The sequence below is a fragment of the Dactylosporangium sp. NPDC051087 genome, assembly GCF_055586325.1.
The window spans coordinates 1-56563 of record NZ_JBVJIJ010000038.1; the positions used below are offsets into that span (position 1 = coordinate 1).

Genomic DNA, 56563 nt, shown 5'->3' on the forward strand with positions numbered 1-56563 from the left:
GATCACCAATCGCCTACGAAACAGCCACCCAAACCATCTCAGCTACGCTGCCCCAAGCCGCATAAACGCGTGTCCAAGATCAGGGGCGAAGGCCCGACCCCGCAGCTGATCGCGGCGCAGGTCGCCACCAACCTCGTCGCACCGATCCTGTTGGCCCAGGCCGCGCTGCCGCTGCTGGAGGACTCCGGCGGGGTGATCGTCAACGTCAGTACGGCGGTGGGACAGCGGGCCTGGCCTGGCAACTCGATCTACGCTGCGACCAAGGTCGCCCTGGAACTCCTCACCCGCAGCTGGGCGGTCGAGCTGGCCCCCCGCGGGATTCGAGTGGTGGCGGTCGCTCCCGGCGCGATCGACACCCCCATCGGCGAGCACCAAGGCCTCACGCCGGAGCGGATTGCTGCAGTACGGGAGTGGCAACTCGCGCACACCCCCCTGGCCCGGATCGGTCGTCCCGAGGAGGTGGCTTGGGCGATCATCCAGCTCGCCGCGCCGGCAGCATCGTTCATCACCGGGGTAGTACTCCCGGTCGACGGCGGAGCGGTTATAGCCTGATGGAGCGGAACGGGAGGTGGGATGGGGTGCGGATCGGTGAGCTGGCCGAAGCAACTGGGACGACCGCTCGTGCGCTGCGGCACTACGAACAGGCCGGGCTGATCTCCTCCGAACGAGCCTCCAACGGCTACCGCATCTACGACGAGCGGGCCCCGGTTCGTGTCCGGAACATCCGTTATCTGCTGGCCGCCGGTCTCACCCTGGACGACGTGCGCGTGTTCCGGCCATGCCTGGACGGCGATGTCGCGGCCGCGCCGCCTTCGGACACGGGCCTGCGGGTCGCGCTGGAACGGTTGGCGGTCCTCAACGAACGGATCGCCGCCCACGCCGACGCCCGCGACCGGCTGGAAGCCGCACTTCGGGAGAGGACCGCCGATCGCACCCACCCGCTGACCACCTGACGCTTGTCTGACGGCTTGCTCACATCGCCGGAAAGCTGGCGCGCTTCACCGCATCAACCACTACTCACGCCCCGGCGGCAGCAGGCCGGCGAACCCCTCGCCATGATCAGGTGCACGGTCATGGGCAGAGGTGCGCCACTCGGCGTTCGTCACCGCGGCAGCATCTACGGAGAGTGGCCTGGTGATCGCGAGGTTGCCGCGTCGCTGCTTTGTCGTGGGCCGCGGGTGAAAGCTTCCTTTGCCACGTTGGCGCGACCGTGGGCGGGCTGTGTTGGAGGATGTCGGCATGCCGTTCTCGTTGCCGATCCCGGCCGAGGCTAACGCACTGTCGAGAAGGGATCCACGAGTCTTGGTGGTCGCCGTGATGTTGGCCGGCAGTTGCTGCAACTCTGAAGCACCGCGGCTTCAGCCCGTCTGCATCGATGGTCGGCGTGGTCAGCGGAAGGGTTGATCGTGGCGCGAGGCGATTGGGAGCCTGATGAGGCGGATCAGCAGTGGCTTCCCGAGTTTGATGTGCGGACTGTTGTCGCAGGTTTCCCGCCCGGTCTGGTAAGCCTGGACGACCCCAGGTTGCAGGTCTTGAACGACCACGGTCCGCCGCTGTCCGAGATTCGTGCCAGCGTCGAGGGGTTGGCCGGCGACGATCCTGCCGCTGTGCTGAAGGCGCTCACCGCCCTGGGATGGCTGGTCTGCAGCAATGGCAATACAGTCGTGTCCGGTGCGTTCCTGTTGCCGCACTTGATCCGGATGGCGGCGGATCGGGGATTCGCTTACCGGGTCGAAGTGTTGCAACTCGCCGGTGACCTTGCGCGGACGGATGGCCTCCGCATGGAGATGCGTCCGTGGATGCTGCGGGCCGCGCAGCCGATTCCAGTCTATGACCCCTGGGGATATCACGAGAACTGGTCAGTGGATGCTGTCCGTGTGATGGTTGGGCGTGACGCCCGCCTACTGATGGACCTTCTCGGCGATGACGATCCCGGCGTGCGCGGGCGTGCGGCCTACGTGCTGGTCACCGCGCTACCTGTCATCGAGGATCTACCCGGGGTGCTGAGGTCGAGGCTCGACGTCGAAGTCGACACAGCCGTGAGGATGATCCTTGTCATCAGCGTCGCGCAGCAGTACAGGGAACTCGACCGCGTCGCAGAGGCACTGGTCTGGACGCGGGCGCTGTGGTCCGATCCGACGTTGCCTGTCGAGCTCCGCCTGGGCGGCGCGATCGCCTGGCTCAACCTCACTTCAGCGGCCATACCGCCCGGACTGCGGCGCCTGCGGGACGAGGTGCCCGTGCCGGTTGTGCGCGAACTGGCGCAGCACCTTCCATGGATCTGGTGGCTCAGCTACTACCCTCCCGATGGGATTGAGGCCTGGTGGCAGCGTTTGGACGAGGCTTCCTCCGACTGAGCCCTCCGTGCAGGAGCATGTCGGCGCTAACGAGCCCACTTGAGGCGCTATTTCGCCACCAGCCAAGTGAGACACCCCCTTAGTCCAGGCCCAGCATCCACTCCACGCCGTGGCGGATGGCGGCGATGCCGGGCACGGTGTGCGCGTCCGACGGGTCGACGAGCACCTTCGCTGGGCCGTCCGGCCGCCAGTGCGTCACGACCACAGCGTCGGACCGTGCGTCGGGGCGCTCGAAGGTGTACGGCCAATGTGCTATCAGCACCAGGCCGTGACCAGCGAGGCGAGCGAGGACGTGTCCCATGGGTGCGCACTGTAGTCACAGCAGTTGCGTCGATGATCCCTGGCTCGCAACGTCCGCGGTAAGTACGGCTGATCTTGCAGAGGCGCGGCTTGATCTCCAGGCGCATGCGGATGTCACAACTGCTTCCCCTCGCCGCCGTGACAATCACCGCGAGTGACACGATGAAGTGATGTTCTGGCCGGTCCTCCTCGACACCGCTCCCCGCGACACCGTTTGGTCACTGGGCGAACGGGTCTCGACCCGCCTGAGATGGCTCGACGACCCAGATCTCCCCGACGATCTGGTGCTGCAGCAGGTCGGCGTGCGGGCCAGCACGTTGCTTGGTTTCGACGGGCAGCCCTGGGCGCAACTTGTCGAGGCCGGCGACCTGCGCGCGGTCCGGGACGGCGATCACCGATCAGGCGACGTCACGCTCGACGGATGCCTGGGCTTCGACGCCCTTCTGGGGATCATCGGCGAGTTGCCCGTCACGGAGGGTGTCGTCCGGCGGGTCCGGGTGGTGCATGACCTGCACGATCGAGGCACCAGCGAGTGGGTCCGCCGGCCCGGGGAAGTGCGCCTGACTGACGTCCCCGATGCCTGCCCCACACGCCTGCGCGACGAACCGTCATTGGCCGAACCGATGCCCGAGGACTGGGAGCCCGAGCCCGGCACCATGCAGATCATGAGCCCCGAAGAGTACTTCCAACTGGCCCGTGACCATCTCCCGGCAGAGCAGTGGCAGGCCCGCGGATTCCTCGTCGACCTGGACGTCGCCGATCCCTCCTGAGCCCACCCCAACGACTCCAGTGGCGACTTCGTGCGCTGCACTGTCCCACTGCGCGCCATGCTTGCCTCTCAGCGAGTGTGGGGTTGGTGGGTGTCGGGGGTCCAGTCCTCGATGTCCTCGGACCAGGGTGCGGGCCGGCCGTGGTCGTCCCAGAAACCGGTCTCGACGCCAGCGGGTAGGGCGGCGTTGCGTGCCGTGCGTTCAGCTCGCGTGGGGACGTCGGGGTGTGGTGCCGGTTCGATCATTTGGTCGCGGCCGGTGCTTTGGGTCGCTTGTTCGGCCGGTATGAGGGGCCGTTCATGAAGACCTGGTGGCTGGTGTTGATGAGCCGGTCGAGCAGGGATTCGGCGACGACGGGGTTGGGGAACAGCGGATACCAGTCCTGGGGTGCCCTGTTCGCGGTGATCGCGAGCGAGCGGCCATCGGCGATGCGTTGGGAGATGAGCTCGTAGAGGTCGTCGGCTTGGCCGGGGGTGAACTCGCGCATCGCGAAGTCGTCGAGGATGAGCAGGTCGGGTTTGACGTGCGCGGCGAGGCGTTTGTCGAAGGTGCGCCGGCGAGGTCGGCGAGGATGCGGCTGGTTTTGTGGAAGCGGACCTCGGCGCCGGCGCGGATGGCGAGGTGTCCCATGGCTTGGGCGACGTGGGTCTTGCCGACGCCGACAGCGCCGTAGAGGACGATCGATTCTCTGGCATTCAGCCAGCGCAGCGCGGCGAGGTCGCGGATCTGCGCGGCGGGGAGTTTCGGGGTGCGGATATGAAATGCGATCTTCTCCGGCGGGTAGTCTGCGACGTCGGTGGCCCGGCTCCGATCCTTGCGGACGTGGGTCTTGACCAGTTCGCCGTGGTGGAAGACCTGCACCATCGTCGGCGTGGCGCGGATGTCGACGAGCTGCCCGATCAGCCGCCACGGCACCGAATACAGGGCCTTGCCGCATTTGATGTGGACGTCCGGGGCGACCTTGGCCCGGGACCACTCGGCCAGGGTGAACGCCGCAGCCGGTAACGGGGTCAGCGTCCCCGCTTCGACCGGGTCGAACACGTCGGCTGGGTGCGCTCGTCCAGGCCGCGGTGCCGGCGTTGACCGGCGACCTCGCGGCACCAGTGCAACGCCGAGGCCTGCATCTCCACCAGCGAGGTGAACTCCCGGCCCTTCCACCACGAGTCACGGATATAGGGCATCTGCCGCTCGACCCGGGGCTTGTCCTTGGGCTTGCGGGCCCGCGCCGGGTCGATCAGAACGCCGTAGTGCACCGCGAGCTCGGCATAGGCCCGGTTCAGCTGCGGATCGCAGAGATCGGGCTTGTCCACCCCGGTCTTCAGGTTGTCCGGGATCAGCCTGGCCGGGCACCCGCCGAAGAACGCGAACGCCTCGACGTGACTGGCCGTCCGCGACGCCTGATCCATGCTGACCACCGGCCGCACGAACATGTGCCTCGAGTGCGACAGCACCAACACGAACGCCCAGATCCGCTGCGACCAGCCGGTCCGCGGGTCCGTCCACGAGCCCAGCAGCCCGTAGTCGATCTGTCCCTCGAGACCCGGCTCCGGATCGGCGCAGCACCGTCACCCGTTCCCGGGTCGCGTCCTCGGCCAGATTCGCTGCGACGTACCGCTTGAACGACGCCACCGACCCGGTCGCGCCACGCTCGTCGCGCAGCCGCTGATGGATCGTCGTCTTGGTCACCCCGGCCCGCAGTATCTCCACCACGTAGTCGCGGTGCTTGTCGAACTCCGGCCAGGTCAGCTGCCGCAGCCGGGTATCGGTCAGCTGCGGGAACCACTCCTTCACCAGCGGCGTCCAGTCCGCCTGACTCATCGGCGGTGTCCCACCCGGCACGAACCCAGCCGTGATCGCCGCCTCGACATACCGCCGGATCGTCTTGCGATCCACGCCCAGCGAGCCGGCCACGTCGTACTGCGACCGGCCTGCATACCAGTGCGCCAGGATCTCGGTGATGTCGACCACGTCGAACGTCCTCCTCGCCATCCGCTCCCCGAAGGGCCCGCTGGCGGAAGATCATCCTCACAAGAAGAAAGGATCTTGACAACTACAGCCGAACGCTCGCCATCCCCACCACGAACACCACGAGCGACCAGCCAGTCCACGACGAGCACAGACCAGGGGAATTACGTGAGCAGATCACGGCCGTGCGGGGAATTACGTGAGCGCTGACAGCCACGAGATGTGGCGCATGAGCCGCGTCACCGAGGTCATCGAGACGGATGATTGACGCGAACCGCGGATTCGGCCTGCCTCAACACGCCGTTGTCCAACGCGGTCAATGCGCGATGTCAGCGGCATGAGCGGATGGTTCGACATCGGATTTCTAGCTCTTCAACGGCCAGCGCTGAGACCAGCCGCCGTGCGGTGGTGTCAGCCCGACCTCCTCATCGAAGATCTCAGCGCACTTCGCGACGCACACCTGGCAGATGATCGGCCCGGCCTCGGTGGATACAACCCGGACATGCCGGTTGTGGCGGCCGCACAGAGAACAGGTGACGTCGCTGAACTGGGACGGATCATCCACCCGACGAGAGTATCGGCTCCGTGCAGCGAGCACCGTCCGCGGCGTGTGCGGAAACGTGATCAAGTGCGCTGGCTCGCCGGCCGTCCCTACGGGCCGGTGTTGGCCGCGCCGATAAGAGACATCGCCTCGGACATCGGGATGGGACGGCGGGATACCGCGTTGTGGTCCTTGCCTTCCCGGGTCCAGAGCGGCGGCAACACGTTGATGGCCTGGTCGAGGCGGCAGGCGGCGACTTCGTCAGCCCATCCCGGCCAGCGCAGCTCCTCGTAGAAGCCATTCATCGCACCACCGATCATGGCAGCGAGCCAGTCGCCGCAACCGCGCTCGGTGTCCTCCCACCGGAGGGTGTCCGGCGCCAGGTACCAGATCGTCGGTTTGCCGCTCGGGCCGGGCATCCACGCGAACTGTCCTCCCAAGACGTCCTGCGCAACGATCAGTCGGCCGGTGACGCCCTCATTGATTTCGCCGAGGCTGGCGAGCAGATGTTGCTCACTGCCGGATCCGAGAACACGGAGCCATCCGTGATCCAGCACCAGACCGCCGCTGCGGTGAACTACGGCACCCAGCCAGGACCGCGTCGTCACCTGCACCCGGAGCAGCTCCAGATCGGCGCGCTGAGTGTCGGCGTCGAGCACGACGACCGAATACGGTGCCGCGGCAATGACGGCCTCGATCTCGGGCCACGCCGGATCATCGGTGTCGAGCAGCTCGTTCAGCGAATGCACGCCGGGATGATACCGAGACCCGACACGCACGCTCTTCGTGCAGTTCAGGAAGCCTCCGGCGCCCGTCCGGACGATGACGCCCTGCAACCCGGTCACAGCTGGCCGCCGCGCACGATCGGCGGCATGGCAGTACGTCGCGGAAACGGAACGCACGTGGGCTGATGCCGCGTCTGCTCTGGTCGGGAATAGGCACACGGGCAGGGCGCGCGTCAGGTCGGGTTGTGGTTGCGGTGAACCGCGACGAGGAGAAGCGACGCATCGCTGGCCGGCGATCGTCTGGACGCGCATCTTCAGGCCCTTGCCCGGCGTCTGGGTGCCGGCCGGACAAGAACACTGCCACCACCCGCAGACCCAGCGGCGCCGCCCAACTAGGCGTCCACCGACGGGTGTCCACCGGCCGGTCAGATCACACCCCGTGACAACGGGCGTCCGGGCACACCGCGGCACACCGGTGACGCCACCGGCGATCCGGGTGTTGACCTTGAAGGGCGCCGGTTTCCTACGCTTTGCCGCTCCCACCCGCCGAAGCGAAGGTCACCGTCTGTGCCATCATCCCTGCGTCCAAGCGTGAACTACGCGGAGGACCCGCACGGTCCGGCCTACGGTCACGTGTGGGCGTGCATCTACGGCTTCGACGTCAACACCGGCATGTACGGGTCGGCTTGATGACCCCGTTCGCCGGGCCGGCGGCCACGCCGCCGGCCCGCGGCCAGACCCTCGGCGCGGTCCTCGGCGCGCTGCCGCACGTGCTGCTGATGGCGTTCCTGATCCTGCAGCTCATCGTCAACCCGGAGGCCCGGCCGTTCATGCTGCTGCTGGTGATCCCGGAGCTGGCGATCACGCCGGTCGGGGTGCTCGTCGGCGGGGTGTGCATGACCCAGCCGTACGCGCGGGCGTTCGGACGGGGCACGCTGTCCAGCACGCTCATCGGCGCGACCGTGTTCGTCCTGACCTGCCTGGTGACCACGTCCGTCTGATGGTTGCATGCCGGCCGTGGCGGACCTCATCGAGATCTTTGCTGGAGTTGGCGCCCCATTCGCGCATCAATGGCCGACCGTCGGAGCGGGCCCGCTCCGGTCGAGTCACCGTCTGATGACTGAGGGACAGGCCACCATCCCAGCCAGGATCACGTGTTCGCTTCTCGACACGGTCGGACGTTCGGGCTCGCCGAGCCGGGGCGTGCTGATGCGGATGTGCGAGCCGTGCCGTCACCGCGTCAGTGCCCAGACTGCGAGTCCGGCGCTGGCGGGCACCGCGACGACCATTGTGAGGAGCGCGGCCGTCGGCAGGTTCGGCAGGTCCCGGGCGTGGTCGCGCCAGACGCCCCAGACGAACGCGGTCAGCGCGTACGCGGTCAGCGCCCACCACCACGGTCCACCGGACACTGCCAGAGCCACGCCGGCGACCACCTGGCACAGGACCGCGATCATGGCCAGCGTGCCGACCCGTACGCCGTAGAGGGCCGGCGCCTGCGGCAGGGCGGCCGGTGTGACGACCGGGACCAACCGCTGCAGCGGCGCGGCGTTGCCGTCCGTGTTGTACAGGCCGCCGGGGCGGAACATGGCCCGGCCGACGACGTGCTGGTGATCGGCGGCAGCCCGGAACCAGGTCTCAGCCGCCTCGACGCCGTCACGCTCCTCCGTCAGCCGACCCATCTCCCACATCGACTCGACGTCGCCCCGGTCCACCGCGGACTGCAGCAGCCGTGCGGCCGAGTCCGTGTCCCCTGCCAGTTTGTGCATCATGGCGTGTCCCCGCATGGCGCGGTGCTCGCCGGCCTCGGAGGCCGCCACCAGCAGGTTCTGTGTGGGATACCGGCGCCGCACCACCCGCGACACGCCCCACAGGACCACCGCCCCGGCGGCGCAGCCCTGACCGATGACGAGCAACCAGCCGACGTCGGCAAGCCAACCCACAATCGCCGGAACCGCCGCCGCGACAAGGAGGATCACCGCATAGCCACGCCAGACCGCCCGGTCCTGCTGCTGCACAACGCCCCCGTCAGGATTCATCTATCAGTTGATATATGTGCCCACCGTACCCCGGCTGTTCGGCCGCTCTCGTCCCTGCGGATACACCGCCCTCCGCTCAGGCTGATCGGCGTCGAGCCGCCCGACGTGCTGACCGGCCGGGCGTCCCGGTGGCCGCCGGCGACGCCCGCCGGGCACGCCGGCCAGCGCCAGGTCCAGGGTCCCGGCGGCCGCGGCCCGGGTCGGCGGGGTCGCGTTCCGCGGGCCTGTGTGGCAGGCGGAGGACGTCGTTGAGGGCGATCGCCGTCAGCACCCCGACGGTGATCGGCGTCTGAGTGTCGATGTTGACGCCGACGGTCGTGCCGGCGGCGATGGCGGCGGCGAGGATGCCGGCTCGGGCTGCGAGCAGCCGGATCGGCCAGCGGTGCGGTGAGCGGCGCAAGAGTGTCATGTATGCAGGTGACGCCGCGATCGGGGGGTGCCACCAGTGCACAGCGTATTCACACATCGTTCTTTCTCATTCACACTGGGTGCATGGAGGTCGGGGGTAGCGCAGGGTCCGCGGGAGATCCGGCAGACGATCTTCTGACCGCCCAGCGAAACTTCGGGCGTCTGGTCCGCGACCTGCGGATACGGCTCGGACTGTCGCAGCAGACGCTGGCCCGGCAGATTCCGTGCCACCGGACCACGGTCGCGAAGATCGAGACCGGCGACATGAAACCGACGGCGCACTTCGCCCGGCGGGCCGACGCGGCGCTGAGCGCGGGCGGGGCGCTCCGCGCCGGCTTCCAGCGCTACGAGGACGCCCGGTCACCGATCGCCGCCGGCGCGGGCGGGCGGCGGGTCACCGGTCCGGCGCCGTCCGGGCCGCGCAGCATCCGGGTGGTACGGGAACGCGCGGTCATGTCGCGGCGCGAGCGGGGCTACGACATCGCCGTGCTGCGTGAGATCGAGAACCGCGGTGAGGAGCCGATCAACGCGTTTCCGCTGCGGGTCCACGTCGACGCGTTCCCCAACGACGTGGACCGGTCCCGGCAGCATCACCGGCGTCACCCGTTGGTGTGGGGTGATCTGGACTTCCATGCCTGGCACGCCTCGGACCTCGACGACCTCGACCTGTGGCTGCGGACCGGGGTGCGGGGCGAGCCGGGCACCGAGCTCATGCACCGCGCAGACCAGCTGGTGACCGACACGGTCATCGAGGGCTGGATCCTGTTCCGGTCCTTGGACTATGGCGAGCCGCTGCCGCTGCATTCCGGCGAGCGGATGGTCGTCGCCCACACCCACACCGTGACGGATCCGCTATGGGGTCCGTGGTACCAGCGGCATCTGAAGTACGACACGAGCCGGCTCGAGGTCGAGCTGCGCTTCCCCAGGCATCTCGACACGCGGGTGTGGGTGCAGCAGCTGACGGCGGGCCGGGTGGACCTGCACCCAGGGCAGAGGATGACACCGAGATTCGAGTCTGTGGCGGACCGTGACTGGGCAGTGTGGTCATGGTCGGCGACGGACCTGAGCGCGCACGATCGCTACCGCTTCGAATGGCGGTTCCGTAATGCACCTCCGACGACGATCGCGGGAGAGAGCAATGTCCATTGATCTGGCGTACCGGTCTCCGCAAGCGAACGTATCGACCGCCGGCCGCCGGCGGCCGAGCGAGGTGATGGCCGGGCTGGGCATCGTCCAGCTCGGGGATCCGGTGCTGTCCGCGCCGACCGGCCCGGTGCGCCTGCCGCAGGACGCGGCGGAGACGGTCCGCACCGTCGAGCGTCTCGCGGCGGCCGCCGACGCGGTGCAACGCGCGCACAAGTTCAGCGGCACGATGGGGATCGCGGCGCCGCAGATCGGCGTGTCCATGGCCGTCGCGCTGCTGCGACCGGCGACCGGACCACAGATCGTGCTCGTCAATCCGCGGGTGCTGGACGTCGGGCCCGAAAATCCAAGCGATTGGGCGGAGGAGACCGAAGGCTGCCTCAGCTTCTTCGACGTCCGTTGCGTCGTGCGCCGTCCCCGCCGGGCCGTGGTGCAGTATCAGCAGCTGTCCGGGGTGACGGTGACCGCGGTCTTCCAGGACGGCCGCGCGGCACGCGACGTCCTGCACGAGATCGACCATCTCAACGGCGTGCTGTGCCTGGACCGGGTGGAGCGCGGCAAGCCTTCGGTGCTCGTCGTCTGAGCCGTGTCCCTGCTCAGTGTGCGACGAGCCCGAGCAGGTTGCGGACCACGCCGGCGTTGAGTTCGGTCAGGACGTCGATGTGGCGGTCCACCGTCCCGGCCGCGGCGAGGCGGGACACGTGGACGACCTTGCAGTGTGCGTCCCTGGCGCTGGCCACCCCGCGCCAGGAGTCCTCGACGGCCACGCACGAGGAGGGCGGCAGGCCGAGGTGGCGCATCGCGGCGGTGTACGGCGCCGGGTCCGGCTTCGACGCGTAACCGTCGTCGCCGCACACGACGACGTCGAAGCAGTCCGGGCCCGCCTCGGCCAGGACGTAGTCGACGAGGACGCGGTAGGTGGAGGTGACGAGGCCGATGGCGAAGCCTTCGGCGCGCAGCGCGGTGAGCAGGTCCCGGGCGCCGGGCAGCCAGTTGACGCCTTCCGCGTATCGCCCGCGGACCTGTCCCTCGACCCAGGTGACGTCGTCGGCGACGTCGCTGTCGGTCCAGCCGAAGTGGTCGTGGAGGTATCGCATCGCCAGTGTCGAGTCCAGACCGCTGAGGTTCTCGAGGACCTCTGTGGTCATGTCGGCGCCACGCGAACGGATCAGGCTGGTGTTGGCGTGCGCCCATACCGGTTCGCTGTCGATGAGCGTGCCGTCCAGGTCGAACAGGACCCCTGCGTGATGCTCTTGGTGCGCGACCACAAGTCACCTTTCCAGGAAAGAATCGTCGGTATGGTAACTGCACCGGCCATCGACCCGAATTCCCCTCCACGGGTGAAGACCTATAGACCTTGGACAGCACAGAGTGGCGTCACGGTCCCGATCGACGGCACGAAAGCAGTGTCCGCACGACGGTGAGGCCGGTGCGGGCGACGTCCACCGGGGTGATGTCGGCGAACCACGCGTCACGGTGATGTTGGTGCAGCCACCGCTCGACGGCGGGGAGCAGTGCGCCGGTGTCGAGGACCGGCTGCGGGTGGCCGGCGCCGGCGAGCTGCCGCGGGCCGAGCAGCGTCAGCAACGCGTGTGTCGCGGCGGCCGCCAAGTCGTCGCCCCACCCGACGGCCGGCGCGGACCGTGGGAGCCGCGCCACGACGACGGGGATGGCCGCGTCCACCGGCACCGACAGCCGTATCGGCAACCCGGCCCGCTTGGCGGTGCTCACCAGCAGTTCGAGGGTGTCCGGGCGGCTCGCGCCCGCGTACAGCGCCGCCGGCTCGACGGGACCGCCCGGCCCGGCCTGTGCCGCGTCGTCCGCTAGGACCTGGCACAGGCCTGCGGTCACCGCGTCCGCGAGGCCGGCGCCGACCCCGGTTCCTGCCGTGCACGGGCCCGTGGGTGAGGGTGCCGGGTCGCCGGTGAACGGTGTGCGGGCTGGCGTCCACCACAGTGGCCGGTCGGGCAGGACCGCGTCGGCGTAGCAGGCCACCGCCGTTCGGACCGCGGCGGTACGAGCTTCGTCCACTGTGGATGGATGGTAGGCGACGAAGGTCCGTGCGGGGTACGCCAGACGGACGGCACCGACCCGCAGCGGCAGTTGCGGCGCCGCGTCGTCAGCGAACCCGGCCAGGACCCCGACGTGCGGCGCGAGAAGATCCGCCATTGTCGCGTCGGCCGCGCCTCGGGGATGCCCACAGCCGGGGTGCGGCAGCAGCCGCTCCCTGCGGGTCTCGCAGGTGGCGAGGTCGAGGACCAGCACCGTCGGGAAGGACCCCTGGACGGGGCTGACGGCCGCCAGGACCTCGGCGGCGAGCAACGTCCCGGCGATCGCCGCGACAGCGCCGTCCAGCGTCGCCGGGCCCATGGCGGCGGGGTCCCGGTTGGCGAGCAACCGCAGCCGCATACAGGACTGGCAGGGCGCGCCGATGACCACGACGTTGTCGACGGCGAACGCCGAGACCGTCACCCCGCCGGTCACCTCGACCGTGAGGTCGGCGCGGTCGTGGCCGGACAGGTCGGCCACGAAATCGACGGCCGATATCCCCGAGCGCAGCAACGTTCGGGCGGCCGCGGCCACCATGGGCGCGGCGGCGGGCCACCGGCTCCGCAGCACCACCCGCAGGTCCTTCGCCGGTGAGGCCGGGTCGTCCCGCACCGCTTCGCCGGCGCAGTCGTGGCGCAGCAGCACGGCGACGACCTGCACGAGGGTGCGTTGCTCGTCGAGGGGAAGGCCGGCGCAGAGCCCACGCACCGTCGACGCCCCGGTGAGCAGCGGCGCGATCCGCTGCAGCACGACCGCCGCCTGGTCCCGGACGAGGAACGCGGTGTCGCCGCGCCGTACCAGTACGCCCTCGGCGATCCGGATGAGCCGGACGTCGGCGTGCAGCCGCGGCCGGTCCTCGGGCGTCACCGTCATGACAAGGGGTGGGGCACGTGGTGCGGGCCCGCCGAACGGGGCGCGGCGCCGATCCGGGCGTGCCCCGGTGCGCGTTGCCGCGGCCCGAAGTCGAGCGGGACCAGCCCCGGGGCGATGACCCGCGCCGAACGTAAGCCGAGGCGTCGTTGCTCCACTGTGGACAGGTCGACGACGATGACGTCCGAGCCGGTCTCCATGACCGCGTCCGCGCAGGCGCGCAGGTCGTCGAGCAGGTCCAAGGTGGACGGTCGCGGCCACGGACGCGGCACCGCGGGCGGCTCGTGCCGGTCGCCGAGCAGGAATTCGGCGTGCGTGGCCGAGGCCGGGTCGGTGAAGAGCGTGGCGTGGTCGGCGGCGGACTCGACGAGGCCGTGGTCGCGCAGCATCGCGCCGATCCGGTCGCGCTGGGCGTGGGCGCGTTCACGGACGGCCGGCACGAGCGCGGCGAGCTCACCGACGGCGCCGGCGACGGCGGCGTCCAGGTCGAGTCCGGCCGCGGCGGCGAAGCACAACGCCGGTGCCGCGCCGCCGGTGGCGACCGCGACCGCGGTGACGACCGGCACCGGCAGGTCGATCCTGGTGTCGAACAGGCGCACCCGGTGCCCGCCCGCGGCGAGCCGGTCGACCAGCGCGCCGGCCGCCGGGTCGGTGACCGTGCCGGGCGCGAGTTCCGGCAGGTGCGCGCGGCCGTACCAGGCGATCAGGAACGCGTCGCGTTCGACGAGCTCCAGCAGGCCGTGCAGGGCCGCCTCCTCCAGGCACGTGCCGATGGCGCAGCCGTTGGACGTCTCCCCCGGGCCCGCGAGGAAGTACGCCATCCGCTCCGGTACGAGGACCGGCGCGTCGCGGCGCAGCGAGTGCCCCGGCACCCACCGGATCGGTTCCCGCGGGTCGAACGTCGGCCAGTCCCCCGGTACGGCATGCGCGGCGACGTGTTCGAACGTGTCGACGACGATCGGGGCGGTGCCGGCGTGCCATGCGGCCGCGGCGCGTTCCAGGCCTTCCAGGAGCGCGGCGGTGCGGCTGCGGGCGTAGCTGCCGGCGTGCCCGCTCCACAGCACCGGCGTGACCCGGCCCGGTCCGCTGCCGGTCAGGGTGCCGCCGACGGTCACGGGGACGATCGGCGCGTCGGTGAGGGCGACGGCCGCCGGGCCGAGGGCGCCGCACACGGGGTTGACCAGTGCTCGGTCCGGCAAGCCGACGGCGTCGAGGTCGCGGAGGCGGGACGCCTTCGTGGACGGTTTCGGCCGCGGTACGAACCGGATCGGCGCGGCCGGGGCAGGGGTGGTGCCGCAGGCCGGGCAGGACGGGTCGGGCAGCAGCTCGTGGCGCTGGATGTCGAGGGTCTCCCAGGCCAGCCTGAACACCGTGCCGGCGGCGGCGACCGTGTACAGGTGCCGGATCAGCTCCAAGAGGGCGGGCGTGAGATGCGGCCAGGGCCCGGGTGTCCAGCTGTCGGCGTCGGCGGCCACGCGCAGCGCCGCCGGTTGCAGACGCCCCCGGCGCAGCGCGAGACAGGTGTCGCAGGAGCCGATGAGGACCGCGTCGTCGGTCAGGTGCACCGTCGCGGCCGGGTCGGTGCCGAGGACGCCGACCACGGCCTCCGGCACGTGCGACTGGATCGTGGCGACCGCCGTCACCAGTCCGTCCATGACCCGGATTCTCACCGCGACGATCTGGGGGAACCACTAAACCCGATCCACCACGGTGGGGCGTAGGTCGCCCGGGCACGGGCCGACCACCGCTGAGGAGGTATCAGATGCAGTCAACGGAAGGCCTGGCCGACACCCGGTCCGAGCTGCGGTTCGAGCTCGACGAGGTGCCGATGGACATCTTCGACCTGGCCGAGCAGGGCCTGACGGTCGAGTCACTCACCGCAGGGCACGGGCTGGGCGAGTTCGGCGCCTCGTCGGTGTTCTCCTGCTCGTCCTCGTCCTGATCCAATGACACGACCGCAGGCCCTGACCACACGAACGGTCGCCGGCTATGCCGTCGAGCAGCCGGTGGTGGTCCGGGTGGCGGGCCTGCCGGTCGGCGTCCTGTCCGCGATGCGGTTCACCCGTACCGTCGCCGCCGTCGACGCCGTCCTCGACGCGCAGGACGAGACCCGGCGCACGGCGCAGGAGCTGTCCGAGGCGCTGTACCCGCACGTCGGTGACCCGGCCAACGCCGCCCTGAAGACCCGGCTCGTCGCCCTGCGGCGGGCCATCCACCAGGACCGGCGGCTGCCGGAGCACGTGTGGGACGCGCACATCCGCGCCGCCCTGCCCGCAGACGTGGCCGGCCGGATCGACGGGTGGCACGCGGAACGGGCCGCCCGCCTCGGCGCGGAAGCCGACCTCGAGGCGCTCCTCGGCGCCGAGGCCGGCACGGTCGCCGACCGCATCCGCGACGCGGCCGGCCGCCCCGAGTTCCGCCGGGCGCTGGCCCAGGCGAGTCCCGACCTGTCCGCAGCGTTGGAGCGGTGGCTGGGCGCCGGTCACCGGCCCCGCGCCCGGACGATCGGCGGGCTGGTCGCGTTCCTCGGCCGGGCCGCCGCGAAGACCAGCCCGTACAGCTCGTTCGCCCGGATCGGCCTGGCCCGCCTCGACGACACCGACCCGCCAGAGCCGGACGATGCCAGCCCGGGGTCGGCGTCGTCGGTGCTGGAGTTCGACCGGGTGCTCGTCGCGCGGCTGGTCCGTGCCCTGTCGGCCCGGCCCGAGCTGGCGGCGACGCTGGTGCTGCGGGTCAACCCCAGTCTGCACCGGGACGGCGGGACGCTGCGGTTCCTCGGTACCGGCGAAACGATCGTCACCATGGCCGCCGCGCCCGCCGTGCTCGCGTGCCTCGACATCGTCCGCGACCGGCCCGCCACCACCGCCGACGTCGTGCGGCACCTCACGGCCACCGGCGCGGAAGCCGCGAAGATCGGCGTGTTCGTCGACCGGCTCGTCGCCGTGGGCCTGCTGGAGGCCCGCCCGCCCGTACCCGTCGAAGGCACGCGGCCGCTCGGCGCCCTCGCCGACTGGCTCGACGAAGTCGCGGCCGGCACCGGCGTGGGACCGCTGCGCGAACTGGACCGGCTGATGAGCGACCCGGCGCCGGTCGGGGACGACACCGGGCTCGCCGCACACCGCGAACGGCTGCGGACCGCCGTCGCGCACACCGTGCGGCTCGGCCGCGACTTCGCCGTGCCGGACTGGCCGGACGCCGACCGGCTCGACCGGTTCGTCTGCCACGAACACGTCGTGGACACCGGGCCACCGGCCCGCCTCGACGGCCGCGCGTGGCGGCCGGTGCTGGACGACCTCGACGTCGTGCGGCGCTGGCTCGGGCTGCACGACCCGATGCTGCCGACCCGTCTCGCCCTCGCCGACCGGTGGACATCGTGGTTCGGGTCCGCGCCCGACGTCGCGTTCCTGGACCTGCACGAGCGCGTCCAGCGGGACCTCGCCGGGCAGGCGCCGCTGTCGGCGTACCTGCGCGGCGACTACACCGTTGGCGCCGCGGACCTCGCGACCAGCCCGGTCGAACGGCACCGGCGGCTGCACGCCCTGCTCACCGAGTCGATCTCGGCGCTCACCGGACCGCCATGGGTGGACCCCGACGCGGTCCGGCGGCTGACCGGGACCTGGCCGGAGTGGGTGACCGCGCCGTCGTCGATCACCTGCTACGGGCAGGCCGTCCCCGGCGCCGACGGGCCCGGCCTGGCGGTCAACGTCATCACCGGCGGGCACGGCCGCGGGCGGGGCCGGTGGGCGCACCTCGCCGGACGCGCCACCGGCACCCCCGTCGAGCCCACACCGGCCGTGGACCGGCCCGACGGGCCGATCGTCGCGGAACTGGCCGGCCTGTTCGGGTCGGCGCTCAACCTGCGGGCCGGCCTGTCGACCCACGAGATCTCCTACCCCGGCGCGGAGGACACCCGCCCGCCACGGCAGCGGATCGCCCTCGGCGCGCTACGGGTCCGCCAGGACCCGGGAACCGGGCTGCCGCACCTGTTCGACGCCGCCACCGGCCGCCGGGTGATCCCCGTGCACGCGGGCATGATGGCCGACCTGCTGCTGCCGCCCGCCGCGCGGCTGCTGCTCGCCGCGTTCGGCCCGGCGTACCTCGTCCACCCCGCCTGGCCGGTGCTCGGCCCGCTGCTGGACCCGGCGGCGGTCACCACACCGACGCTCCTGCCCCGCGTCGCGGTCGGCCGGGTCGTGCTGCAGCGGGCCCGCTGGCTGGTCCCCGCCGCCGGCGTGCCCCGGCAACGCCCCGGCGACACCGACGCCGGGCACCTGCGGCGGCTGCTGGCCTGGCAACGCGACACCGGCATCCCCCGCACCTCCTACGTACGGCTGTGGGACCCGCAGCAGGCGTGGGGTCAGCGGGCCTTCACCAAGGCCCGCAAGCCCGTCTACGTCGACCTCGCCAACTGGTACGCCGTGCAGAACCTCGACCGGCTCCTCGCCGACTGGACCGGCCTCGTCACGTTCGAGGAACCGCTACCGGCACCGCACGAGGCCGGGCACGTCGCCGAGCTCATGTTCGAGCTCACCGCCGCCGGGGGTACCGGATGAGCCGGGTCGACGAGCACGACTGGATCAGCGTCCACCTGTTCCAGCGCGGCGACCTCGACCCGCTGATCGTCGATCTCGTGCCGGCCCTGCTGCACGAGCTGCGCGAGGACAAGCTCGCCGAGGATCTGTTCTTCCTGCGGTACTGGGAGGGCGGCAACCACCTGCGGCTGCGCGTCCGCCCGGCGCCCGGCGTGGCACGGGGACGGCTCGCGGCGCGGCTCGGCAGCCGGTGCCGCGAGCACCTGCGCGGCCGGCCGGTCACCGGCGAGGACACCCAGGACGCCTACGCGCACCGGGCCGCGCTCGCCGCCCGATGGGAGGGCCGCTCCGGCCACGCCCGCCGGCTGCGGCCGGAGAACACGGCCCACTTCGTGCCGTACCGCCGCGAACCCGAACGCTACGGCACCGGCGCCGCGATGGACGCCGCCGAACGGCACTTCGTCGAGTCGAGCCTGCTCGCGCTGCGGGTGCTGCCCAGGACACCACCGGCGCAGCGGGTGACGGTCGCGCTCTGCGCGGTCCTGACCACCTGGCTGGTCTGCCAGCCGGACCCGGCGGCCCTCGCGCCGCTGCTGCGGATCATGCCGGACCCGGTCACCGCACCCGACGACGCGTTCGCGCGGCAGCAGGACCGGCTCATGTCGATCACCGGGCAGGTGCGGCAGGTCATCGCCGCCACCGGCACCCTCCCGCCGGAGCACGTGCTCGGCGGCTGGGCAGGCTCGGTGACCCGGCTGCGGGACAGCCTCACCGCGGAGCTGACCGCCGGCCGGTTCACGCCACCCGCCCGCGGCTGGGAAGGCACCGGCGCGGCCGGCACCGGCGTCCTGCCGGTCCTCGACATCTGCGCCCACCTGTTCTGCAACCGGCTCGGGCTCACCGTCGGGCAGGAGGCATACGTGCGGCACATGGCGGTACGGGCCGTGTACGAGTTGGAGGCGGCGTGACCGGCTGGCAGAGCGTGCACATCCACTACCACGACGACCCGCGGGACCTGCTGCTCGACGCCGTGGAGCCGCTCATCGGGCAGCTCGCCCAGCTCGCGCCGCACGCCGGCGCGTACTTCATGCCGCACTGGCGGCAGGGCCCGCACCTGCGGCTGCACGTCCGCGCACCCGACGACGTGTTCCGCGACGTCGTCTCCCCGCTCATCCACGACCGTATCGGCGGCTACCTGCGCGAGCACCCGTCCCGGACGGTCCTGGACCCGGCCGCCGAGCTGGACGGCCACCGGCGCCTCGCCGAACTGGAACAGGACCCCGGCCCGCTCCTGCCCTGGCCGGCGAACAACACGATCGTGCCCGCCCGCTACGACCGGCGGCTGCACATGCTCGGCAGCGTCGCCGCCGCCGACCTGCTCGCCGACTTCCACGTACAGACCACCGGCCTCGCCTTCGACGTGCTGCGGCTGCGCCGGCAGGGCCGCCAGCTCCCCGCCGTCGCGTTCGACCTGATGATCGCCACCGCCGAAGCGCTCTGCGGCGCGGACCTGCGCTGGAGCTTCGTGTCGTTCCGGTCCCACGCCGAGGCGTTCCTGTCGACCTGGCCCGAGGGCGGCGGGCTGCGCCCCGCGTGGGACGGCTACTTCACGGCGAACGCCGACCGGCTCACCGCGCGCGCCGAAACGGTCGCCGCCGCCGTCCACCACGACGACGGCGACGCCCTCGTCCAACGCTGGGTCCGCACCGTCGCGCCGTTCCGCGAGCGGGCCGGCGCCCTCATCGACGCCGGCATGATCAGCCTGGACCCGCCGCCGGAGGCGCGCGCCGAACACGCCGCGCTGGCCGCGCAGCTCGGGCAGGCCAGCGCGTTCCACGCGGCGACCGCGGACAGCCCCGAGTTCGAGACGCACGTGCGGGACACCGTCTGGTTCGCCCAGCACCGCCTGCTGCTCAACTACCTGTACCTGTTCCTGACCCGGGTGGGTCTGACCCCGTCGGAGCGTTTCCTGCTGTGCCACGTGGCGGCGAACACCGCCGAACGCCTGCACGGCGTGTCCGCGGTCGACGTGGCGCGGCGCAGCCCCACCGGCGCCTCGATGGGCCGACTCGTCCCGGGGCTGCGACCCCCGGACTCCTCAGCCGAGACGGCCGACGGTCCAGCCCGGCTGTCCGAGCGGCTCGCCCTGCGGCTCGGCGTGCACGGCGTCACCGCCGAGGACGGCCGGCACCACCTGGTGAGCTGGCCCCGCGCGGAGCCGCTCGGCGTCCTCGACGACGGCCGGCGGGCCGTGCTGTGGCGGCTGTCCGCGGGCGGCTGCGATCCGTCGGTACTGGCCGAGATCGCCGCCGACCACGGCTCGGACACGCCGGTGGACGGGCTCGTGGACCGGCTGCGTGAGCGGGGCTGGCTCGCCGTCACCGTGCTGCACGGCGGCGTCGCCCAGTACACGGTGATCCCCAAAGGCAACTGGTGGCCCGTGCCGCCGGTCGAGCCGTCCGGGCCGCCGGCCCTGTCCCGGTTCGCGGTGCTGCGCCGGGACCACAACGGGCTGCAGCTCACCTCGCCCCGCTCACCGGTCGTCGTGCGGATCCACGCGCCGCAGGTCGCGGCGCTCCTCGCCGGCCCGCTCACCGACGGCGACGCGCTGAGCGCCCGGCTCGCCGCCGACCTCGCCCGCGCGGGACTCCTCGACGGCCCCGAGTCCTTCACCGAGGCCCAGTGGAGCCCGCACGAGCTGTGGTTCCACGACAGCAGCCGCCAGTCGTACGAGCGCGCCGGATCGACCCGGTTCTCCCACTTCGGCGCGACGCTGTGGGCCAAGGACCGGTTCCCGCCCCTGCCCGGCCGGCCCGCGCCCATGGGCACCCGCACCGTCGCACTGGCCCGCCCCGACCTGACCCTGCTGCACAAGACCGACCCGACGCTCACCGACGTGCTGGAGCGGCGCCGCTCGATCCGCGGGTACGACGAGTCGTCGCCGGTCACCGTCGAGGAGCTCGGCGAGCTGCTGTTCCGCTGCGCCCGGGTCCGCTCCACCGACGACAGCCAGGGCTGGGACACATCCGATCGCCCGTACCCGGCCGGGGGCGCCGTCCACGAACTGGAGCTGTACCTCGTGGTGCGCTCGGCGGCCGGGCTGGAACCCGGCATGTACCACTACGACGCCTTCGAGCACCGGCTCGAGGCGCTCGACGCCGCCGAACCGCCACGCCGGCGGCTCCTGCAGGCCGCCGCCCGCGCCATGGGCGCCGACCAGCCACCCCAGGTGCTGATCGTCATCGCCGCCCGCTTCGGCCGGCTGATGTGGAAGTACGAGTCGATGGCGCTCGCCCTGACCCTGAAACACGTCGGTGTGCTCACCCAGACGCTGTACTGCGTCGCGACCGCGATGCGGCTCGCCCCGTGCGCCGTCGAGGCGGGCGACACCGACGCGTTCGCCCAGGCCACCGGCCACGACCGGCTGACCGAGTCCAGCGTCGGCGAGTTCTGCCTGGGCTCGGCACCGCCCCCCGAGGAGCCACCATGTACCTGATGATCGTCGCCTGGGACCTCGCCCGCTCCGAGCAGACGACCACGACACTGCGCGACTACCTGCGCGACTACGCCGTGGACGCGTTCACCGGCCTGCCCGGCATGCTGGGCAAGTTCTGGTTCTCCAACGAACCCCGCCAGGTCTGGGGCGCCGTCTACCTGTGGACCGCGCTGACCCACGCCGACCCGGCGCGGCTGCCGAGCCGGGCGGTCGAACTCATCGGCTACGAACCCACGTCGGTCAGCGTGTTCGAGCTGGAGGCCGTCGCGGCGGGCGCCGACTGGTCCAACCTCCTCGACGGCAACCTCGTGCAACCTTGATCGCTGGTCTGCCGTGCACCGCCGCCCATCACGGCGGTGCACGGGGTCCAGTACGGGAGCTACTCGCTACCGAGGTCCAGGTCGGCGAGGTAGTCGGTGGTGTGGCCGTGCAGCTTGGCCAGGATGGCGTCGCGGTTCTCGGCGTAGAGGGGGTCGTCGAGGACCAGGGTGGTCCGGCCGTATTCGACCGTCACGGCCGATGAGGAGTACGACGTCCACAGGAAGTCGGTGGTGTCGTCGGTGCCGGTGAACCTGAACGCCGACAGTTGCACCGCGACGCTGCCGTTGGTGTCGTTGGCCAGGCCGATGCAGAAGTTGCCGTTGCTCTCCGACAGGGTGTGGCTGCTGTAGATCGCCCACGGTGCTCCCTTCTCGTCCGCCGACGCCCGCAGCGCCTTGGTGGCGGCGACGATGAGGCCGAGCTCCGGGCCGGCGACGAGGTCGGTCATCACCTCGATGACGACCTGCTGGAGCTCGACGGTCGCGGTCTGCGTCTGGTACGTGGCGAACGAGACGTCCTGACCGGTGAACCCGATCGTCTGCAGGACCTTCGTGACCGCCTTGTAGTGGGCGACCGGGTCATCGGCGGGGTCGACCTTCGCGGTGGCCGCGAGCTGCGCCAGCGCGAACGCGTTCTGCACGTCGTCCTTCTGCTGCCCGGACAGATCGGCGGTGAACGCCAGTACCGTGCCGCCGACCACCGCGGCACTCTGCGTGCCGTCGGCCGGCGCGACCGTCGCCGGGGTCGACGCCTGAACGGGCTGGACGTCGGCGAGGTCGAGAGTCTCCACGCGCATGCGCACTCCTGTCACTGTGGCCGGTGACGAGACGCCACCAGCCGGAACACGCAACGTAGTTTCGCCGGTACTGTCCGCGCATCGACGGTTGGGGTGAACTCTTGGAGCACTCGACAGCCGCGACGGATCGTTCGTGCGGTCCACCTCGACGGAACGTGGGGCAGATCGGGCCGAGTCGCACCCGCCTGCCTGCGCAGCACTCACCGCCCGAGAGACAACCCCCGCGGTGCGATCACGCCGATCGCTACGCCGGCGGCGAGCTCTTCGGCGATGTGGCGGCAGGGGCGGTACGGCACCCGGAGTTCACGTACAACGGGAGGACGAGTGCTCCGCTCGCCGGCTGCAGGCCCATCGCAACATCGCCGGCCACAGCCTCGACGTCGTTCGGCGCGGGTTCGTCGCCCAGCCGATAGCCCTGATGCTTCCAAAGGTCGCGGACCTTCTTCACCGCCGCCGGCCGTCCCGCCGGCGGCACATCGATGCCGTACACACCCTCGACGCGGTACACGTCGAGGGTGTACTGCACCGTTTCGGAGCTGCAGGTCGTCTTCCGTTCCTTCACCACGATCAGCGCACCCCCGGCCGCTGCCGCGGCTTCGGAGGCATGGCCGTGCACGAGCGCCGTGGTGTCGGTCACCGCCGCCACGGCACCCGCCGACTCGACGACCTTGGGCGGCGGTTGCGTACCGCAGGCAACGGCCAGGACCGCCAGCGCGCTCCCCGCGATCACCCCAGGTCTCATGACCGGCCAGGTTACCCACCACCCGCAACCGGCCTGCGTGCCCTGATCGCCGCTTCGTACTCAACGCCGACCGGGGCAGCCTCCTGAGACCGACGGTGTGCGGCCAGTCATTTTTTCCCGGCGAAATCGTCGATGGGGATCTTGACCAGGAGCGCGGTGCCGTGGCCGGCCGGGCTGACGATCTCCATGTGGCCGCCGAGGGCCTCGACGCGGTCCTGCAGGCCGATCAGGCCGGCCCCCTCCTCCAGGCAGGCTCCGCCGACGCCGTCGTCCTGGATCGACAGGCGGAACATCGCGTGCTCCGCCTCGGCGCAGATGTGCACCATGCTCGCTTCGGCGTGCTTGCCGGTGTTGTCGAGCGCTTCGGACACGATGTAGTACACGGCGACCTCGACGTGGTCGGGCAGCCGCCGGCCGATGTCCAGGTCCAGACTCACCGGGGACGAGCTGCGGCGGGCGAGCTGCTTGATCGAGGCGCTGAGCCCGCCCATCGACATGATCGCCGGATGGATGCCCCGGGAGACCTCCTGCAGGGTCTTGAACACGCCGTTCAGGCCTTCGGCGGTGTGTGCCAGCTGCTGCTTGTACGTGGCCAGCTCCGCCGGCATCAACGCCTCGGTCATGCTCAGTTCGAGCCCCAGCGAGACGACACGTTGCAGCACGCCGTCGTGCAGGTCGCGCTCGAACTGGCGGCGGGCGTTGTCCGCGGCGGCGACGATGCGGGCGCGGGACGCGGCGAGCTGCGCGCGGTGCTCGAGGTTGGTGATCGCGGTCGCGATCAGGTGGCTGAAGTCGGCCAGGCGCCGCTCGGCCGCCGGCGGTATGGGGTCGGTCGTGAAGGACACCACGGCGAGCACGCCCCACAGGCGGCCCTGCACCATAACGGGGACGCCCACCATCGAGCGGATGCCAAGCCCGCGTGCGATGGCCGCGCCGGCGCCGGGGAGACCGTCGTAGTCGTCCACGCGGGCCGGACGCCTGGTGTGCAGCACCCGCACGGCGACGCTGTCCCCGTCGAGCGGGATGAACGACGGGGAGTCCGGCTTGCTGAGCCCTTCGAGGCAGCTGGCGGTGTGGTTCGGCTCGTACCGCATCAGCACCGTGCGGACGTGGCCGAGGGTCCGGCCGAGCTCCTCCGTCATCGCGTCGAACACGTCGGCGAGCGAGGCGCCGCGCGCGACGAGCGTCGCCACACGCCGCCACGTGACGTGCTCCTCGGCCAGCCCGGTGGCGATGGCGACCTCCCGGCGGCGTTCGGCCGCCTCGGCGGCGCGGGACCGGGCGAGGGCGGCGAGGCGGTTGATCGCCAGCCCGGCGGCGACGAACACCACGATCGTCGGCAGGTCCCGGCGCATGGTGAACCCGGTTGTCCACAAGTGCGGGAAGCGCGCGAAGTTGATCGCCAGGGCGCTGATGACGGCCGTCAGGACGCTGACCCACGGCCCCCACACCATCGACACGACCAGGACGCCGCAGACGTAGATCACACCGGTGGCGACCGACGGCGCGTCCTGCCCGAGGAGGACCAGCACGACGGTCTCCGCCGCGAGACACATCGCGGCGGCGAGCAGCCCGAGCCACGACGGCGGCCGCCGCGGCCTGAGCAGCAGCGGCACCAGCTTCGCGGACTCCGGCCACCGTCGCACGCCCCGCCGTCGCCACGACGGCGGCGCCACTCGCAGGCCCCGGCCAGAAAGCATGATGATGTGTCGCGTCACGCGGGTGCGTCGACTGCCCCCGTGCGCACCAGATCGGCCGCCCGCGACGCCGTCAGCCGCGCCAGCGCCGCGCCGGCCGCTTCGGCCAGCGCCTGCAGCGATGCCAGTTCCTCGTCGGTGACCCGGTGCGGCTGGATCCAGTAGGCGCCGATGGCCCCGAGCGGGTCCTCGACGCGCATCGGGACGATGACGAGGCTCTTCACGAACGTCGGCCGGTACGCCTCCTGCGGCACCCGCTCGTCGAGCTGGATGTCCGGCACGATGGCCGGCCGGCGGTTGAGCATCGCCCATCCACTGATGCACTGCCGCACGGGGAAACGCTGGCCCTTCCACAGCGGACTCACCGCGTCCTCGTCGGCGTAGAAACAGCACCCGTCCTCCAGCAGCACCACGGTGGACCCGTGGGCGTTCGCCAGAAGTCTCGCGGTGCCGCGGATGATGTGCTGGGCCTGCTCGACGTCCAGCGTCAGGGCAAGATCGGCCATCGCGGTGTTCAGCAGCTCGGATGCATCCATCATCGATGGCCTTTCCGTTGCGGTGTCGCACACCTGGAGACGACCCCACGCACGACCCGCGTCATCCGGAGGCGGTTCGCGTGCCGGCCTCAGTTTCAGTGTCCGACGTTGCGGCGTCGCCGACAACGGTCTGCGACGGTCAGCAACACGCACTCATCCTTTGCGGATGATCCCCATGACGGCCTGCGGTCCAGCCGCCCGGTGTCCAGTTGGCCGGCGAGACCCATCCGGTCCGCCGCCGGTCACCCGCACGCGTCGGCCTCGACGCCGGCGCGCACGACCCCGTCGGCGGCCTCGAAGCCGGCCGGCCGGGTCGCGGGCTGCGGGGCCTGCTCCCAGGCGATCCGGGCGGCGTCCGGCAGATCCGGCCACCGCAACACGACCTGCCTGGGCAGCTGAGCGGATGTGGTCATCGGGCTGCTCCTTCCTTGGGGCTGACGCAGTACAGACGGGCCCCGGCACCGCCTGATACCCACTCCGGGTGTCACCTACCGGACAGCGGTGCGGTGTTCGCCGGTGTGCCTGTCTTTGACGGACACGCGCGATCAGGACTCCGAAGGCTCCGTGGGCTCCGCCCGGCGGGGCAGTCGTAGCGCCCCCACGGTCGTGCCGGCGGCCGTGGCCGCCAGGACGATGCCCCAGGCGACCGGTCCCAGCGGCCGGCAGCCGAAGAACTGGCTCAGGCCCGGGGTCTGCACCACGCCGACGAGCGCCGCGGCGGACGCCCCGGCCGCGCCGAGGACGACCGGGTCACCGCCGGAGGCCAGCGCCGTCTGGCCCAGCTGCGCGCCGACGAGCGAGGCGAGCGCGACGGTGCTGGCGCGGGTGGCCGTCCCGGTGGCCTTCGCCGCCAACCACGCCGCCGCGGTGGCCGTCGACGTCGCCACGGCGCGGCGGACGATGTCGGCGGTCAGCGCCGCGCCGAGCGACGCCTCCGGCCCTTCGCGGATGAGGTGGTCGGTGGTGGTGCGCTTCGGCGGCCGCGCCGCGACCGTGATCGCAGGCAGCAGGTCGGTCATGAGGTTGACGAAGAGGATCTGCCGCGCGTTCAGCGGCGGTGTCGCGGACACCAGGGAACTGCCGACGGTGAACAGGATCTCGCCCAGGTTCCCGCCGAGGAGCAGGGCGAGGGAGTCACGCACCGACGCCCACATGGCGCGGCCCTCGACCACCCCGTCGGCGATCGTCTCGATGCGGCCGTCCATGACGATCATGTCGGCCGCCTGGCGGGCGGCGTCCGTGGCCTGCTCGCCCAGCGCGATACCGGCGTCGGCGAGCCGGATGGCGGGCGCGTCGTTGGCACCGTCGCCGGTGACCGCGACGGCGTACCCGGCGCGCCGCAACGCGCGGACCACGGCGACCTTGTGCCCGGGGCTCACCCGCGCGAAGACCGACGCCTTGGCCACCAGCGCGTCGACGGTCGCGTCGTCGGCGCCGTCGAGCTCCGGCCCGGTCACCACCGTCCCGCCGTCGAGCAGGTCGAGCTCGGCGGCGATCGCCTCCGCCGTACTGGGATGATCGCCGGTCAGCATGAGTACCTTGATGCCGGCTCGGCGCAGCTGGTCGACCGCCGCGGCGGCGGTGGCCCGGGTCGGGTCGGCCAGCCCGAGCAGGCCGAGGAACTCCAGGTTGTCGACGCGTTCGTCGTCGAGGCGGCGCCGCCTGGACGCCGCCCGTTCCGCGATCGCGAGCACCCGCAGCCCCTGCCGGGCCATCCGGTCGACCTCAGCCTCGATCTCGCGCCGGTCGTCCGGTGTGATCGGCCGGAAGGTCCCGTCGGGCCGCCAGGTCACGCAGCGCGGCAGCGTGATCTCCGGCGCACCCTTGACGCTGAGCACCTGGCCGTCGCGTGCGGTGCCGAGGACGGCGTGGAAGCCGCGCAGCGGCTCGAAGGGCAGCTCGCGGACGGGCTGCCAGCCGTCGGCCTGCTCGTCGGTGCGCACGTCCGCGGCCGCGGCGCCGACCACGACCGCCTGGTCGGTGGGGTGCGGCAACGTCTCCTGCCCGTTGGGTGCCGGGCTCGCGCGCAGCGCGGCGGCGAGGACCAGCCGGTGCCGCGGGGTGAGCCGCTCGGTCGGCACCTGCTCACGGCCGTCGGACACGGTCCGCAACGCGATGCGTCCCTCGGTCAGGGTCCCGGTCTTGTCGAAACAGATCACGTCGACCCGGCCGAGCGCCTCCAGCGACCGGGGGTCGCGGACGAGGATGTTGCGTTCGGACAACCGGCGGCTGGCGCTCAGTTCGGCGGCGGTGGCGATGAACGGCAGCCCTTCGGGGATCGCGGCGACCGCGAGCGCGACCGAGCTGTTGATCGATTCGGTCAGCCGGCCACGGAACAGGCCGGTGGCGAGCAGCGCGACCGCACCGGCGCCCGCCGCCGGCAGTGACGCCTTGGTGAGCTCGCGCAGCCGCTGCTGCACGCCGCTCTTCGGCGGTTCCTGCAGCGCCGCCCGCGCGCTGCGGCCGGCCTCGGTCTTCTCACCGGTCGCCACGACGACGCACGTGGCCGACCCGGCGGCGACCGTCGTCCCCGCGTACACCATGCTGGTGTGCTCGGCGACGGCCGCGGCGCGGTTCGCGGCGACGCTCTTGACGACCGGCGCGGACTCGCCGGTCAGTGAGGACTCGTCCATCTCGAGGCCGGACGTGTCGATCAGGCGGCAGTCCGCCGGCACCGCGTCCCCGGGCTCCAGCAGCATGACATCGCCCGGCACGAGCTCGTCGATGCTGCCGACCCGGTCGGCGCCGGCCCGGCGCAGCCGGACCCGGGGCGTCGCCGCGCTCACCAGCCGGCTCAGGGCCCGCCTGGCGGCCACGTCCTGGACACCGGAGAGCAGCGCGTTGACCAGGATGACGGCGGCGACCAGCACCGCGTCGCTCTTCGCCCCGATCATGGCGGAGACGCCGGCACCGGCGGCGAGCGGCAGGGTCAGGGGCGTGTCCAGCTCGGCCACGACGGTGCCGAACAGTCCCCGCTCCGCCGGTGTGTCGCCGGCCGGGGCGTCGGCGCGGCGGCGCTGCCCGGCGGCTTCGTCGCTGAGGCCGGCCGGTGACGTGTCCAGGATCCGCAGGACCTCGTGGACGGGCAGCGCGTGCCAGGCGACGTCGACGGCAGGGACCGGCACGGCACGGCGGCCCAGGCCGCGCGCCGACCAGACCGCGCCGAGGACGTTGGCGGTCAGCGCGACACCGGTGGCGAGCGTCGCCCGGCGCGCGGAGCGCTGCGCCGTGTCGACGTTGCCCAGCAGCGCACCGGCCACCGTGCCCTGCGCCGCCACCAGGGTGCTGCGCCTGCTCACCTCCTTGGCCACCGTCGCCGCCTCGAGCAGCAGCCAGGCCGTCTCCAGCCCCGGGCCACCCATCAGGTGGGCGCCCCACGACGGCCGGCGATCCGGCTGCAGGACGCCGAAGCCGCAGTCCGCCGCGGCGAGGGCGGTGTCGTTGCCCTCGCCGATGAGCATGACGACGTGGCCGTCCCGCTGCAGCGCGCGGATCGACTCGGCCAGCCGCGAGCCTCCCGGCACGGTGCCGTCCGCCGGTACCCGGCGACGGACCTCGGCCGGTGCGCCGGCGAGCAGCACCTGCCCGACCTGGCGACCGGCCGCGATCACGGCGGTGGTCAACGGATCCAGCGCCGACTCGACGAGGACGGCCGCCACGGGCCGCCGGTCGCGGGTCAGCGCGTAGACCTTCCCCTTCTTGCCGTCCGAGGCGCGGGCGTCGTTCAGGACGGCCTGCGGGATCGCGGTGTCGAGGCGCTGCGGGGCGGTGAGCGCCCAGCCGTCCGCGTCCTCGTCCGTCGGCAATGTGCCGCGGTGCCCGTCGACGAGCCGGCTCGCGGCCTCCCAGGCGTCCTCCACCGTGCCGTCGACGGGCACCACGTGCGTGACGACGTGCCGGCCACCGGTCAACGCCCGGGCGTCGATCACCACCGTGTCGACCCGGTCGAGCCGGCGCAGCGCGGCCGGGTCACGGACGAGCACGTCCCGGCGGGCGAGGAGCCGGCCCAGCTCACCCGCGTACGCCTCCCGACCGGCGTACGCGGGGACCGGCGATCCGGCCCCGAGCACCCGGGCCGCCCGCCGGACGCCGCCGGGCAGCAGCGCGACCGCGCCGGACGCGAGCAGCGTCAGCGTGCTGATCCTGCGGGCGTAACGCTCGACCGGGCCGTCGGGCAGCGCCGCCGCCCGCGTGGCGTCGAGGCGGTCGGCCCGGCTCGCGCCCGCCTCCCGCGGCAGGTCGGCCGCTCTGCGCTGCCACGTGTCGCGCTGCGCGGAAGCCTCCCGCAGCAGGACGACCCGCATGGCGGCGTCCGCGAGCACGGACAGCCGCGCCTGGCCCGCGGCGTCGATGCCGACGCTCGCCGCGGAGACGGCCAGATCCGCCCAGTCGCGGCCGACGGCCCGGCGCAGCCGGGCGCGCAGCCCCGGGATGTGGTCGACCATCGCGACGACGGCGACCAGCTCACGCGGCACCGCGGGGATCCGCAGGCCCTGCGCGACGGTCGCGGCCGCGGCGCCGAGCAGGTCGGCGACGAGCGTCACCAGCTGGCGGGTCTCGGTGTCGAGCTGCGGCAGCCCGCCCGCCTCGTTTTCGGGGGCGGGGAGGTGGTCGGATTCGGCGGACGCGACGGCCTCGACGAGGTCGTCAAGGCCGAGCGAGTCCTCGTCGTAGCTGATCAGCAGCCGGCCGAGGGCGGCGTTCCACGCCGCCCAGTCGACGCCGCGCAGCGTCCCGACCGCCTTCTCCAGCAGTTCGCCGGTCTCGGCGCCGATCAGGCCCCGGCCGTGCCGCACCTCGATGTGGGCGAGGCCGTCGCGGGCCCACGCCGTCCGCCGGCCGCCGAACGGCCGGCTGGTCGGCGTCGCTGTCACCGTGCTGTGGCCCGTGTCTTACCCTGCGGCAACTCTGCCGGGCCTTGCGGTTCGGCACGCTGACGGCTGTGGGTCGCCACCCAGACACCCGCCGCGGCCGCGAGGCCGACGGGCCATTCCAGGATGCCGACCGCGACCAGCACGCCGACGCCGCCGTAGTACAGCAGTTGCTTCGGTGGCGGTACGGCGGCCGCGACGGTGCGCGCCGTCCACTCCACGTTCGTGGCGACCGAGCGTGCCTTTGGCCCGCCCATGTGGACGACCGGCACCTTGACGTGCGGCATCGGGACTTCTTCCCAGGTCACCAGGTCGGTCTCGACCTTGGGCCGGGTGGTCTCGGCGGCGGCCCGGGATTTCCTCACCCGGGTCGGCCGTTCGGCTGCCGTCTTGGGACCGGTCGCCTTCGCTGGACCGGTCGCCTTCGCCGGACCGGTCGCCTTCGCCGGACCGGTCGCCTTCGCCGGGCTGCGGCGCCGAGACGGCGTGGAAGGCGCGGTCGGCATGGTCGGCGCGGTCGGCGTCCCGGCAGCGCGTGAACCCGTGGCCCGCTTCCGCGGGCGGGTTGGTGAGCTCGTTGCTGTGGTTGTCATCGGTGAGCACCTCCGCCGGATTCGTCCCAGAAAGGCGGCCCTACCCGGACGGTGCGGAATCAACCAACAGACCCCGGATCGCGGATCGGTCAGGCGGGACGGCTCACGAAGCGGCGGAACGCGGCGACGATCAGCGAGATCAGCACGGCGCTGACCACCTCGACCGCGATCGCGGCAAGCAGTTCGGACATGGCGGCGCTCCTTCGGTGTTTCGCGGTGTGCGCCGGAACCGTAGGTGCGGCGGGTGAACTCCGGGGAACAGTACAGGAACATCAAGGTGGTTTCCGGATGGCCCGCAACGCTCTGACCTGCGCCTTCTTGCCGATCGCCGGGCCTCGTCCCGACTCCGGGCGGCGAGCCGCACGGCTGCGGCGGCCCGTGGCGAGCGGCTCAGGCGACCCGGAAGCGTTCGGCGTCCGCGGCGCGCAATGTCAGACCGTTGCCGGCCACCGAAAGGTCGGGCGACATGGCGCCGCCGACCGGCCATGTCGCCCCGTCGAACAGGAGCCGCTCGATGCGGGCGTGGTCGTGGAAGTACTCCAGGTGGCGCAGGTTGGGCGTGGCCGCGGCCACGTCCAGATGCAGGTTGGGGGCGCAGTGCCCGGACACGTCCAGGTGGTGCGCCGCCGCCACCGCCGCCACCCGCTGGAACTCGGTGATCCCGCCGCAGCGCGTGACGTCCGCCTGCAGGCAGTCGACCGCGCCCGCGGCGCACATCCGCTGGAAGTAGGCCAGGTCGTAGCCGTACTCGCCGGCGGTCACCTCCGCCGCCACGGCGTCGCGGACCTGGCGCAGTCCGCGGAGGTCGTCGGAGGACACCGGCTCCTCGAACCAGCGGATGTCCAGCTCGCCGGCCTGCTCCGCGACGCGCACGGCCTGTTTCACGCGGTAGGCGCCGTTGGCGTCGACGAACAACGCGACGTCAGGGCCGATGACCGTGCGCGCCTGCCGCATGCGGTGGACGTCGCGGGCGGTGTCCGCGCCCCGGTCCTGCCCGATCTTGATCTTCACCCGCCGAACGCCGAGGTCCTCGATCCAGCCGGTGAGCTGCTCGGTGAGCCGCCGCTCGTCGTACGTGGTGAAGCCACCGCTGCCGTACACGGGCACGGCGTCGCGGGTGACGCCGAGCAGCCGGGCCAGCCGCAGATCCAGCAGGCGTGCCTTGAGGTCCCACAACGCGGTGTCGACCGCGGCGATGGCGGTCGAGGCGATGCCGGGCCGGCCGATGTTGCGCACCGCCCGCCACATGGCGTCGTAGGCGCCCGTGACGTCCAGCGCGCACCGGCCGGTGACCGACCCCGCGAGCACGTCGTCGACGAGTCGCACACCGGCCGCCGCGCCGTAGGTCCAGCCGAGCCCGGTGGCGTTCCCGGCGGTGGCGTGCACGACCACCGTCGTGGTGTCGTTCCACGCGGCGGTGCCGTCCGCCTCCGGCTGGTCGGTGGGAATCGTGTAGGCCGCCGCGGTGACCGCGTCGACGGACGGCTCCGGACCGGGCATCACGTCACTCCTGTCGTCGCACGGCTGGGTCGTGCCGGCACGGTGCACCCGTACCGCACAGGTCCGCGACGAAACTCCGCGACCGCGGGACCCCGGCCGAAGACCATGCACCGGAATGCGATTGGAGCCCGGGGCACCGGGTAGCGGCCCGCCCGGTGGGAGCCGGCTCCGACGCCGACGGCGGGAAGGCGGGCCGACGACAGCACATCCCGACGGCAGTACGGAGCAGGCATGACGGAGATCGTGGGCGAGAGCCTGGCGAAACGGTTGATCGACTGGGGCGTGGACACCGTGTTCGGGCTGCCCGGCGACGGCATCAACGGGCTGATGGAGGGCTTCCGCCGGCACAGCGACAAGCTGCAGTTCGTGCTCGTGCAGCACGAGGAGGCGGCCGCGTTCATGGCGACCGGGTACGCGAAGGCGACCGGGCGCCTCGGCGTGTGCGCGGCCACGTCCGGGCCGGGCGCGATCCATCTGCTCAACGGCCTGTACGACGCGAAGCTCGACCACGTGCCGGTGCTGGCGCTCACCGGCATGCAGGAGACGTCGGTGCTCGGCACCCACTACCAGCAGGAGGTGCACCTGGACCGGCTGTTCCAGGACCTCGCCGCCTACAACCTGATGGTGACCAACCCGCAGCAGATGCCCGGGGTGGTCGACCTGGCGATCCGCAACGCGCTGACCAAACGCACCGTGTCGCACCTGACGTTCCCGAACGACATCCAGGTCGCCCCCGTCGAACAGGACCCGTACCGGCACGTCGGGCCGGGCACCGCACCGGCGAGCCTCCCGGAGCTCGCGCTGCCCGCGCTGACGCCGTCCCCGGACCAGCTGCGACGGGCCGCGGAGGTGCTGGCCGCCGCGAAGAAGCCGGCGATGCTCGTCGGCGCCGGTGCGCTGCACGCGCAGGACGAGGTGATCGCGGTCGCCGACCGGATCGGGGCGCCCATCGTCAAGACCCTGCCGGGCAAGGCCGTGGTCCCGGACCGTCATCCGCTCACCACCGGCGGTCTCGGGCTGCTGGGCAGCGGCCCGAGCCAGGACCTGATGGAGGAGTGCGACACCCTGCTGATGGTCGGCACCTCGTTCCCGTACGGGAAGTTCCTGCCGCAGCCGGACCAGGTGCGGGTCGCGCAGATCGACGCCGACCCGACCCTGATCGGGCTGCGGCTGCCGGTGGAGGCGCCGGTCGCCGCGGACGCGAAGCTCGCGCTGCAGGGACTGCTGCCGTTGCTGGCCGAAGGCGACCGGTCGTTCCTGCGCAAGTACCAGCACGAGATGCAGCGCTGGCAGCGGGACATGTCCGCGCTGCAGGACGGCGGCCGCGACCCGATCGCGCCGCAGTACCTGATGGGCTGCCTCGACGACGCCGCTGCCGACGACGCGATCCTGACCTGCGACTCCGGCACCATCGCGACGTGGGCCGCCCGGCACTGGACGATCCGCGGCGACCGCCGGTTCTTCCTCTCGGGCAACCTGGCCACCATGGCGCCCGGCCTGCCGTACGCGATCGGCATCCAGCACGCCTTCCCGGGCCGGCAGGTGATCGCCTTCGTCGGCGACGGCGGTTTCGCGATGCTGATGGCCGACTTCCTCACCGCCGTACGCAACCACCTGCCGATCAAGGTGGTGGTCAACAACAACAACGGCTACGGACAGATCCTGTGGGAGCAGATCGTCCTGGGCTATCCGGAGTACGCGGTGCGCCACCACAGCCCGGAGGCGGACTTCGCGGCCTGGGGCAAGACGTGCGGCGCCTACGGGGCGAAGGTGACCAAGCCCGGTGACGTCGAATCGGCGATCCAGGAGGCGCTCGCCCATCCGGGTCCGGCGATCGTCGACTGCGACGTGAACCCGAACGAGCCGCCGATGCCCGGCAAGGTCACGTACGAGCAGGCGAAGCACTTCACCGAGGCGTTCCTGCGCGGCCAGCCGCACAAGATGGCGACGCTCGCCACCGTCGCCCGCGACAAGATCAACGAGCTGCGGTCATGACGGCCGTCCGCCTGCTGAAGCCCGCGGTGCGGCAACCGGCGCCGGCGGAGGTCGACGTCGAAGGCCTGCGGCGGGCGCTGCACGACCGGATCGACGGCGAGGTCCGCTTCGACGCCGGCTCCCGCAGCGCGTACTCCACCGACGCGTCGAACTTCCGGCAGGTCCCCATCGGCGTCGTGGTGCCACGCACGGTCGAGGCCGGCGCCGCCGCCGTCACGGTGTGCCGGGAGTTCGCGGCGCCGCTGCTGTCCCGCGGCGGAGGCACCAGTCTCGCCGGCGAGTGCACGAACACCGCCGTGGTGATCGACTGGTCCAAGTACTGCAACCGACTGCTGTCCGTCGACCCGGACAACCGGACCTGCGTCGTGGAGCCGGGCATCGTCCTGGACCACCTCAACGACCTGCTCCGCGAGCACGACCTCGAGTTCGGGCCGGAGCCGGCCACCCACAGCCACTGCACGCTCGGCGGCATGATCGGCAACAACTCCTGCGGCGCGACCGCGCAGCGCACCGGCAAGGTCGTGGACAACGTCGTACGCCTCGAGGTGCTGCTCTACGACGGCACCCGCATGTGGGTCGGCGAGACCTCCGACGACGAGTACGAGCGGATCGTCGCCGCCGGCGGCCGGCGCGGCGAGCTGTACCGGCAGCTGCGTGCGCTGCGCGACGAGCACCTGGAGCAGCTGCGGACCCGGTACCCGCGGATCCCGCGGCGGGTCTCCGGCTACAACCTCGACTCGCTGCTGCCGGAGCAGCGCTTCGACGTGGCCGGGGCCCTCATCGGGTCGGAGAGCACCCTCGTCACCGTCCTGCGCGCCGAACTGAGACTCGTCCCGCGGGTCCACCGGCGCAGCGTGGTTGTCCTGGGCTTCGACGACATCGCCCAGGCCGCGGACGCGGTGCCCGCCGTGCTGGAACACCGGCCGATCGCGCTGGAAGGGATCGACGACCTGCTCATCGAGTACCAGCGCAAGAGGCACCTCAGCTCGGACGCGCTGCGCCTCTTTCCCGACGGCGGCGGGTTCCTGCTGGTCCAGTTCGGCGGCGAGACCGAGGACGAGACCAGGCACAAGGCCGAGCGTCTCATCGCCGCGCTCGGCCGCAGCGCCGGCGGCGCCGACGTCACCCACTTCCACGACGAGCCGCACCAGCGGCAGGTCTGGCACGTGCGGGAATCGGGCCTCGGCGCCACTGCCCGGGTGCCGGGCCTGCCGGACACCTGGCCCGGCTGGGAGGACTCCGCCGTCGACCCGTCCCGGGTCGGTGACTACCTGCGCGACCTGCGGGGGCTCTACGACGAGTTCGGCTACCAGGCCAGCCTGTACGGCCACTTCGGGCAGGGCTGCGTGCACACCCGCATCCCGTTCGAGCTGACCACCGCTGACGGCGTCGCCAACTACCGGCGTTTCATGCAACGGGCGGCGGAGCTCGTGGTCTCCTACGGCGGCTCGCTGTCCGGCGAGCACGGCGACGGCCAGCAGCGCGGCGAGCTGCTGACGACCATGTTCGGCGACGACCTCGTCCAGGCCTTCGGTCAGTTCAAGGCGATCTTCGACCCTGACGACCGGATGAACCCCGGCAAGGTCGTCGCCCCCTACCGGCTCGACGAACACCTCCGCATCGGCACCGACTTCCAGCATCCGGCGCCGCGGACGCATTTCCAGTACCCCGACGACGGGGGCAGCTTCAGCCGGGCCGTCCTGCGCTGCGTCGGCGTCGGCAACTGCCGGCGCGAGAGCGGCGGCGTGATGTGTCCGTCCTACATGGTCACCCGCGAGGAGGAGCATTCCACCCGCGGGCGGGCCCGGCTGCTGTTCGAGATGCTCGACGGGACCAGCCGGGGCGGCGTGATCGCCGACGGCTGGCGCTCCGAGGCGGTCAAGGACGCCCTCGACCTGTGCCTGGCCTGCAAAGGCTGCAAGCAGGACTGCCCGGTCGACGTCGACATGGCCACCTACAAGGCAGAGTTCCTGTCCCATCACTACGAAGGCCGGCTGCGCCCCCGCTCGCACTACGCCATGGGCTGGCTGCCGTTGTGGGCCGCGCTCGCGGCGCGCGCACCCCGGCTCGTGAACACCCTGGCGCACGCCGGGCCGCTCGGCACGTTCGCCAAGCAGCTCGCCGGGGTCGACGTCCGGCGGGACATCCCGGTGTTCGCGCCGCGCACGTTCCAGCGCTGGTTCCGCCAGCGGCGCGGCACGGTGCCGGGCAGCCGCGGCGAGGTCGTGCTGTGGCCCGACACGTTCACCAACCATTTCGACCCTGCCGTCGCCCGGGCCGCGGTGGACGTCCTGGAGGACGTCGGCTGGACCGTGCACGTCCCGGACGCCACGGTGTGCTGCGGCCTGACCTGGATCTCCACCGGCCAGCTGGAGACGGCCAAACGCGTGGTGCAGCGGACCGTCGCCGTCCTGCGCCCGTACCTGCGCCGCGGCGTGCACGTCGTCGGCCTGGAGCCGAGCTGCACGGCGGTGTTCCGCTCCGACGCCAAGGAGCTCTTCCCGCACGACGAGGACGTCCAGCGCCTGGCCGCGCAGACGGTCACCCTCAGCGAGCTGCTGCACCAGCACACGCCCGGCTGGCAGCCGCCACGGCTGCACCGCAAGGCCGTCGTCCAGACGCACTGCCACCAGCACGCCGTCCTGGGCTTCGACGCCGACCAGGCGGTGCTGGCCGGCATGGGCGTCGATGCGGACGTCCTGGACTCCGGGTGCTGCGGACTGGCCGGCAACTTCGGCTTCGAGCAGGGCCACTACGACGTCTCCGAAGCCTGCGCCGAGCGGGTCCTGCTCCCCGCCGTCCGCGGCGCGGACCCGGGCGACGTCGTCCTCGCCGACGGCTTCAGCTGCCGGACCCAGATCGCGCAGAGCAACGCCGCCGGGCGCGGCGGCATGCACCTGGCCGAGCTGATCCACGCCGGGCTGCATCAACGGCAGGCCGGCGACTACCCGGAGCGGCAGTGGGCTCCCCGGCCGGGCGTCCCACGCCACACGGCGGCCGTCGCGGCCGCTTCCGTGCTCGCTGTGGCGGGGGCCGCTGCCGTCGCCCGCGCGATGTGGGTGCGGCGGCGCCGGGGGCGGTGACGACGTGCCGGGCCGGATCGAGGACTACGCCGTCATCGGGGACCTGCACACAGCCGCGCTCGTCGGCCTGGACGGCTCCGTCGACTGGCTCTGCCTGCCCCGCTTCGACTCCCCGGCCTGCTTCGCGGCCCTGCTGCACGACGAGTCCGCCGGACGGTGGCGGATCGCCCCCGTCGCGGGCGGGGCCGCCACCCGCCGCTACCGGACGGACACGCTGATCCTGGAAACCGAGTGGGACACCCCGGACGGCACCGTGCGGGTCGTCGACTGCATGCCACCACGCGAGCAGGCCGCCGACGTCGTGCGCATCGTCGAGGGACGCTCCGGTGTCGTGCCGATGCGCATGGACCTGACGATGCGCTTCGACTACGGGCACATCGCGCCGTGGGTGCACCGCGACGGCGGTGACGTCGCCGCGGTCGCCGGACCCGACGCGACCTGGCTGCGCACCGACGCCCCGACCCGGCAGCAGGAGCACACCACCGTGTCGGACTTCGCCGTCCGCGCCGGTCAGCGGGTCGAGTTCGTCCTGACCTACCAGCGGTCGCACCTGCCGCGGCCCGAGCCCGTCGACGCCGCCTCGGCCGTCGCGCAGACCGAACGGTTCTGGCGCGAATGGATCAGCCGCTGCACCTACGACGGGCGGTGGTCCGCCGCCGTCCGGCGGGCACTCATCACGCTCAAGGCGCTCACCTACGCACCGACCGGCGGGATCGTGGCCGCCGTGACCACGTCGCTGCCGGAGCAGCTGGGCGGGCCCCGCAACTGGGACTACCGCTTCTGCTGGCTGCGCGACGCCACGTTCACGTTGCAGGCGCTGCTGGGCACCGGCTACACCGTGGAAGCGACCGCCTGGCGTGACTGGCTGCTGCGGGCGGTCGCCGGCGACCCCGCCGACCTGCAGATCATGTACGGCCTCGACGGCACCCGTCGCATCGACGAGACCGAGCTCGACTGGCTCGACGGCTACGAGCACTCGGCACCGGTCCGGGTCGGCAACGCCGCGGCGGGACAGTTCCAGCTCGACGTCTGGGGTGAGGTGCTGCAGGGCCTGCACGTGTCCAGGCAGGCCGGCATCGCCGCCACCGGCACCGCGTGGGACGTGCAACGGGCGCTGCTCGAGCACCTCGAAGGCCGCTGGCGCGACCCGGACAACGGGCTCTGGGAGGTCCGCGGCCCCCGCCGCCACTTCGTCCACTCCAAGGTCATGGCGTGGGCCGGCTTCGACCGGGCCGTCACCGCCGTCGAACGGCACGGCCTCGACGGGCCCGCGCGGCGGTGGCGGGCCATCCGCGACGACATCCACGCGCAGGTGTGCGCCGACGGGTTCGACACCGAACGCAACACGTTCACCCAGTCGTACGGCTCCACCGCCCTGGACGCCGCGCTGCTGCTGCTCCCCCGGGTGGGCTTCCTGCCGTGGGACGACCCGCGCGTCGTCGGCACCGTGCAGGCCGTGCAGCGTCACCTGAGCAGCGAAGGTCTCCTGCTGCGCTACCGGGCCGGCGACGCCGGCGTGGACGGCCTGCCCGGCACCGAGGGCACGTTCCTCGCCTGCAGCTTCTGGCTGGTCGACGCCCTGCACGGCATCGGCCGGCGGCAGGAGGCCGTCGACCTGTTCGAGCGCCTGCTCGGCATGCGCAACGACGTCGGTCTCCTCGCCGAGGAGTACGACCCCTCCGGCGGCCGCCAGCTCGGCAACACCCCACAGGCGTTCAGCCTCGTGGGTCTGGTGAACTCGGCCCGTCGCCTCACCGGCGAACACCTCGGCGACGGTTGAGCCGCCCCCGCGCCGGGGCTCAGTGCCCGGCGGTACCTCCTCGCAGCGCGGCCGTCCAGGACGGCCCGTGCCTGCGGCTGCGGCGCACGTGCCGCCACGTCGCCGCCAGTTCCTCGGCGGCGAGCAGTGGCACGATCAGCGAGATGGCCGCCGAAACCAGGCACAGCGTGCAGAAGGCCCCGATCACCAGCGCCTGCAACGCCACCAGCGCCAGCGCCGTCAGCGCCATGGCGACGACGACCACCCCGAGCAGCAGCACCAGCCACGGCCTGCGCCGCCACCGGCGGGTCCCGCCGGACAGTTCGAGCACGAGCTCCGTCAGGTACGCCGCGGCCCCCAGCGCCGCGTCACGCACCGGGAGCGCTTTCGAGAACGCCGAGTCGAGCACCAGGGCGCTGCCGTCGCCGAACCACGGGTCCCACGGCGCCGGCACCAGGCCGTACTGGAAGTACGCCAGGCGCAGCGAGATCACCATGCCGGCGAAGGCCAGCACCGCCACCGCAGCCCGCCGAGGCCACGCCGACGGGTTGTCGGATGCGCCCGCCATCGGTGCGTGCCGGTCAGCGCCGCTGTGCCACGACCCAGCCGGCGACGCCGGCCACTGCGGCACCGGCGAGCAGGCCACCGAGCAGGCCGTGGTGCTGCGACGCCCACAGCTGCGGGCTGCGGGCATGCGCGCGGTCGTCGAACGAGCCATGGGCGCCCTGATCGGTGCCGGGCGCGTCGTCGGCGGGCCGCCACAGATTCGGCGGAAGCTCGGACGCGGCCTCGCCGGTCTGCTGCGAGCGGTAGCCGGTGCGGGCGAGGTACCGGTCGAGGACTCCCGGCGCGACCTTGTTGGCGACCACCGTGCCGACCGTGGACGCGCCGACCCAGTACTCGCGGCGTCCCGGGTGCGCGGCCGCGTACACCACGGCGCGCGCCGCCACCTCCGGCTGGTAGATCGGCGGCACCGGCTGCGGGTGCCGCCGCAGCCGCGACAGCACCCAGTCGAACTGCGGCGTGTTGACAGCAGGCATCTGCACCATGGTGATCCCGACGCCGCTGCGCTCGTGCAGCAGCTCGCAGCGCACCGCTTCGGTGAAGCCCTGCACGGCGTGCTTGGCGCCGCAGTACGCGGCCTGCAGCGGGATTCCGCGGTAGGCCAGCGCCGAGCCGACCTGCACGATGCTGCCACGGTCCCGCGGCAGCATGTGCCGCAGCGCAGCACGGGTGCCGTTGACGTATCCGAGGTAGGTGACGTCGGTCGCCCGCCGGAACTCCTCCGGCCTCACCTGCGTGAACGGCGCGAACACCGACGAGAACGCGGCGTTGACCCAGACGTCGATCGGTCCCAGTTCGGCCTCGACGCGGTCGGCGGCCGACTGGACCGCCGCGTTGTCTGCCACGTCGGCCTCGACCGGAAACGCCCGGCCGCCGGCTTCCCGCACGTCCTGCACGGCACCGGTCAAGCCGTCAGTGCCCCGCGCCACCAGCGCCACTGCGTCGCCGAGCCCCGCGAACATGCGGGCGCTGGCACGGCCGATCCCGCCGCTGGCACCGGTCACGACGACCACCCGGCGGTTGTCGCTCGTCGTCATCAGCTCCGCACCTCCTCCGTCGGGCTCCCCGGCGAGGTCGGTCGGACCTGTGGACGCCGGAGACGGGTCCGCGCGGCGTTCACCCCCCAGCGATCAGCCGCTGCGTGGCATGCGTCGTCTATCAGCGGCTGCTACCCACCTCCGCCTCCCCCACCCTCATCCGGCCGGAAACCTGCGACAGAATGCCGAGCCGCTCCTGCGGCGACGTCACCTCGCCGAGGTGGTCGGGTTCCTCGTCGCCCGCGGATCGTCCCGCCAGCCGTACACATCGAGGGCATCCGTGCGGTCCGCCGGTCGCCGGTGCACCGATCCAGCCGTGCCGGCTGAACAGGCTCCAGGCCAATGTCCAGGAATGCAGACTGGCGCCCAGATGATCCACGACCAGCCCGCAGCCGTCGCACACCAGGCTGAAATCCGTGCCGTCCTGGGTGTGCAGCACCGTCATACGAGCCACGTCCTTCCGTCACGGGCGGTCCGCGAACGCCGCCGTTCCGCCCCGCACACGCCATGCTCACCGGAGCGCATGGCGGTGGCCCATCGGAACTGTGACGATCGTGCGACGCTTACCACGACGGCGGACCCGGTGCCGGTGCGGCTTCGTCGGCCGTCTCCGGCAGGGCTGCCGCTCCGGCCAACTGCATCAGGTGCCGTATCCGCGTCGACGGTCCGAGCAATGTCAGCCGCCCGCCGGACTCGCGCAGCCGGCGGTGCAGCTCGACGAGGAGACCGATCCCGGCCGCGTCGACGGACGGGCAGTGGGTGAGGTCGACGCGCAGGTGGATCGGACGCCGGCCCGGCGCGCCGGTGAGCATCGTGAGGTACAGCGCCAGATGCCCAATGTCACGGGGTCCTTGACGACCGCGTCGAACCGTAGCGAACGGACGTCGGTCATGCCGTGACCGGGCTGGGACCGCGCTCGGCGGCGAGGCCGAAGTCGACGACCTTCATCCGGGACGGCGTGAGGATGATGTTGCCCGGACGAGACGGGCCGCGGCACGGGCCTCGACCTGTGCCCGTTCACGGGCACGGGCCGGGCCGGCGAGCTCCGGCAGTAGCATCTTGACCGCGACGGTCCGTTCGAGCCGCACGTCGACGGCCCGCCACACGGACGCCATGCCGCCCGCACCCACCTCGGCGATCAGCCGGTACCGGCCGCCGATCAACGGCATGACGTCGACACCTCCCAAGGTCCTTACCGCCCGGCGCGGCCCCCGCCCGGAGCCGTCACCGCGATCCTCGCCACTCGGCATGGAGGACAACCCTCGGACGTGTGACAGTTGTGCGACGAGACCGGCGTCATGACGGCAGCACGAGGTCGGCGTAGTCGGCGGCCGTGAGATGCCCGTACGCCAGGGACGCGTCAGCGCGTGGCACGCGCAGCGGCTGCCCGTCGTGCAGGAAGGACACGGTCTCGACGTCGGCGCGGCTGGTCAGGGTGCACACGATCTGCCCATAGGCGAGGACCTCGTCGCTGCGACCGCCGCCCTCGGACCGGCTCCCGATCTCGACCGTCGCGTCACCGCCGCGGACCTCCACCATGCCGGTGACCGTGATCCCGGTCAACGCGCTCGTGTAACCGGCCTCCCGCTCGGCCGCCGTCGGGCCGCCCAGCAGATCCCGCAGTTGCTCGTCGATCGCCGGTATCCGCTCTGCCGGACGCCGGACCGCTACCAGGCCGGTGTCACGGACCAGGTACAGCAACTCGATCGGTACACCGGGCGCCGGGCTGGCGGTCTGCGCCACGGACGGAGTGCTCCCCCGACCGCTCACCATGACCGGTCGTGGGTCGTCCTCGGTCGGCACGCCGCAACCGGCCAGCACGACCGCCGACACCAGCGCGACGACAAGGCCTCGAACCGTTGCGGTCATCGCGACTCCCCGAGCAGTTCGACCCGGAATCGCGCGCCGCCGCCGGGCCGGTCCAGCGCCGCGGCCCGGCCGCCGTGCGCGGTGGCGTGCTGCGCGACCAGTGCCAGGCCCAGGCCCGTGCCGTCGTCGTCGGTGCGGGCGCCGGCCGCGCGCCCCCGGACGAACCGATCAAAGATCGTCGCCTTGTCCTCCGCGCTCACACCGGGACCTTCGTCGTCGACCTCGATGAACCACACACCTTCGCTCGCGCCGACCCGCACGGCGGTGGCGCCTCCGCCGTACCGCGCGGCGTTGTCCAGCAGGTTGCCGATGATCTGTTCGATGCGCCGGCCGTCCACCAGCCACACGTGCGGTGGGTCACCGACTGCCTCGACGAGGTCCGGCGACAGTTGGCGTACCTGGCAGGCACGCTGCGCGACCGCGACGACGTCGACCTCGTCGCGTTGGGCCGGCTGGTCGCTCTTCGCCAGTTCCAGCAGGTCGTCGACGAGGGACGTGAACCGGTCGACCTCCTCGACGATCAGCCCGACCGCCAGCGCGGTGCGCTGGTCGAGGTGGTCGCGCCGGCGGGCCAGGACGCTGGCGGACGCGGCGAGCGTCTGCAGTGGCGAGCGCAGCTCATGGCTGACGTCCGCGGCGAACCTCCGGTCCTGCTCCAGCCGCTGCGCCAGCCGGTCGACCATGTCGTTGAACGAGGTGGTGAGCTGGGCGAGATCGGGTTCGACGGCGGGATCGAGCCGGGTGTGCAGGTCGCCGGCGGCGATCTCCTTGGCCGCGCCGGCCACCGACCGTAGCGGCCGGGCCACGTAGCGGGCGGCGTACCAGCCGAGTCCGGCACCCGCACCGGCGGTGAGCGCCGCCACGACCGTGAGCACCCAACTCAGCGTCCGCAACGTCTGGTCCAGCTCACGGAACAGGTCGACCTCGTACAGCGCCACCGTGTCCGTCAGCGGCACACCGACCACGATTGCGGGAACGCCGTTGACCCGGACGAGCTGCTTGCCCGCCTGCCCTTGCTGGACGAGGCGTTGCAGGCTCTGCGGCACCGCCTCCGTGGTGCCGTCGTCGGCGGCGCGGCCGAACCAACCGCCGTCGCGGTACAGCATCGCCCGCCGGTTTCCGCCGGTGTCCAGGGAGCGCAGCAGGTCGGCGACGTCGACCCGGTCGGTGAGGACGCCCTCGCGCAGGATCCGTGCGTCGTACGACGCCGCGCGCACCGACACCCGCTCCCGCCCCTCCAGCAGGTAGCGCCGGGTCGCCTGGTACGTCGCGAACGCCATCGACGCCGACAGCAGCAGCGCGCCGACGGCGAATCCGCCGACCACTCGTGTCCGAAGTCCCGCGCGTCTCATCGTTGCAGCTTGTAGCCCATGCCGCGGACCGTGACGAGGCGCTGCGGCGTCCGCGGATCGTGCTCGATCTTCTGCCGCAGCCGCCCGATGTGGACGTCGACGAGGCGCTCGTCACCGATCTCGTACTCCCAGACCCGCTGCAGCAGCTGCTGGCGCGACAACACGAGGCCGGGATGCTCGGCGAGCTCGCACAACAACCGGAACTCGGTGCGGGTCAACGCGACCGGCGCACCCTGCACCCGCACCTCGCCGGCCTCGGGCATGATCGCGAGGTCGCCGAACACCAGCGCCGGCGCGGCGGCGGACACGGCACGCCCGCGACGCCGCAATGCCCGCAACCGCGCGGAGAGCTCCTTCACCGCCACCGGCTTGACCAGGTAGTCGTCGGCGCCGGCCTCGAGCGCGGCGACGATGTCGTGCGTGTCGTCGCGGGCGCTCACCACGACGATCGGCACGTCGTCGCGGCGGCGCATCTCCCGCACGCAGTCGAAACCGTCCATCCCCGGCAGCATGAGATCGACCAGGACGGTGTCCGCGGGCTCGGCCCGCTGCGCCTCCAGGCCCTCCTCCGCGCTCGCGGCGGTGCGGACCACGTAACCCTCATCCTCCAGGGCGAGTGCCAGCGACAGCCGGATCCGGTCGTCGTCCTCGATCACCAGTACGCCTGTCACCATCGCATCATGTCTCCCGCCGGTGTGCGCCCGTGCGTAGGACCAGCGAGTGCGGCGCATTGCCACCCGATTCTCACGTCAGCCTCCGCTGCGGTCGTCGATCGCCGGGCCGGCCGGACGCAGGACGGGCTGCGGCCTGCGGTGCCGCGGCAGATAGCCAGGTGGCCGGTCGGTGGCGTGCAGGACCTCCTCCGGCCCTGCTGCCCGCACAGGGGGCGCGTCCAACGCGCCGGTCACGACGATCTCCACGACGGGATCCGCCCCGGGCGATGTGACGGTCTGCATGCGGCTCCTCCAACGGCAGTGGCGCCCGTACCGGTTCCGATCCGAATGCGTGCGGGTCGGCCGTCGACGGGTTCCGGATGATGTCCGGTACCTGCACCACCCTGTGCCGCTGATGTGGAGAAGTCCCAGCGGGAGTGTGACGGTTCCATGACGTGTCCGGCCTCGGAAGATGTCACGCGATTGTCACAGGGTCGAGGACTGCTCGCCGAACCGGGCGGTGACGCTGACAGCACGACCCTGGAGGGAGACGACATGCAGCCGATAGCACAGACACCGTCGATGCGGCTGGTCGAGGTGCTGGTCACCGAACCGCTCGACGCCACCGCAGCGCCCCGCGTCCGGGCGCTGCTCGATGACGCCGCCGCGTTACGGCCGGCAGACCTCGTGGTCGACATGACCGCCTGCGCGTACGTCGAGGCCGCGGGCATCGAAATGCTCGTCGACGTGCACCGCAAGGTATGGCTCGACGGCGGACGGCTCACGCTTCGCGGTCTTTCGCCGAAGGTCGCCCGGACCATGCGACTCGCCCGGGTCGACCGGGTCCTGCACGTCACCGGCGCCGCGGCCGGGCCGCCGGAGGCTTCGTCATAGGACTGTCATCCATTCGCGGGACGGTCGCCATGTGCCGCGCGCAGGGTGGACCCTTGTCCACAAGATCCGATGGGGGTCACGATTGCCAGCGTCGCTCAGTCTCGACAGCAAAGACTTCACCCTCGCCTGTGACGGCCGCCTGTTCACGCAGCGGCAGGATCGGGCCGATGCGCGGTGAACTTCTCCGTCAGCACCAGCATCGAGCACAGCGGAGCGGTGGTCATCACCGTCCGCGGCGCCGTGGAACACACCACCATCGGGTCCCTGTGCGACACGATCAACCACATCGTCGACCAGCAGCGACCCGCACGCGTGAGCATCGACCTGCAATCGGTCACCTACATCGACACCGCAACGGTCGGTGCGCTCGACGCATGCCGTCGCAGCGCCCGCAACGGCGGGACCGACGTGGTGCTGCGCAACGCCAGCGCCGCCGTCGACCGGACACTGCGAATGTCCGCCTGACCGCACCCGTGCCGCTTGAGCACCGTGTGGCCCTCCCCGAGACAAGGAACTGACCAATCGATGCCGGCTGCGGCCAAGCACGACTTCGTCGTCGTGACCGAACACCTGCCGGCCGACCCGATCCTGGACGGGCACGAACTGGTGCGGTGGCGGCCGAACCACCGCGGCATGAACGCCGCGCTGCGCCCGATCGTCACCCGCCGCCACGGCACCTGGATCGGCTGGCACGGCCTCGACGACCGCGAGGTCGGCCAGTTCGGATGGGCCGGCATCAGCCTGCGACCGGTGCCGATGCCGGCCGCGGACGTCACCGACCACCTCGGCGGTCACTGCGGGACCTCGCTGGCACCGCTGTACCACGACGGTGTGGAACCGCCGCGGTTCGACCGCCGTTGGCGTCAGGCGTACCGGCGGGTGAACGACCGCTACAGCCACGCCGTCGCCGGCATCGCCGCACCGGGTGCGACCGTCTGGGTGCACGACTACCACCTCCAGCTCGTCCCCGCGATGCTGCGCGTGCTGCGGCCGGACCTGCTGATCGGCTTCTTCCTGCACGTACCGTTCCCACCGGTCGAGCTGTTCGAGAAGCTGCCGCAGCGGGCCGAGATCCTCGGCGGGTTGCTCGGCGCGGACCTGGTCGGTTTCCAGAGCCGGCGGTCCTCGGCCAACTTCTGCCAGGCGGTCACGGAGTTCGGTGAATACCGGATGGACGCCGACGTGGTGCACCCCGACGGCCGCCGGGTATCGATCGGCGTGTTCCCCGCCTCCATCGACGCCGCCGACTTCGAACGGCGGGCCCGGGATCCGCAGACCCGGCGCCGGTCCGTCGAGATCCGCGCCGAACTTGGCCGGCCGCGCACGATCCTGCTTGCCGTCGACCACCTCGGACCGGCGAACGGCATCGAACAACGCCTCGACGCCTACCACGAACTGCTCGCCGACGGACGCCTCGACCCGACCACCACGCTGCTCATCCAGGTCGCCGTGCCGGGCCGGCAACACGGCCTGGACCGGCCGGACGCGTGGAGCCGGGTCGAACGGAAGGTCGCCCAGATCAACGGCCTGTACAGCTGGATCACCCGACCGGCGGTGCATTTCCTGCACCAGGCGCTGGACCCACGCGAGCTCGTCGCGTTCTACCTGGCCGCCGACGTCATGCTCGCCACACCGCTGCGCGCCGGCATGAGCGTCAACGCGAACGAGTACGTGGCCTGCCGCACCGACAACACCGGCACGCTCGTGCTGAGCGAAGGGTCGGGCACCGCCGCCGGATTCCCCGAGGCGATGACCGTCAACCCGTTCGACGTCGACGCCCTGAAGGCCACCATCCTCAGTGCGATCGAGCCCGGCGACCCGGGCAGGCGCCGCATCGCGATGCGTGCCATGCGGCGGCGGCTCCACGAATACGACGCGCACCGGTGGGCCGCCCGATACCTCGACGCGCTCAACGACACCGCGACGCGTCCATCGCCAGCCGCCGCCACCGTCGACGGCGCGGCACCGCTGCCGACGTCCGGCGGGTCGCGGCTTCGGTAAGCGCAGCACCGGGCGGGCGATGCCCTATGCTGTGCAGAATATTGTGTGGATGCAATAGTTGTCCCTGGCCTGCCAGGGTCAGGTGTGCCGGGACGTCAGGTCGGCGACGGCAGATTGCCGCCAAGCCGAGGGAGTGACACCAGTGACACGGGACCCGATGCGCGCCGACGTCGACGACCCGATGGACCCGGGCACGTCGCTGCCGCTGGCCCGGATCCTCCTGGTGGAGGACGACCCCGGCGACGTCGCGTACACCCTCGACGAGTTCCGCGAGCACCGGCTGCGCAACGAGGTGACCGTGCTCGGCAACGGCCGGGACGCCCTGGACTACCTGGCCCGGCGCGGCGTGCACCAGGATGCCCCGACTCCGGATGTGCTGTTGCTGGACCTGAATCTGCCCGGCGTCGACGGCCGGGTGGTGCTCGACCAGGTGATCAACGATCCACGGCTGGCGCAGTTGTACGTCGTCGTCCTGACCGCGTCCGCCGTCGAGGAGCAGATGCTGCGGGACTTCGGCCTGCCCGCCGAGCGCTTCTTCCGCAAGCCGGTCGACTTCGCGCAGCTGGTCGGTCTGATCCGCGCGGTGCAACGGTTGTCGATCGTCGTCGAGCGACGCGACCCGCCGGCCGGCTCCCTGGCGCGGCGATAGGCCGGCGACCCACTGCCGACTTCCGTCCGGCCTGGTAGCCAGGTGGACAGGGGCAGGCGTCATCCCGGCCGGTGTCCGCCCGCAACCACGCTGCCGGCAGAACAAGCGGCACGGGATCGGACTGGTCGGCGCAACGCTGGGCACAGGTAGGGGTAGCCGAATCAATCCCGAGGGAGGAACCGTGACCATCTCCGGCATCATCACCGCGTTGATCGTGGGTATCATCGTCGGCACGCTCGGCCGGCTGGTTGTCCCCGGCAGGCAGAACATCTCCATCTGGATGACCTGGATCGTCGGCATCATCGCCGCCCTGATCGGCACGGTCATCGCCCGGGCGGTGGGGGTGAACACGTCCGGATTCAGCTGGCTGGAGCTGCTGATCCAGGTGGTGCTGGCCGCCGTCGGCGTGGCCATCGTGGCCGGCACCTTCGGGCGCCGGAACCGTCACGCGGTCAGATAGCCACAGCGGTTCGTGATCACGGCCGCGCCGTCATCACGTCCTGAACCGGCGAACTGGTGCCGTGCCGACACCGGCACGGCACCGTACCTCCGGTGCCGCCGGGACATTCGCCCCCGTGCCACCATTGTCGGATGGCACGACCTGCTGCTCCCCCCGACGAGGCCGACGACGAGCTCGTCGACGCGCTGCTGTCGGTCAGCCGGGCGATGGTCGCCCTCGCTGCCCGCAACCTCAGCACGCTCGATGCCGACGTGACGCTGCAGCAGTACCGGACACTGGTCATCCTGGCCTCCGGCGGCCCGCAACGCAGCGTCGACCTCGCCCGCCAGCTCAACGTCGCGCCGTCGACCGTGACAAGGATGTGCGACCGGCTGGTACGGCGGGGTTTGATCCAGCGTCTGCACCGGGAGGACGACCGGCGCCCGGTCTGGCACTGCCTGACCGAATCCGGCAAGGACCTCATCGGCGCGGTGATGCTCGCGCGGCGCAAACAGCTCGAGGACCTGGTCCGGGCGACCGACCTGACCGCCTCGAAACGCACCGTGGCGACCATGCGCGCGTTCGCGGCCGCGACCGGCGAAGTGCCCGACTCGCAGTGGTGGAAGCTGTGGGCCGATTCGGCGACGCCCGCCCCCGGGACCTGGCCCGCCCAGCCGCCGAAGCGTTCCGGGTCGATCTGACACGATAGGCGCATGGCGGACTCATCGAGCGGCGACGCTGCGCGGCGGGTCGTCGTCGTCGGGTACGACGGCTCCGAGCTGCTCGACATCGCCTGTGTCACCTCCACGCTCGACATGGCGGTCCGCATCGCCGGGCGGACGCTGTACCGCACGGAGGTCATCTCTCCGAACGGGCAGGCGATCCGGTGCGACTCCGGACTGGAGCTGCACAGCAACGGGTCGCTGCAGCGGGCGACCGGGCCGATCGACACCCTGGTCGTGTCCGGCGGCCGGGGCCACGAGACCGCCGCCGAGGACCAGGCGATCGTCGCGCACGTGCGGCGGCTGGCCGCACTCTCCCGGCGGGTCGCCTCGGTCTGCACCGGCGCCACGGTGCTCGCGGCCGCCGGGCTGCTCGACGGCCGGCGGGCGACCACGCACTGGCACTACGCCGACGCGCTCGCCCGGCAGTACCCCTCCGTGCACGTCGACGCCCGGCCGATCTTCATCCGTGACGGGCGCGTCGCCACGTCGGCCGGCGTCACCAGCGCCCTGGACCTGACGCTGGCGCTGGTGACCGAGGACTGCGGGCCCGACCTCGCGCGTGCCGTCGCGCAGGGCCTCGTCACCTACCTGCAGCGGCCGGGCAACCAGGCGCAGATGAGCGTGTTCACCGCACCCGACCCGGATCACGTGCTGGTCCGCCGGGCCGTCGCGTACATCACCGCGCACCTGGCGACCACGCTCGGCACCGCGGTGCTGGCCAAGCACTGCGGGGTGAGCACCCGGCAGCTGCACCGGCTGTTCGTCGAGCACCTCGGCATGCCACCCGGCCAGTTCGTGCGCCGCACCCGGCTGGACACCTCCGCCCGGCTGCTGGCCACGACCGGCCATCCGATCGGCATCGTCGCCCGGTGGTGCGGGTTCACGTCGCTGGAGACGTTCCGGCAGGCGTTCGTCGCGCAGTACGGGGTGCCGCCGACGCAGTACCGGGCGGTGACCGCGGCGCTCGCCGCCTCCTGACCCAGGGTTCCGTGCCGGGAGTGCCAGGATTTCTGCCGCGGTGTCAGGTGCGCCTGTCCACCGGTGCGCGGCGCGACGACAGTGATCGGCATGGAAACCGTTCGTACCCTGACCCGTCGCTGGCCGGCCGCCGCCGGGCTGGCCATCGCGGTCGCCGCGCTGTTCACTGTCGCTGACCGGGACACCGTGGTCACCTGCGTGTGGGTCGCCAGCCTGTGCTACCTCGCGGCCGCCGCGCTGCACCGGCCGTGGATGGCGTGGGTGGCCGTGCCCGCGGGCAGCGTCGTCGTCACCGTCGGAGAGCTCACCGGCGTCGGCCGGTGGATCCTGCTGGGCGTCACCGCGGCGGTCCTCGTCGTCGTCGCCCTGATCATCGGCGTCCCGCGCCGCCCGCTGCTCGCACAGAGCGCCGCCGCCGTCGTGTACGGGGGTCTCGCGCTCGCGGCGCTGGCGCTCGGCCCGGACGCCGGCGTGGTCGTGGCCGGGCTCGTCCTGGCCGCGCACGCCGGGTGGGACGCCGTGCACCATCACCGCAAGGCGGTCGTGTCCCCTTCGCTGGCGGAAGCGTGCATGGCGCTGGACCTGCCGCTCGGCCTCGGACTGGTCGTCCTCGGCCTGGCCGCGTGACCCGGACCGGCGGTCAGAGCTGCACCGGAACGTCGATGACCTGGATCGGCTCCTGTTTCCACGCCGCGAGCAGACCGTTGACCACCTCGACCGTGTCCGTCCAGCCGGCACGGCCACTCAGACCGGCGGCGAGCAGGGTCGACGGGACCCGCCCGGCGCGCAGCAGCTGTTGCCAGCCCGCGACGTCGAGCCGCAGGTATTCCAGCGCGGGCAGTCCGGTGACGGCGGAAAGGTCGGCGACGACGGCGGACTCGGTGATCAGGGTCCGCAGCCGGTGACCGGACAGCGACGACAGGTCGGCGGGCGCGGCCGCGGCGCTGATGTACAGCACCTCCGTCGTCGGCTGGACGTCGGCGAGCGTCTTGCCGCTGCGGGATCCGACCCGCACCAGCAGGTCGCCTTCCGGACCCAGCTTCGCCAGGGTGGTGGGCCGCTCGGTGAGCACCTCGGTCAGCGAGGGCGCCAGCCAGCGGGCGCCGGACGACATCTCGTGGTCCACGAACAGCACCTGCCCGAACGTCCCCTGCGGCCCGGGGGCGAGGTCGACGACGTACAGGTTGCCGCCGCCGTCCTCGCCGACCACGAACCACGCCGGTGAGGCCGCCAGCTGCTGCGTCCGGCCGTGCGGATCGGGCGCGACGACCTCGGTCGCGCCGTACCTCCAGGACAGGTACCGGGCCTGCGGCTCCAGGTAGGCGCGGGCGGCGGCGTCGGCCAGCGGCACGATCCGCAAGCCCTGGAAAAGCGTCCGGTCGGCGGGCTGCAGGACCACAGTGCCCTCGGCCGCGGCGAGGTAGAGCGCCCGGACGTCATCGGGCAGCGCGACACCGAGGTCCGCCTCCGCCGCGGCCAGCTCCGACGGGTCGGCCGGCCGCGCGTCCGGCAGCCCCTGCCGGACCAGCGCGGTGACCGTGGCCGCGTCGGCGCCGCCGGAGACGGCCACGTCGTAGCGGACCGGCACGCGGCGGTACGGCTCCGGATGCGCTCCGGCGACCAGGTGCACGTCCTCCAGCAGATCGCTGCCCATCCCGAACGAAACCTGCGGCGTGCTGGGGACGATGCTCACCACCGACGCCCCGGAACGGGTCGTGACGCCGCGCACCGCGACGATCTGCCCGCCGGTCAGGCCGCGCAGCGATCTGAGCATGTCCGTCGGCCGCTCACCCCGCTCCTGCGCCAGCCCGAGGACGCCGGGGTCGCCGTCGTAGGCGATCGAACCGCCGATCGCGCTCCGCGACACCGTGCCGCGGAACTCGACCTCCCCTACCTCGGGGGGCATGCTGTTACGCAGCGCGGTCACGAACGGACGCCACGCATCGGGCCGGAACAACATTGCGTCGATCATCGCCTGATCGTAGGCGGCGGCCGGACAAGCGGCGCGGCAACAACACAAGCGGGCCCGGCCCGAACGGATCACCGCTGTGACAGCGTTCATCATGGCATTGGTGCTGATGGGGGTACGCTCTCAGCGTGTCGGCGGAAGATCAGCATCCGGGTCGCCGGCGACCCGGGGAGCTCGAAGCGGCGATCCTCCGCGTCCTGGTCGGCGCCGACCGTCCGTTGACGGCGCGTGAGGTCCTGGACCGCTTTCCCGACGGGCCGGGCCTGGCCTACAGCACCGTCGTGACGATCCTGACCCGGATGTACGAGAAGGAGATGGTCGCCCGGTATCGGGAGGGCCGCTCGTTCCGGTACGCGCCGCTCACCGACGGCGCGTCACTGACGGCGGTACGGATGACCGCCCTGCTGGACACCGAGCACGACCACGCGATGGTGCTGCGGCGCTTCGTCGACGCGTTGCGGCCCGGCGACGAGGATCTGCTCCGCCGGCTGCTGCGCGACTCCGAGCCGCACTGACGGCGTCCGTCAGGTCATCGGCGTTCGAGCCGTGCGGCGTGCAGCAGCTCGCCGAGGTCGTAGACGCACTCCCCCGTCCAGAACATCGAGCCGACCGCGACCGCCGCGGGCGCGACGGCCAGCAGGGCCGATCGCCGGCTGCGTGGGGCGATCAGGGAGGCGACGCGCCGCGGGACCGTCCCCGCCTGCCGCACGTCGCGGTCGGTAGGTGCCATCCGGAGGCCGACCGCGCGCCTCGGGCCGGTGCTGACCAGGGCCGCCGCGGCGATGGCCCGGGCCACCGCCGTCCGGTCGCCGAGCGCGGTCGCCGCGTGCTCGTCGGCGGCCCGCTCGACCAGGTGGTCCATGCGCCGGGCCAGCCACCAGAACACCGGGTGGACCGCGGCCGAGAGCCGCACGACCTGCACGAGCCGGTGGTGTCGCCGCGTCAGGTGGGCGCGTTCGTGGGCGAGGAGCGCGGCGAACTGGGTGTCGTCCAGGGCTTCGCGCATGCCGGCGGTGACGACGATGCGGCCGACGGCACCGGCGGGGACCGAGAAGGCCTCCGGTCGTGGGTCGTCGAGGATCGTCAGCTGGCCGTCCTCGGTGGGCAGGTCCGCGAAGCGGCGCGCGAAGGCGAGGTCGCGGCGGTACGCCCGCCAGGTCCACGCCATCCCGGCGAAGGCGGTCAGCAGCATGGTCAGCGACAGCCAGGAGACCCAGGGCACGTGTGCCGTGTCGGCGCGGACGAACTCGTCGGAGACCCCGAGCAGGGCCGCCACCACGGGCAGTTCGGCGAGGGCCTTCAACGCGAACATGGTCAGGTTGATCATGCAGGCGAGTGCGGTGCTCGCCATGGAGGCGACGAAGAAGAGCAGGGCGGCGTCGGGCCGCAGCCGGTCGGCGAGGAACCGGATCGCCACGGCGACGGCGACCGGACACACTGCCACCGACCAGATGAAGTGGTCGAACACGACCGGGTCCTCCCCAGGATCTTGGTCAATTTCCCGTGGTACGGCGGCGCGGATCGCCCGGACGCGCGACCGGCACCACGATCGGGGTGCCGACCTCCGGATCGGCGATGATCCGGCAGTCCAGGCCGAACACCTCGGCGATGAGGGCCTCGGTGACGATGCTCGACGGGTCGCCGTGCGCGACGATCCGGCCGTCGCGCATCACGACGAGGTTGGTGGCGTAGCGGCAGGCCTGGTTGATGTCGTGCAGGACGACGGCGAGCGTCGTGCCCTGCTCGTGCAGGTCCGCGCACAGGTTGAGCACCTCGACCTGGTGGGCGATGTCGAGGAAGGTGGTCGGCTCGTCCAGCAGCAGGATCGAGGTCTCCTGGGCGAGGACCATGGCCAGCCACACGCGCTGCCGCTGCCCGCCGGACAGTTCGTCCACGACGCGGTGCGCGAGCTCGCCGACGCCGGTACGAGCCATCGCGGCGGCGACGACCCGCTGGTCGTGCGGGGACCACTGGCGCAGCATGCTCTGGTGCGGGTAGCGGCCACGGGCGACCAGGTCCCCGACGGTGATGCCGCCCGGCACGAGCGACGTCTGCGGCAGCAGGCCGAGCTCCCGCGCCACGTGCTTGGTGGGATAGCCGGCGATGGCCTGACCGTCGAGCCAGACGCCGCCGGTACGCGGCCGGATGAGCCGGGCGAAGGCCTTCAGCAGGGTGGACTTGCCGCAGGCGTTGGGGCCGATGATGACGGTGAACGAGCCGTCGGGCACGGTCAGGTCGAGGTCGGTGGCCACGACCCGTTCCTCGTAGCCGATCGTCACGCCGCGCGCCTGCAACCGGTCGGCGGGCACGCCCGGCGCCGCGGGCGCTGTCGTCATCGATTTCATCGCCGTCACCATCCTTTGCGCCATTCGCGGCCGAGCAGCCAGATGAGGTAGATCCCGCCGACGGCCGCGGTGGTCACGCCCGCCGGCAGTCGCAACGATCCGAACAGCTGTTGCCCGGCCAGGTCCGCGCCGGCGAGCAGGACCGCGCCGGTGAGAGCGGCGGGCAGCAGCGGCGGGGTGCCGGAGCGCACGAGGCGGACCGCGATCTGCGGCGCGGCGAGGGCGACGAAGGCGATCGGGCCGGCGGCCGCGGTCGCCACGGCGGTGAGGGCCACGCCGCCGAGCAGCAGTCCGAGGCTGACCTTCCCGGACCGCAGGCCGAGCGCGGCGGCGGTGTCCGCGCCGAGCTCCAGCATCGCCAGGCTCCGGCTCATGGCCAGGACGGCCGGCAGCAGCACGGCCAGCGACGCCCACAGCGGCACGACGTGCTCCCAGCTGCGGCCGTTGACGCTGCCGAGCAGCCACAGCTGGGCGATCTGGGCCTCGCGCAGCGATGCCCGGCTGAGCAGGTACGTGTTGACGGAGGTGAGCATGGCGCTGACGCCGATACCGACCAGGATCAGCCGGAACCCGGCGACCCCGCGGCGGTAGGACAGCAGGTAGACCGCCACGGCTGACAGCACGCCGCCGAGCACGGCCGCCGCGGCGACCTCGACCGTGGTGGCGCGCAGCAACAGGATCGCCAGGACGGCGCCGGTGGCCGAGCCGGTGGTGAAGCCGATGACGTCGGGGCTGCCGAGCGGGTTGCGGGTGATGCTCTGGAAGACCGCGCCGGCCGTGCCGAGCGCGGCGCCGACGCCGACGGCGACGAGCAGGCGCGGCAGGCGGAAGCGCTGCACGACGACGTCGAGGCCGGGCGGGCCGCCACCGAAGAGCGCGTCGATGACCTCCGGCACGGTCGCCTCGTAGTCGCCGGTGGTCAGGGTGACGACGCCGATGACGGTCAGCACGGCCAGGAGTGCGAGGCCGACGAACAGCGAGCGGGGGCGCAGCCGGAGGGAGAAGCTGAAGGGTCGCAGGACGACACCGGAGATCGGCCGGGCGCCGGTCTGGGTGCTCACAGCTGGGCGATCCGGGTGCGTCGGCACAGCGCGATGAACACGGGGGCGCCGACCAGCGCCATGATGATGCCGACCTCGAGTTCGCCCGGGGCGACGACGACGCGGCCGAGCACGTCGGCGCCGAGGACGAGGATCGGTGCGAGGACCGCGGAGTACGGCAGGACCCAGGCGTTGTCGGGGCCGGTGATCATCCGGGCGACGTGCGGGACGGTCAGGCCGACGAAGCCGATGGGGCCGGCGGCGGCGGTGGCGGCGCCGCAGAGCAGGGTGACGGCGAGCGCGCCGGCGAGCCGGACGTGCCCGGCGCGGGCACCGAGGGCCCGGCCGGTGTCCTCGCCGAGGGCGAGGACGTTGAGGCCCCGGCCGAGCAGCAGGGCGAGCACGGCACCGGTGAGGATGAACGGTGCCAGTTGCCACAGCACGTCGAAGCCGCGGTTGGCGAGCGAGCCCACGACCCAGAACCGGAACCGGTCGAACGCCTGGCCGTTGAGCAGCAGCACGGCGCTGACGAACGCACCGAGCGCCGCGCTGACGGCGGCACCGGCCACGACGATGCGTTCCGGGGTGGCGGCCCGGCCGCTGGCGCCGAGGGTGTAGACGATCACCGAGGCGGCCATCGCGCCGGCGAAGGCGAACCAGACGTAGCCGGACGGTGCGGTGACGCCGAAGAAGGCGATGCCGGTGACGATGGCGGTGGACGCGCCGATCTCCACGCCCATCAGGCCGGGGTCGGCGAGCGGGTTGCGGGTCAGGGCCTGCATGAGGGCGCCCGCGAGGCCGAGGGCGGCGCCGACGAGGACCGCGAGGATGCCGCGGGGCAGGCGCAGGGCCCGCACGATGTAGGCGTCGTCGCTGCCGTCGTCGCGGCCGAGGGCCTGCCAGACCGTGCCGGCGTCGATGTGCCGGGCCCCGGCGGCCAGGCTCACCGCGAACAGGGCGGCG

The 56563-nt window shown here is 72.2% G+C and carries 53 protein-coding genes and 1 pseudogene (1 of these 54 cut by a window edge); 24 read left to right on the forward strand and 30 right to left on the reverse strand.

The window, feature by feature from the left end; all coding sequences use genetic code 11:
- The first annotated feature begins 69 nt into the window (after positions 1–69).
- From ACZ6TV_RS47390 to ACZ6TV_RS47405, 4 genes are all read left to right on the forward strand, one after another.
- A complete protein-coding gene (locus tag ACZ6TV_RS47390; protein ID WP_465306848.1) occupies positions 70–552 on the forward strand; it encodes an SDR family NAD(P)-dependent oxidoreductase in 483 nt (160 codons plus the stop codon).
- A 26-nt stretch (positions 553–578) separates the two neighbouring features.
- Positions 579–953 carry a MerR family transcriptional regulator gene (locus tag ACZ6TV_RS47395; RefSeq protein WP_465306850.1) on the forward strand — a complete coding sequence of 125 codons (375 nt, stop codon included), beginning with the start codon at positions 579–581 and terminating at the stop codon, positions 951–953.
- Positions 954–1406: 453 nt separating this feature from the next.
- Complete coding sequence (locus ACZ6TV_RS47400; RefSeq protein ID WP_465306852.1) at positions 1407–2357, forward strand: hypothetical protein; 951 nt, start codon at positions 1407–1409, stop codon at positions 2355–2357.
- A gap of 470 nt (positions 2358–2827) precedes the next feature.
- On the forward strand, positions 2828–3427 hold the full coding sequence (locus ACZ6TV_RS47405; RefSeq protein ID WP_465306854.1) for a hypothetical protein: 600 nt from the start codon (positions 2828–2830) through the stop codon (positions 3425–3427).
- Positions 3428–3668: 241 nt separating this feature from the next.
- On the opposite strand, the gene ACZ6TV_RS47410 is transcribed toward ACZ6TV_RS47405, so the two are convergent.
- The 4 genes and pseudogenes from ACZ6TV_RS47410 to ACZ6TV_RS47425 all read right to left on the reverse strand — a co-directional run bounded on the left by ACZ6TV_RS47410 (position 3669) and on the right by ACZ6TV_RS47425 (position 6682).
- Positions 3669–3914 carry an ATP-binding protein gene (locus ACZ6TV_RS47410; RefSeq protein WP_465306856.1) on the reverse strand — a complete coding sequence of 82 codons (246 nt, stop codon included), beginning with the start codon at positions 3912–3914 and terminating at the stop codon, positions 3669–3671.
- A 74-nt stretch (positions 3915–3988) separates the two neighbouring features.
- Positions 3989–4528: pseudogene (locus ACZ6TV_RS47415) on the reverse strand (Mu transposase domain-containing protein); the annotation flags it as partial.
- A complete protein-coding gene (locus ACZ6TV_RS47420) occupies positions 4438–4953 on the reverse strand; it encodes a DDE-type integrase/transposase/recombinase (RefSeq protein WP_465306975.1) in 516 nt (171 codons plus the stop codon). The pseudogene ACZ6TV_RS47415 and the gene ACZ6TV_RS47420, both read right to left, overlap by 91 nt.
- A gap of 1090 nt (positions 4954–6043) precedes the next feature.
- Positions 6044–6682 carry a DUF2625 family protein gene (locus ACZ6TV_RS47425; RefSeq protein ID WP_465306858.1) on the reverse strand — a complete coding sequence of 213 codons (639 nt, stop codon included), beginning with the start codon at positions 6680–6682 and terminating at the stop codon, positions 6044–6046.
- 665 nt (positions 6683–7347) lie between these two features.
- On the opposite strand from ACZ6TV_RS47425, the gene ACZ6TV_RS47430 reads away from it, so the two are divergent.
- A complete protein-coding gene (locus tag ACZ6TV_RS47430) occupies positions 7348–7659 on the forward strand; it encodes a hypothetical protein (RefSeq protein ID WP_465306860.1) in 312 nt (103 codons plus the stop codon).
- Between the two features lie 231 nt (positions 7660–7890).
- Here ACZ6TV_RS47430 and ACZ6TV_RS47435 read toward each other — a convergent pair whose 3' ends face one another.
- Positions 7891–8694, reverse strand: coding sequence for an SEL1-like repeat protein (locus tag ACZ6TV_RS47435; protein ID WP_465306862.1), 804 nt, complete (start codon positions 8692–8694; stop codon positions 7891–7893).
- Positions 8695–9105: 411 nt separating this feature from the next.
- On the opposite strand from ACZ6TV_RS47435, the gene ACZ6TV_RS47440 reads away from it, so the two are divergent.
- Entirely contained in the window at positions 9106–10251 is a 1146-nt protein-coding gene (locus ACZ6TV_RS47440) for a helix-turn-helix domain-containing protein (RefSeq protein WP_465306864.1), read from the forward strand.
- Positions 10241–10828 carry a peptide deformylase gene (locus tag ACZ6TV_RS47445; protein WP_465306866.1) on the forward strand — a complete coding sequence of 196 codons (588 nt, stop codon included), beginning with the start codon at positions 10241–10243 and terminating at the stop codon, positions 10826–10828. The genes ACZ6TV_RS47440 and ACZ6TV_RS47445 overlap by 11 nt, the downstream gene beginning before the upstream one ends.
- A gap of 13 nt (positions 10829–10841) precedes the next feature.
- On the opposite strand, the gene ACZ6TV_RS47450 is transcribed toward ACZ6TV_RS47445, so the two are convergent.
- The 3 genes from ACZ6TV_RS47450 to ACZ6TV_RS47460 form a co-directional block, all read right to left on the reverse strand.
- A complete protein-coding gene (locus ACZ6TV_RS47450) occupies positions 10842–11513 on the reverse strand; it encodes an HAD family hydrolase (RefSeq protein ID WP_465306868.1) in 672 nt (223 codons plus the stop codon).
- Positions 11514–11622: 109 nt separating this feature from the next.
- Entirely contained in the window at positions 11623–13167 is a 1545-nt protein-coding gene (locus tag ACZ6TV_RS47455; protein WP_465306870.1) for a hypothetical protein, read from the reverse strand.
- Positions 13164–14819, reverse strand: a complete 1656-nt coding sequence (locus ACZ6TV_RS47460) for a TOMM precursor leader peptide-binding protein (protein WP_465306872.1) — start codon at positions 14817–14819, stop codon at positions 13164–13166. Before ACZ6TV_RS47460 ends, ACZ6TV_RS47455 begins: the two co-directional genes overlap by 4 nt.
- 107 nt (positions 14820–14926) lie before the next feature.
- On the opposite strand from ACZ6TV_RS47460, the gene ACZ6TV_RS47465 reads away from it, so the two are divergent.
- The 5 genes from ACZ6TV_RS47465 to ACZ6TV_RS47485 are packed head-to-tail and all read left to right on the forward strand — an operon-like array spanning position 14927 to position 21512.
- Positions 14927–15106: a thiomuracin/GE37468 family thiazolyl RiPP peptide gene (locus tag ACZ6TV_RS47465; protein WP_465306874.1), complete on the forward strand. Its 180-nt coding sequence runs from the start codon at positions 14927–14929 to the stop codon at positions 15104–15106.
- Positions 15107–15110: 4 nt separating this feature from the next.
- Positions 15111–17717 carry a lantibiotic dehydratase gene (locus ACZ6TV_RS47470; RefSeq protein ID WP_465306876.1) on the forward strand — a complete coding sequence of 869 codons (2607 nt, stop codon included), beginning with the start codon at positions 15111–15113 and terminating at the stop codon, positions 17715–17717.
- Complete coding sequence (locus ACZ6TV_RS47475; protein WP_465306878.1) at positions 17714–18664, forward strand: lantibiotic dehydratase C-terminal domain-containing protein; 951 nt, start codon at positions 17714–17716, stop codon at positions 18662–18664. Before ACZ6TV_RS47470 ends, ACZ6TV_RS47475 begins: the two co-directional genes overlap by 4 nt.
- Positions 18661–21192, forward strand: coding sequence for a thiopeptide maturation pyridine synthase (locus tag ACZ6TV_RS47480; protein WP_465306880.1), 2532 nt, complete (start codon positions 18661–18663; stop codon positions 21190–21192). The genes ACZ6TV_RS47475 and ACZ6TV_RS47480 overlap by 4 nt, the downstream gene beginning before the upstream one ends.
- Complete coding sequence (locus ACZ6TV_RS47485) at positions 21183–21512, forward strand: hypothetical protein (RefSeq protein ID WP_465306882.1); 330 nt, start codon at positions 21183–21185, stop codon at positions 21510–21512. Before ACZ6TV_RS47480 ends, ACZ6TV_RS47485 begins: the two co-directional genes overlap by 10 nt.
- A gap of 59 nt (positions 21513–21571) precedes the next feature.
- Here ACZ6TV_RS47485 and ACZ6TV_RS47490 read toward each other — a convergent pair whose 3' ends face one another.
- From ACZ6TV_RS47490 to ACZ6TV_RS47525, 8 genes are all read right to left on the reverse strand, one after another.
- A complete protein-coding gene (locus ACZ6TV_RS47490) occupies positions 21572–22309 on the reverse strand; it encodes a hypothetical protein (RefSeq protein WP_465306883.1) in 738 nt (245 codons plus the stop codon).
- Between the two features lie 244 nt (positions 22310–22553).
- Entirely contained in the window at positions 22554–23039 is a 486-nt protein-coding gene (locus ACZ6TV_RS47495; RefSeq protein ID WP_465306885.1) for a hypothetical protein, read from the reverse strand.
- A gap of 119 nt (positions 23040–23158) precedes the next feature.
- Entirely contained in the window at positions 23159–24697 is a 1539-nt protein-coding gene (locus tag ACZ6TV_RS47500; RefSeq protein WP_465306887.1) for a sensor histidine kinase, read from the reverse strand.
- Positions 24698–24765: 68 nt separating this feature from the next.
- Complete coding sequence (locus tag ACZ6TV_RS47505) at positions 24766–25317, reverse strand: GAF domain-containing protein (RefSeq protein ID WP_465306889.1); 552 nt, start codon at positions 25315–25317, stop codon at positions 24766–24768.
- Positions 25318–25526: 209 nt separating this feature from the next.
- Entirely contained in the window at positions 25527–25697 is a 171-nt protein-coding gene (locus tag ACZ6TV_RS47510) for a hypothetical protein (RefSeq protein WP_465306891.1), read from the reverse strand.
- Positions 25698–25829: 132 nt separating this feature from the next.
- A complete protein-coding gene (locus ACZ6TV_RS47515) occupies positions 25830–30158 on the reverse strand; it encodes an HAD-IC family P-type ATPase (protein WP_465306893.1) in 4329 nt (1442 codons plus the stop codon).
- Entirely contained in the window at positions 30155–30661 is a 507-nt protein-coding gene (locus ACZ6TV_RS47520; RefSeq protein WP_465306895.1) for a hypothetical protein, read from the reverse strand. Before ACZ6TV_RS47520 ends, ACZ6TV_RS47515 begins: the two co-directional genes overlap by 4 nt.
- A gap of 477 nt (positions 30662–31138) precedes the next feature.
- On the reverse strand, positions 31139–32248 hold the full coding sequence (locus tag ACZ6TV_RS47525; protein ID WP_465306897.1) for an enolase C-terminal domain-like protein: 1110 nt from the start codon (positions 32246–32248) through the stop codon (positions 31139–31141).
- 231 nt (positions 32249–32479) lie between these two features.
- On the opposite strand from ACZ6TV_RS47525, the gene ACZ6TV_RS47530 reads away from it, so the two are divergent.
- Genes ACZ6TV_RS47530 through ACZ6TV_RS47540 form a run of 3 tightly spaced genes read left to right on the forward strand, consistent with a single transcriptional unit; the run spans position 32480 to position 39106 of the window.
- A complete protein-coding gene (locus tag ACZ6TV_RS47530) occupies positions 32480–34243 on the forward strand; it encodes a thiamine pyrophosphate-dependent enzyme (RefSeq protein WP_465306899.1) in 1764 nt (587 codons plus the stop codon).
- Positions 34240–37326 carry an FAD-binding and (Fe-S)-binding domain-containing protein gene (locus ACZ6TV_RS47535; RefSeq protein WP_465306901.1) on the forward strand — a complete coding sequence of 1029 codons (3087 nt, stop codon included), beginning with the start codon at positions 34240–34242 and terminating at the stop codon, positions 37324–37326. The genes ACZ6TV_RS47530 and ACZ6TV_RS47535 overlap by 4 nt, the downstream gene beginning before the upstream one ends.
- Positions 37327–37330: 4 nt before the next feature.
- Complete coding sequence (locus ACZ6TV_RS47540; RefSeq protein ID WP_465306903.1) at positions 37331–39106, forward strand: glycoside hydrolase family 15 protein; 1776 nt, start codon at positions 37331–37333, stop codon at positions 39104–39106.
- A 19-nt stretch (positions 39107–39125) separates the two neighbouring features.
- On the opposite strand, the gene ACZ6TV_RS47545 is transcribed toward ACZ6TV_RS47540, so the two are convergent.
- From ACZ6TV_RS47545 to ACZ6TV_RS47585, 9 genes are all read right to left on the reverse strand, one after another.
- The gene (locus ACZ6TV_RS47545; protein ID WP_465306905.1) at positions 39126–39605 is read right to left on the reverse strand and encodes a vitamin K epoxide reductase family protein; all 480 of its coding nucleotides are present in this window, start codon (positions 39603–39605) and stop codon (positions 39126–39128) included.
- Between the two features lie 61 nt (positions 39606–39666).
- Entirely contained in the window at positions 39667–40686 is a 1020-nt protein-coding gene (locus ACZ6TV_RS47550) for an SDR family oxidoreductase (protein ID WP_465306907.1), read from the reverse strand.
- A gap of 121 nt (positions 40687–40807) precedes the next feature.
- A complete protein-coding gene (locus ACZ6TV_RS47555; protein ID WP_465306909.1) occupies positions 40808–41131 on the reverse strand; it encodes a hypothetical protein in 324 nt (107 codons plus the stop codon).
- 118 nt (positions 41132–41249) lie between these two features.
- Complete coding sequence (locus ACZ6TV_RS47560) at positions 41250–41498, reverse strand: STAS domain-containing protein (RefSeq protein WP_465306911.1); 249 nt, start codon at positions 41496–41498, stop codon at positions 41250–41252.
- A gap of 132 nt (positions 41499–41630) precedes the next feature.
- Positions 41631–41855, reverse strand: coding sequence for a hypothetical protein (locus ACZ6TV_RS47565; RefSeq protein WP_465306913.1), 225 nt, complete (start codon positions 41853–41855; stop codon positions 41631–41633).
- A 127-nt stretch (positions 41856–41982) separates the two neighbouring features.
- On the reverse strand, positions 41983–42555 hold the full coding sequence (locus tag ACZ6TV_RS47570; RefSeq protein ID WP_465306915.1) for a GerMN domain-containing protein: 573 nt from the start codon (positions 42553–42555) through the stop codon (positions 41983–41985).
- Positions 42552–43907 (reverse strand): sensor histidine kinase, encoded by a 1356-nt coding sequence (locus ACZ6TV_RS47575; RefSeq protein WP_465306917.1) that lies wholly within the window; start codon positions 43905–43907, stop codon positions 42552–42554. The genes ACZ6TV_RS47570 and ACZ6TV_RS47575 overlap by 4 nt, the downstream gene beginning before the upstream one ends.
- A complete protein-coding gene (locus tag ACZ6TV_RS47580; RefSeq protein WP_465306919.1) occupies positions 43904–44578 on the reverse strand; it encodes a response regulator transcription factor in 675 nt (224 codons plus the stop codon). Before ACZ6TV_RS47580 ends, ACZ6TV_RS47575 begins: the two co-directional genes overlap by 4 nt.
- A gap of 78 nt (positions 44579–44656) precedes the next feature.
- On the reverse strand, positions 44657–44863 hold the full coding sequence (locus ACZ6TV_RS47585; RefSeq protein WP_465306921.1) for a hypothetical protein: 207 nt from the start codon (positions 44861–44863) through the stop codon (positions 44657–44659).
- 252 nt (positions 44864–45115) lie between these two features.
- Between ACZ6TV_RS47585 and ACZ6TV_RS47590 the strand changes: the two genes are divergently transcribed.
- From ACZ6TV_RS47590 to ACZ6TV_RS47625, 8 genes are all read left to right on the forward strand, one after another.
- Positions 45116–45454 carry an STAS domain-containing protein gene (locus ACZ6TV_RS47590; RefSeq protein ID WP_465306923.1) on the forward strand — a complete coding sequence of 113 codons (339 nt, stop codon included), beginning with the start codon at positions 45116–45118 and terminating at the stop codon, positions 45452–45454.
- 174 nt (positions 45455–45628) lie between these two features.
- Positions 45629–45919, forward strand: a complete 291-nt coding sequence (locus ACZ6TV_RS47595; protein WP_465306925.1) for an STAS domain-containing protein — start codon at positions 45629–45631, stop codon at positions 45917–45919.
- A 60-nt stretch (positions 45920–45979) separates the two neighbouring features.
- On the forward strand, positions 45980–47455 hold the full coding sequence (locus tag ACZ6TV_RS47600) for an alpha,alpha-trehalose-phosphate synthase (UDP-forming) (protein WP_465306927.1): 1476 nt from the start codon (positions 45980–45982) through the stop codon (positions 47453–47455).
- Between the two features lie 142 nt (positions 47456–47597).
- The gene (locus ACZ6TV_RS47605) at positions 47598–48104 is read left to right on the forward strand and encodes a response regulator (protein WP_465306929.1); all 507 of its coding nucleotides are present in this window, start codon (positions 47598–47600) and stop codon (positions 48102–48104) included.
- Between the two features lie 181 nt (positions 48105–48285).
- Entirely contained in the window at positions 48286–48564 is a 279-nt protein-coding gene (locus tag ACZ6TV_RS47610; RefSeq protein WP_465306931.1) for a GlsB/YeaQ/YmgE family stress response membrane protein, read from the forward strand.
- Between the two features lie 131 nt (positions 48565–48695).
- The gene (locus tag ACZ6TV_RS47615; protein WP_465306933.1) at positions 48696–49244 is read left to right on the forward strand and encodes a MarR family winged helix-turn-helix transcriptional regulator; all 549 of its coding nucleotides are present in this window, start codon (positions 48696–48698) and stop codon (positions 49242–49244) included.
- 12 nt (positions 49245–49256) lie between these two features.
- Positions 49257–50246, forward strand: a complete 990-nt coding sequence (locus ACZ6TV_RS47620; protein WP_465306935.1) for a GlxA family transcriptional regulator — start codon at positions 49257–49259, stop codon at positions 50244–50246.
- A 90-nt stretch (positions 50247–50336) separates the two neighbouring features.
- Positions 50337–50873: a hypothetical protein gene (locus tag ACZ6TV_RS47625; protein ID WP_465306937.1), complete on the forward strand. Its 537-nt coding sequence runs from the start codon at positions 50337–50339 to the stop codon at positions 50871–50873.
- Positions 50874–50886: 13 nt separating this feature from the next.
- On the opposite strand, the gene ACZ6TV_RS47630 is transcribed toward ACZ6TV_RS47625, so the two are convergent.
- Positions 50887–52218, reverse strand: coding sequence for an SMI1/KNR4 family protein (locus tag ACZ6TV_RS47630; RefSeq protein ID WP_465306939.1), 1332 nt, complete (start codon positions 52216–52218; stop codon positions 50887–50889).
- 125 nt (positions 52219–52343) lie between these two features.
- Here ACZ6TV_RS47630 and ACZ6TV_RS47635 point away from each other — a divergent pair, with 125 nt between their 5' ends.
- Complete coding sequence (locus tag ACZ6TV_RS47635; RefSeq protein ID WP_465306941.1) at positions 52344–52730, forward strand: BlaI/MecI/CopY family transcriptional regulator; 387 nt, start codon at positions 52344–52346, stop codon at positions 52728–52730.
- A 14-nt stretch (positions 52731–52744) separates the two neighbouring features.
- On the opposite strand, the gene ACZ6TV_RS47640 is transcribed toward ACZ6TV_RS47635, so the two are convergent.
- The 4 genes in view from ACZ6TV_RS47640 to ACZ6TV_RS47655 are tightly spaced (at most 25 nt apart) and all read right to left on the reverse strand, a layout consistent with a single transcriptional unit that may run on beyond the window.
- A complete protein-coding gene (locus tag ACZ6TV_RS47640) occupies positions 52745–53683 on the reverse strand; it encodes a M56 family metallopeptidase (protein WP_465306943.1) in 939 nt (312 codons plus the stop codon).
- A 25-nt stretch (positions 53684–53708) separates the two neighbouring features.
- The gene (locus ACZ6TV_RS47645; protein WP_465306945.1) at positions 53709–54551 is read right to left on the reverse strand and encodes an ABC transporter ATP-binding protein; all 843 of its coding nucleotides are present in this window, start codon (positions 54549–54551) and stop codon (positions 53709–53711) included.
- Positions 54552–54565: 14 nt separating this feature from the next.
- A complete protein-coding gene (locus ACZ6TV_RS47650) occupies positions 54566–55621 on the reverse strand; it encodes a FecCD family ABC transporter permease (protein ID WP_465306947.1) in 1056 nt (351 codons plus the stop codon).
- Positions 55618–56563: the 3' portion of a FecCD family ABC transporter permease gene (locus tag ACZ6TV_RS47655; RefSeq protein ID WP_465306949.1), read on the reverse strand. The gene runs 77 nt beyond the window's last position; only the last 946 of its 1023 coding nucleotides appear in the window; its start codon lies off the right edge, out of view; it ends in the stop codon at positions 55618–55620. Before ACZ6TV_RS47655 ends, ACZ6TV_RS47650 begins: the two co-directional genes overlap by 4 nt.

What these genes read in the sequence shown, in the direction of transcription:
- ACZ6TV_RS47405 (WP_465306854.1), top strand. Translation starts at nt 2,828, where the DNA reads ATGTTCTGGCCGGTCCTCCTCGACACCGCTCCCCGCGACACCGTTTGG.
- ACZ6TV_RS47410 (WP_465306856.1), bottom strand. Translation starts at nt 3,914, where the DNA reads ATGCGCGAGTTCACCCCCGGCCAAGCCGACGACCTCTACGAGCTCATC.
- ACZ6TV_RS47430 (WP_465306860.1), top strand. Translation starts at nt 7,348, where the DNA reads ATGACCCCGTTCGCCGGGCCGGCGGCCACGCCGCCGGCCCGCGGCCAG.
- ACZ6TV_RS47435 (WP_465306862.1), bottom strand. Translation starts at nt 8,694, where the DNA reads ATGAATCCTGACGGGGGCGTTGTGCAGCAGCAGGACCGGGCGGTCTGG.
- ACZ6TV_RS47440 (WP_465306864.1), top strand. Translation starts at nt 9,106, where the DNA reads ATGCAGGTGACGCCGCGATCGGGGGGTGCCACCAGTGCACAGCGTATT.
- ACZ6TV_RS47445 (WP_465306866.1), top strand. Translation starts at nt 10,241, where the DNA reads ATGTCCATTGATCTGGCGTACCGGTCTCCGCAAGCGAACGTATCGACC.
- ACZ6TV_RS47455 (WP_465306870.1), bottom strand. Translation starts at nt 13,167, where the DNA reads ATGACGGTGACGCCCGAGGACCGGCCGCGGCTGCACGCCGACGTCCGG.
- ACZ6TV_RS47460 (WP_465306872.1), bottom strand. Translation starts at nt 14,819, where the DNA reads ATGGACGGACTGGTGACGGCGGTCGCCACGATCCAGTCGCACGTGCCG.
- ACZ6TV_RS47465 (WP_465306874.1), top strand. Translation starts at nt 14,927, where the DNA reads ATGCAGTCAACGGAAGGCCTGGCCGACACCCGGTCCGAGCTGCGGTTC.
- ACZ6TV_RS47470 (WP_465306876.1), top strand. Translation starts at nt 15,111, where the DNA reads ATGACACGACCGCAGGCCCTGACCACACGAACGGTCGCCGGCTATGCC.
- ACZ6TV_RS47475 (WP_465306878.1), top strand. Translation starts at nt 17,714, where the DNA reads ATGAGCCGGGTCGACGAGCACGACTGGATCAGCGTCCACCTGTTCCAG.
- ACZ6TV_RS47485 (WP_465306882.1), top strand. Translation starts at nt 21,183, where the DNA reads ATGTACCTGATGATCGTCGCCTGGGACCTCGCCCGCTCCGAGCAGACG.
- ACZ6TV_RS47490 (WP_465306883.1), bottom strand. Translation starts at nt 22,309, where the DNA reads ATGCGCGTGGAGACTCTCGACCTCGCCGACGTCCAGCCCGTTCAGGCG.
- ACZ6TV_RS47510 (WP_465306891.1), bottom strand. Translation starts at nt 25,697, where the DNA reads ATGACCACATCCGCTCAGCTGCCCAGGCAGGTCGTGTTGCGGTGGCCG.
- ACZ6TV_RS47520 (WP_465306895.1), bottom strand. Translation starts at nt 30,661, where the DNA reads ATGCCGACCGCGCCTTCCACGCCGTCTCGGCGCCGCAGCCCGGCGAAG.
- ACZ6TV_RS47525 (WP_465306897.1), bottom strand. Translation starts at nt 32,248, where the DNA reads ATGCCCGGTCCGGAGCCGTCCGTCGACGCGGTCACCGCGGCGGCCTAC.
- ACZ6TV_RS47530 (WP_465306899.1), top strand. Translation starts at nt 32,480, where the DNA reads ATGACGGAGATCGTGGGCGAGAGCCTGGCGAAACGGTTGATCGACTGG.
- ACZ6TV_RS47535 (WP_465306901.1), top strand. Translation starts at nt 34,240, where the DNA reads ATGACGGCCGTCCGCCTGCTGAAGCCCGCGGTGCGGCAACCGGCGCCG.
- ACZ6TV_RS47550 (WP_465306907.1), bottom strand. Translation starts at nt 40,686, where the DNA reads ATGACGACGAGCGACAACCGCCGGGTGGTCGTCGTGACCGGTGCCAGC.
- ACZ6TV_RS47555 (WP_465306909.1), bottom strand. Translation starts at nt 41,131, where the DNA reads ATGACGGTGCTGCACACCCAGGACGGCACGGATTTCAGCCTGGTGTGC.
- ACZ6TV_RS47560 (WP_465306911.1), bottom strand. Translation starts at nt 41,498, where the DNA reads ATGCTCACCGGCGCGCCGGGCCGGCGTCCGATCCACCTGCGCGTCGAC.
- ACZ6TV_RS47565 (WP_465306913.1), bottom strand. Translation starts at nt 41,855, where the DNA reads ATGCCGTTGATCGGCGGCCGGTACCGGCTGATCGCCGAGGTGGGTGCG.
- ACZ6TV_RS47570 (WP_465306915.1), bottom strand. Translation starts at nt 42,555, where the DNA reads ATGACCGCAACGGTTCGAGGCCTTGTCGTCGCGCTGGTGTCGGCGGTC.
- ACZ6TV_RS47575 (WP_465306917.1), bottom strand. Translation starts at nt 43,907, where the DNA reads ATGAGACGCGCGGGACTTCGGACACGAGTGGTCGGCGGATTCGCCGTC.
- ACZ6TV_RS47585 (WP_465306921.1), bottom strand. Translation starts at nt 44,863, where the DNA reads ATGCAGACCGTCACATCGCCCGGGGCGGATCCCGTCGTGGAGATCGTC.
- ACZ6TV_RS47590 (WP_465306923.1), top strand. Translation starts at nt 45,116, where the DNA reads ATGCAGCCGATAGCACAGACACCGTCGATGCGGCTGGTCGAGGTGCTG.
- ACZ6TV_RS47600 (WP_465306927.1), top strand. Translation starts at nt 45,980, where the DNA reads ATGCCGGCTGCGGCCAAGCACGACTTCGTCGTCGTGACCGAACACCTG.
- ACZ6TV_RS47615 (WP_465306933.1), top strand. Translation starts at nt 48,696, where the DNA reads ATGGCACGACCTGCTGCTCCCCCCGACGAGGCCGACGACGAGCTCGTC.
- ACZ6TV_RS47620 (WP_465306935.1), top strand. Translation starts at nt 49,257, where the DNA reads ATGGCGGACTCATCGAGCGGCGACGCTGCGCGGCGGGTCGTCGTCGTC.
- ACZ6TV_RS47625 (WP_465306937.1), top strand. Translation starts at nt 50,337, where the DNA reads ATGGAAACCGTTCGTACCCTGACCCGTCGCTGGCCGGCCGCCGCCGGG.
- ACZ6TV_RS47630 (WP_465306939.1), bottom strand. Translation starts at nt 52,218, where the DNA reads ATGATCGACGCAATGTTGTTCCGGCCCGATGCGTGGCGTCCGTTCGTG.
- ACZ6TV_RS47645 (WP_465306945.1), bottom strand. Translation starts at nt 54,551, where the DNA reads ATGACGACAGCGCCCGCGGCGCCGGGCGTGCCCGCCGACCGGTTGCAG.